Source organism: Streptomyces sp. NPDC058326, assembly GCF_042879855.1.
Classification (GTDB): Bacteria; Actinomycetota; Actinomycetes; order Streptomycetales; family Streptomycetaceae; genus Streptomyces.
This window is the reverse complement of sequence record NZ_JBHVZO010000022.1, coordinates 1-56,269: the sequence shown is the minus strand read 5'-3', so window position 1 is coordinate 56,269 and position 56,269 is coordinate 1. Positions and strand designations below refer to the sequence as shown.

Here is a 56,269-nt window from a genome sequence, read left to right as displayed (position 1 = left end):
GCTTGGTACGGACTCGGATGTCCTCCGAACCTCGGGCACCGGGGATCACTCGGAATGGGGGTTTGGTCGGGATCTCGGAAGGCAGTCGGTTTCGGCACCCGCCGCCTATGCCACGTTGTCCGCATGAACGATTCTCCTGCAGAAGGCCTCGAACCCGACGGCGCGTCAGGCCGACAGTGCGAGCGCTTTCAGGGCGACGCTCCTGAAAGCGAACGCTGCCCCGCCCCCGCGCAGTTCACGATCGGGCGGCACGTCTATTTCCCGATTCTGGTATGCACGGCGCACCTCGGCCTGGCGCTGTTACAGGCTCCGAACGTTCTGTGGCCGCCGGAGATCACACGACTGAAATGACCTCTGCCCCCATGGCGTACCGCGTCCTCACCTTTCAGCGAGGGGCGGTTCAGCCTTGCAGGAAGGCGGGGCGCCCCATCCACCAGTTGCCGGTGGCCCGAGGGTCCGAACTGGACCAGAACTCGATGACCGCGTTGGTGAACTCATCGGGTGACAGCATGCCGTTGCCGTCGGTGTCGAGGTGACCGAACGCCTCAGCCGCCTCCTCCTCCGTGAACTGCGGGAAATGCCCGCGCTGGAACGCGAGGAACTCGTCGGGGCTGATCTGGCCGTCCTGGTCGATGTCGGCGATCGAGAGATACGTCTCGGCAAGCCTGCCGAGGGTCGCCCGGGCAGCCTCGGGGTTCTCGGCCAGCGTACGGGTCGAGGCGACGAACCGGTCCTTGGGAATACCGGGGCTCCCGGCCGGGACGAACGGCAGATGCACCTCCCGCCAGATGGTCGTGTAGGCGAGCACGATCCGTTCCGCCTCCGGGGAGTCCTCGGCGTGCCCGAGGGAGGACGCCACCCGGCGGCCCATCTCCACGTGGTCGTCCTGGGTGAGCGTGCCGTTCCCGTTCACGTCGAGCCGGTCGAAGCCCTGCTCGATCTTCGCCGTCAGAAAGTCCTGGCTGGCCATCGCCACTCCTCATACATCTGCGCACACAAGGGCAGGATGCCGATACGCACCCTGCCGCACGCCCAACGAACAGATGATCAGAAGGAAACGCCCCCGGAGCGGGCGGGGCGGTGGCGGTGCCGGTCGTTCCCTCGGCACCGCCCCGGTCCGGCGATCGCTCCTCTGTTCGCGAAAACGTGCGCCCGGGCCGCCGATCGGCCACCACCCCCTGAGGAGATGCCACGCCCGCGAGACGGCCTCGTCTGCGGCCGGCCGGGGACGGCCCTCACTCTGCCGTGGCCGGCAGCAGCTCGCGGTCGCGGCCCGCGCTCCACGAACACTGACAGTGCGCCGGGGCAACGGCTGGCGCCCCCCACGCCACACACGGGCCGGTGGGGCTCGGATGACGCAGGAAGCCTGGCTGACAGCCGGAACGCGCCATATTTCGTCGTTCGCAGTCGCGCCCCACTTCGCCGTTTGACGAAGCCCGGCGGCCCCGGAGCGGCCGCGAGACCGCCGATGTCCGGTTCGCGAGACAACATCCGGACGTCTGAAAATCTTTGCATGTTCTTGCAGCAAGTTCTTGCAGGATCGCACGATGTGGACATGAACGTTTCCTTCTTCACCCGCCCTGCCGCCCTCACCGTCGCGAGTGCGGCGGCCCTCCTCATGGGCCTGACCGCCGCCCCGTCCGCCACAGCAGCCGAAGGCTCGGCTCCCGCGTGCGTGGAGTACTACTCCGGGTGGCGATACACCACCGTGGTCAACTCCTGCGACACCGCTGTCTCCGTCACGGTCGAGTACACCAACAGCCAGCCCGCCCCGTGCCGCGTCCTCGAGCCCGGCGCAACGGCGACCTTCGCCGGCTATGGGACGGACTCCAACTATGTGACCGGTCTGCGGACGTGCGAACCTACGGTCCTCACAGGGTGATGTACCCGCCGCCCCCACCCTCGTGGCTCCAATAGGTTCCTCCGCAGCTCTGGGGGCGTTCGACCAGGCCGAGCCCGTATCGGCTGCCGGGCCACAGCTGTTGGACCTCCGCGCTCACGGGGACGGTCTGTTTCATCTCGGCCGGCTGCCGCGCCGCGAGGAGGCGGCCGGCTCGGACATCGTTCGATCAAGGTCACGGTGGACCAATACGGCCACCTCACGCCGGACGGCCAGGAGCGCTGCCGTCAGGTCGTCGAGACGGCCGTGGGCCCGCACATGCTCACACCAGGCCGAGCGACCGCAGCGCGCGGTGCTGGGCCGGTGTCGGCCTGTCCGGCCAGAAGACGTAGCAGACCCCGCCCGTCCCGCCTCTGACCTTGCCGTTCGCGTCGTAGCGCTTCGTACGCAGCCAGATGTTCTCCCACTCGCGCCGTCGGTAGATCCGGCGCACGGCCTCGTTGTCCGGTGAGGCGGGGTCGTTGGCGATGACGTCGCCGTCCGCCGTGAAGCCGATGACGGTCATGAGGTGGCCGGCGGTGCCGTAGCCCGCTCCCGTCAGTTCCTCCTTGCGGAAGGACTGGGACGTTATGGCCGGGATACCGGCCCGGACCAGGCTCTCCAGTTCGGTGAGCGAGCGCAGCCGGGTGACCACCGCGTTCATGTCGGGGTACGTGGCCGCGTAGGCGGTGTTGAAGGGCCAGTTGCCGCAGCCCTCGTACTGGTGGTCATAGGTGTATCGGGCGGCGTGGCAGACCTGGGGGTCCTCGAAGGCCGGGTTCACCCAGGCCAGCTCCTCCGCCGACGGTCGGCGCCCCCAGTACTCGACGATCATCTGGGAGGAGGTCGGGCTGCACCAGGCCTCGCCGCCGTTGTCGTACTCGGGGTACTGCCCGATGTGGGTGTTCTGGGAATAGCGCGGCACGGTCAGCTCGGAGGCGGGACCCGGCTCGGAGGCCGGGACCGTGAAGCGGTCCGGGATGTCCGATGCCATCGCGCCCAGCCGCCAGACCGTGGGCGTGACGGTGCTCCCCGGGGTGCGGTACAGCGTCAGGCGCAGTCGGTACGAGACGAGCCGCAGCCCGCTCGCCGCGTCGTCGATCGCGAGGGTGTCGGTCCAGACGGTGCTCCTGCCGTCGGTCTGGTCGTCGACGGAGGTGCGCCGGATGTCGCCGTCGCCGGAGGCCCAGCGGCCCAGGACGTACCAGGGTGTGGCGGTGGCGTCGGTGTAGGTGCCGGACAGTTCGACCTGGAGCCAGGTGCCGGGTGGGGTGCGGGCGTTCCAGGAGGCGATGACCTCGGTGGCGGGAACGGTCGGGGTGTGGACGGGCGAGGTCCAGCTCGCGTACTCCCAGGCGGAGGTCCGCCCTGTGTGCGGGTCGGTGTAGTCGGTGCGTCCGGCGGGCGTGGCGAGGACCAGGCCCGGACGGTGTCCGGCGACCGCCCGGGTGCCGGCGGCGCTGCCGCACCTCCAGTCGGTGTACGAGGACCAGAAGCGGTTGTCGACGAGTCCGGGCGCGGGGGTGTGGTCCCGGGCCGCGGAGGCGGGTGTGGCGGAGGCGGTGGCCGGTGCGGCGCCGGCGGCGGTGGCGGCCGTTCCGGCGGCCGCGAGGGCCGCGGCGAGGACGGTTCTGCGCGGGGTGGAGCTGGTCATGGGCGGTGACCCCCAGTCGAGAACGGTGGGCGTACGGACCTGTGGACGAGCGGGTGGCGGGAACGGCGGGCGACCGGACCTCCGGCCCCCGGTCTCCGAGGGCCCTGGCCGCGGAGTACGAGGCCGGGACCGCACGAGGCCGGACCGTACGAGCCCATGGCCGTACGAGCCCGGAACCGCACGAGCCCGTAGGGGTTACGGGCCGGGCCGCCCGGCCCACTATCGCGGCTCGCGGCAGGCCTCCGCCAGCACTTCGCCCCGCGTCGCCGCACCAATATTGGTCTCGACCGGTGGCGGCGGTACCTTGCTGACCTGCGACGGTGCCCCGCTCCCCTACCCTGGGCCCATGAACGACCTCGACCGCGCGGCACACGCGCTGCTCCGGCTGCCGCCCTCCTGCGGACCGGTCCGGCTGGTCGCGGTCGACGGCCACGCCGGCTCCGGCAAGTCCACCCTCGCGGCCCGCCTCTCCGCCGCCCTCGGCGACGCCCCCGTCCTCCACCTCGACGATCTCGCCACGCACGAGGAGCTCTTCGGGTGGACCGGCCGGCTGCGCGAGCAGGTCCTCGACCCCCTCGCGCGCGGAGAGACGGCGTCCTACCGCCCGTACGACTGGACGCTGCGGCGCTTCGGGGAGGCGCGGACGCTGCCCCCGGCGCCCGTCGTGATCGTCGAGGGCGTCGGCGCGGGACGGCAGGCGGTGCGGCCGTTCCTGGCGTGGCTGCTGTGGATGGAGCGCGGCCCTGAGGAGTCCTGGGCGCGGGGCCGCGACCGGGACGGTCCCGAACAGGCCGCCTTCTGGGACGGCTGGACCGTGGCGGAGACTCGCCATTTCACCGAGGACCCCTCCCGGCCTCACGCGGACACCCTGGTACGGGAGTGCCGCACGGGTTACGACTGGCTTCCCGGTCCGGGTGTGACAGCGGGCGCGGACCAGATCATCACGTACCGTGACGGCTTCATGTCCGTGAACTGAGAGGCCGAAAGTCCGCTTTCGCAAGTGCCTCAACTCCGCTTGACCCCGGAGCCGCACAGGTCTTACGTTCTGAATGTGCGGCTTTTCGGAGCCGCCGCAGACGCGAAGCCCCCGGTTGTTCCCCCGTGATCGGGGGCTTCGTTCTGCCCCTGGCGGCCCCCCGACGGCCCTCTCCCGGGCCCTTCGCGACCCCTGGCGCTCACCCAGGGTCACCGCTTCCGGATCATGCGCTTCTCCTTAAGCGCGCACCCCCTGCGCAGGTACGATGCCCCCAGGTGCGGTCAAATCCCGTCCATGCGAAGACGGTTGTGGGGGACCCGATGGACATCGGCACGCAGGGCGCGCAGGCCCCCGCCGAGCTCGCCTGGCTGCGCGGAGTCGACGCCTACACGATGGGCGCCTATCCGCAGGCGGAGGACGAGTTCCGGACGGCGGTACGGATGGACCCCGGGATGGCGGACGCCTGGCTCGGGCTGCACGCGCTCCGGGTCGACACCACGACCGCGCTGCTGCGGATGTACCGCAACCGCGACCGCTTCGGCGAGCAGCGGGCCCGCTACCGGCGCACCCTCAACTCCTGGTACTGGCTGGGCTGGTGGGTGCAGCCGGTCCTCGAGAGCCCGCGCGACCTGCTGCTCGCGCACGCCTCCCACTGGCTCGACGGGCGCCACGTACCGGAGCTCGACCGGGCGCTCGCGGGGCTCCCTCCGGTCGACACCGACCCCCAGGTGCGCTTCCTGCACGCCTGCCGGTCCTATCTGGTCAAGGACTGGGACCAGCTCGTACGGCACACCGAGACCCTCGTCGACGACCCGCTGCTCGGCATCGAGGCCGGGCTCTTCGGCGGCATGGCCCGGGTCCGCCTTGAGATGTACGGCCAGGCCGAACCCCTGCTCTCGGCCTCGCTGATGCGGTGCCGCAGCGAGCAGCCCCAGCGCAAGGAGCTGCGCTACTGGCTGGCCCGCGCGCACGAGGGCACCGGGCGCAGCGCCGCCGCCCTGCCGCTCTACCGGGCCGTGCACCGGATCGACCCGACGTTCATGGACACCGCCGCGCGGCTCGCCGCGATCGCCGAGTATGACGGTTTCGAGGGGTACGACGGCGTGGACGACCCGGCCGGCCTCGCGACGGTGGCCCTGGGCACCGTCGGCGGGGGGCTCGGCCAGGACGCCGGGGACACCGCGCCCGGCGCCGATCCCGACCCCGGGCCGCTGGGCGACGGGCTGCGGCTCGCACCCGAGCCCGTACCGCCGGTGGCGCCGCTCACCCCGCCGGAGACCGTACGGCAGAAGGCCCCCCTGCCCTCCCAGCCGGTGCCGCCCCGCTTCCCCGAGGGGCCCACCGACCCGGCGCTGCTCGCGGAGGCGCTCGCCGAGCTTGAGGGCATGGTCGGCATGGAGCCGGTGAAGCGCCAGGTCAAAGCGTTGTCGGCGCAGCTGGAGATGGCACGGCTGCGGGCGGACCAGGGCCTTCCCGTCCAGCCTCCCAAGCGTCACTTCGTCTTCTCCGGGCCCTCGGGCACCGGAAAGACCACGGTCGCCCGCATCCTCGGCCGGGTCTTCTACGCCCTCGGGCTGCTCGGCGGCGACCATCTCGTCGAGGCCCAACGGGCCGACCTGGTGGGTGAGTTCCTCGGTCAGACCGCGGTCAAGGCCAACGAGCTGATCGACTCGGCGGTCGGCGGGGTGCTCTTCGTGGACGAGGCGTACGCGCTCTCCAACACCGGCTACAGCAAGGGCGACGCCTACGGGGACGAGGCCCTCCAGGTCCTCCTCAAACGGGCCGAGGACAACCGCGACCACCTCGTGGTCATCCTGGCCGGCTACCCCGAGGGCATGGACCGGCTGCTCAACACCAACCCCGGTCTGTCCTCCCGGTTCACCACCCGGGTCGACTTCCCCTCGTACCGGCCGCTGGAGCTCACCGCCATCGGCGAGGTGCTCGCCGCGGCCAACGGCGACGGCTGGGACGAGGAGGCCCTTGAGGAACTGCGCTCGATCAGCGGACACGTCGTCGAGCAGGGCTGGATCGACGAACTGGGCAACGGGCGCTTCCTGCGAACCCTGTACGAGAAGTCCTGCGCCTACCGGGACCTGCGGCTCTCCGGCTACGCGAGCACCCCGACCCGGGAGGACCTCGCCACCCTCCGGCTCGCCGACCTCATGCAGGCGTACGGCGAGGTCCTGTCGGGCCGCGGTCCGGTCGACCGCGGCCCGCAGCAGGACACCCCCTAGGGGGCCCTAGGGGGTGTCCTGCTGATCCGGCCTGATCGACAAGACATCCCCTAGCCGGCCCCGAGCGGCTGGGCTGAAGACGCCGAGCGGTGCCGGTGCGCGGGGTCGCGGACCTCGCCCACCAGCATCTCCAGGACGTCCTCGAGGGCGACCAGGCCGAGCACCCGGCCCGAGCCGTCCTCGACCTGCGCCAGATGGGTGGCGGCGCGGCGCATCACGGTGAGGGCGTCGTCGAGGGGCAGTTCGGCGGGGACCGTCGCCATCGGCCGCCACAGCCGCGGCGGCACCGGCCGCTCCCTCTCATCCAGATCGAGGACGTCCTTCACGTGCACGAAGCCCTGAAAGGCGGTGCCCTCCTCGGCGCGGACCGGGAAGCGCGAGTACCCGGTGCGGACGGTCAGCTCCTCGATCTCGCGCGGGGTGACCGTCGGGGGGACCGTGATCAGGGAGGCGGGGGCGATGAGGACGTCCGTCACCGGGCGGGTGCCCAGTTCGAGCGCGTCCTCCAGGCGTTCCTGCTCGGCCGGGTCGAGCAGTCCGGCCTGCCCGGCGTCCTCGACGAGCCGGCCCAGCTGGGCGCGGGTGAAGACCGCCTCCACCTCGTCCTTCGGTTCGACCTTGAACGCCCGCAGGACGAGCCGGGCGCAGGCGCCGAGCGCGGCCGTGACCGGACGGCAGAGCCGGGCGAAGCCGACGAGGCCCGGGGCGAGCCAGAGCGCGGTCCGTTCGGGCGCGGCCATCGCCAGGTTCTTCGGGACCATCTCGCCGATGACGAGGTGGAGGAAGACGACCGCGGCGAGGGCGATGACGTAACCGAGGGGATGGATCAGTCCCTCGGGGACGCCGACCGTGTGGAAGACGGGTTCGAGGAGACGGGCGACGGTCGGCTCGGCGACGGCACCGAGCGTCAGGGAGCAGACGGTGATGCCGAACTGGGCGGCCGCCATCATCTGCGGCAGGTTCTCCAGACCGTGCAGGACCTGCTGGGCACGGGCGCCGCCGAGCGGTTCGATCTGGCTGCGGCGGACGGAGACGAGGGCGAACTCGGCTCCGACGAAGAAGCCGTTGGCGAGGACGAGGAGGACGGCGAAGAGCAGGGGGAGGGTGCTCATCGGACGCCCTCCGCGACCAGCGGGGCGGAGGAGGGCGCAGAAACCGGGCCCTGACCCGCGACCGGCGACGCAGCCGGGCTCCCGCCCCGGCCCGCGACCGGCTCCGCGACCCGGCTCCGGTCCTGGCCGGCGTCCAGCTCCGCGACCGGGCTCCGGTCCCGGCCGGCAGCCGGCTCCACGACCCGGCCCGCGGCCGGTGCCGCGACCCGCTCCCGGCCCCGGTCCGCGACCGGCTCAAGGGCCGTCCGTACGATCCGGACACGCTCGGCGCGGTAGCGGTCGACCTGGCGCACCGAGAGCCGCCAGCCGGGGAGTTCGGCCCGGTCGCCCGGGGCGGGGATGCGCCCGAGGAGGTCGGCGACGAGCCCGGCGACGGTCTCGTACGGCCCTTCAGGCACGTCGAGGCCTATCCGGCGCAGCGTGTGGACCCGGCAGGAACCGTCGGCGTCCCAGGCCGGCCGGCCGTCCTCGGCGGGGGCGGTGGCCAGTTCGGGCCGGCCGTCGCTCACGGTGTCGTGCTCGTCGCGGACCTCGCCGACGAGTTCCTCGACGATGTCCTCCAGGGTGACGACACCGGCGGTGCCGCCGTACTCGTCGACGACCACCGCGATCGGCTGCTCGCGGCGCAGCCGCTCCAGGAGGGTCTGGGCGGGCAGCGTCTCGGGCACGAGGAGCGGGGGGACCGCGATCCGGCCCACGGGGGTACGGAGCCGGGCGTGCGGGGCGACGGCGAGCGCGTCCTTGAGGTGGACCATGCCGACGATCTCGTCGATGCGGTCGCGGTAGACGGGGAAGCGCGAGAGGCCGGTGGCACGCGTGAGGTTGACGACGTCGGCCGCGGTGGCGTCCCACTGGAGCGCGCTGACCTTCACGCGCGGGGTCATGACCTGCTCGGCGGTCAGGCCGCCGAGGGACAGGGTCCGTACGAAGAGGTCCGCGGTGTCCTGTTCGAGGGCGCCGGCCAGGGCCGAGTGCCGGGCGAGGGAGACCAGTTCGCCGGGGGTGCGGACGGAGTCCAGCTCCTCGGTGGGCTCGACGCCCAGGAGCCGGACCAGCCGGTTGGCGACCCGGTTGAGCAGGGAGATCACCGGCCGGAAGAGCGCGGAGAAGCGGCGCTGCGGGGTGGCCACGAAGCGGGCCACCTGGAGCGGCCGGGAGACCGCCCAGTTCTTCGGTACGAGCTCGCCGATCACCATCTGGACGGCGGAGGCGAGCAGCATCCCGATCACCACCGAGATCCCGGAGACCGCCCCGGCGGGCAGTCCGGTCGCGGTGAGCGGGCCGTGCAGCAGTCCGGCGAGCGCGGGCTCGGCGAGCATGCCGACGACGAGCGAGGTGAGGGTGATGCCGAGCTGGGTCCCGGAGAGCTGGAAGGACAGCTCGCGCAGGGCCTCGACGACGGTGCCGGCGCGCCGGTCACCGGCGGCCGCGGCCCGCTCGGCCTCGGCGCGCTCGACGGTCACGAGTCCGAACTCTGCGGCCACGAAGAAACCGTTGGCGAGGATGAGGACGAAGGCCGCGACGAGCAGCAGAAGGGAGATGATCATGCCGCCGCCTCCTGGGAGGGGGCGGCGCGGGTACTACCGGACGATCCGTCCATTGCTGGAGGGAGTCACTCCTCGGGTCGAAGGGTGGCCTCGCGGGCCGCGGCGGCGGCCCTGCACACGCGAGGCGGTGGTGCGCTCGGCACCACCGCGTCCAGAGTAGTCACGCGAAGGGCCCGAGGGGCAGGGGGCCCGCCCCGGATGGGGGACGGTCCGGGGTTCCGCCGGAGGGGGAGCCCCTGGCGTGACCCCGCGGTCCCGGCCGGGTTCAGGCCGTCCGCTCCGCGCCCGTCCCGTGGGTCTCGGCCAGGACCCGCAGGGCGCGGGCGTCCCGGATGGCCGCTTCCCTGGCGATGCCGGGCTGGATGCCGAGGGCGGGCAGGCTGGTGCCGTCGCTCAGGTCGAGGAAGACCCAGGCGTCGCCCGGGCGAAGGTTCACCTTGAGGATCTCCGCCCAGGCGAGCCGCCGGGTCCGGGTGATGTTGACGACCGTGACACCCTCGTCGTCGGCGACGACCTTGGGGCGGCTCAGCAGGACGAGGACCCCGAGGAAGAGCGCGGCGGTGAAGACGAAGCTGACGCGCTCCCCCGGCCCGAGCCGCTCCAGCATCAGCGCGACGGCGGTGATCACGACGAACATCGTGATTCCCACGGTCAGCAGGACGGCCCGGGTGCGTCCGGGGCGGAAGGTGACCGGGAGGGCGGGGGCGGCGGGCTGGGACATCGGGTGTTCCTCGGAGCCTCGGGGCGTACGGTCCGTGCCGTCAGAGGCGGCAGGCGTGGATGGCGGTGGTGAGGATGGCGCGGGCGCCGATCTCGTACAGGTCGTCCATGATCCGCTGCGCCTCCTTGGCGGGGACCATCGCGCGGACGGCGACCCAGCCCTCGTTGTGCAGCGGGGAGATGGTCGGCGACTCCAGGCCCGGGGTGAGGGCGACGGCCTGCTCCAGGTGCTCGGCGCGGCAGTCGTAGTCCATCATCACGTACGACCGGGCGACGAGGACGCCCTGGAGGCGGCGGAGGAACTGCTGGACCTGCGGGTGGTCGTCCTCGGCGCCGTGGCGGCGGACGACGACGGCCTCGGAGGTCAGGATCGGCTCGCCGATGACTTCGAGGCCCGCGTTGCGCAGGCTGGTGCCGGTCTCCACGACGTCGGCGATGACCTGGGCGACGCCCAGCTGGATCGCGGTCTCGACGGCGCCGTCCAGGTGGACGACGGAGGCGTCGATCCCCTGGTCGGCGAGGTGCTTGGCGACGATGCCCTCGTAGGAGGTGGCGATCGTCATGCCGCCGAAGTCCTCGGGGCCGTTCGCGGTGCCCGGGCGCGTGGCGTACCGGAAGGTGGAGCGGCCGAAGTTCAGCGCGAGGATCTCCTCGGCGCTGGCGCCGGAGTCCAGGAGCAGGTCGCGGCCGGTGATGCCGATGTCCAGCTTCCCGGACGCGACGTAGATCGCGATGTCCTTCGGGCGCAGGTAGAAGAACTCGACCTCGTTGTCGGGGTCGATGACCACGAGCTCCTTGGACTCCTTGCGCTGGCGGTAGCCGGCCTCATGGAGCATTGCCGACGCAGGTCCGGAGAGGGAACCCTTGTTGGGAACGGCGATGCGCAGCATGGGGTGAGCTTCCTTTGCGTGGGAGTGGTGGGGAGACCGGTGAGTCGTGCTCAGAGGTGGGCGTAGACGTCGTCGAGCGAGATCCCGCGGGCGACCATCATCACCTGGACGTGGTACAGCAGCTGCGAGATCTCCTCGGCGGCGGCTTCCTTGCCCTCGTACTCGGCGGCCATCCAGACCTCGGCGGCCTCTTCGACGACCTTCTTGCCGATGGCATGGACGCCCTTGCCCACCAGCTCCGCGGTGCGGGAGGTGGCCGGGTCGCCGGTCTCTGCCTTGAGCTTGAGCTCGTCGAAGAGCTCTTCGAAGCTCTTCCGGGTTTCGTTCGCCATGATGGTCCTAAGAGTACGGGGTGAGGGTCGCGTCACTAGCGCCAGGGTTCGCTGACCGTGCGCAGCGTCGTCGCGGTCGCGACGGCGGCGGTGACGGCCTCGTGGCCCTTGTCCTCGCTGGAGCCTTCGAGGCCGGCCCGGTCGAGGGCCTGTTCCTCGGTGTCGACGGTGAGGACGCCGAATCCGACGGGTACGCCGGTGTCGATCGAGACCTGGGTGAGGCCGTGGGTGACGCCCTGGCACACGTACTCGAAGTGCGGCGTTCCGCCGCGGATGACGACGCCGAGCGCCACGATGGCATCGTAGCCGCGCCCCGCGAGGACCTTCGCCACGACCGGGAGCTCGAAGCTGCCGGGGACGCGCAGCAGCGTCGGCTCCTCGATGCCGAGCTCGCTCAGGGCGCGCAGGGCGCCGTCGACGAGACCGTCCATGATCTTCTCGTGCCACTGCGCCGCGACGACCGCGACCCGCAGGTCACCGCAGTTCTTCACGCTGAGGACGGGTGCGCCCTTGCCGCTCATGTCTCTCCTTGAACCGTACGAAGTGAAGGTTTTACTGGTTGCCGCAGGTGGAGGCAGGGGAGCCGTCCAGCCAGGGCAGGTCGTGGCCCATCCGGTCCCGCTTGGTGGTCAGGTACCGGAGGTTGTGCTCGCCCGCCGTGACCGGCATCGGCTCGCGGCCCTCGACGTTCAGGCCGTACCGAGTGAGGGCGTCGATCTTGTCGGGGTTGTTGGTCATCAGACGCAGGCTGCGGACGCCGAGGTCGCCGAGGATCTGCGCGCCGGCCGCGTAGTCGCGGGCGTCGGCGGGCAGGCCGAGTTCCAGGTTGGCGTCGAGGGTGTCGCGGCCGCGCTCCTGGAGCTCGTACGCGCGCAGCTTGGACAGCAGGCCGATGCCGCGCCCCTCGTGGCCCCTGAGGTAGACGACGACGCCGCGGCCCTCCTCCTGGATCCGGTCCATGGAGGCCTGGAGCTGGGGGCCGCAGTCGCAGCGCAGGGAGTGGAAGATGTCGCCGGTCAGGCACTCGGAGTGGACGCGGACCAGGACGTCCTCGCCGTCGCCGATCTCGCCGTGGACGAGCGCGACGTGCTCGACGCCGTCGACGGTGGAGCGGTAGCCGAACGCGGTGAAGTCGCCGTGCACGGTGGGCAGCCGCACCTCGGCCTCGCGGCGGACGGTCGGCTCGGCGGAGCGCCGGTAGGCGATCAGGTCCTCGATGGAGATGATCGTCAGGCCGTGCTTGCGGGCGAAGGGGACCAGCTCGGGCAGGCGCAGCATGACGCCGTCCTCGCCCGCGATCTCGACGATCGCGCCGGCGGGGCGGAGTCCGGCGAGGCGGGCGAGGTCGACGGCGGCCTCGGTGTGGCCGTTGCGGACGAGGACACCGCCGGCCTTGGCGCGCAGCGGGAAGATGTGGCCGGGGCGGACGAAGTCGGAGGGCTCGTGGGCGCCGCTCGCCAGCATCCGCAGGGTCGTGGCGCGGTCGGCGGCGGAGATGCCGGTGGTGACGCCGTGTGCGGGGCCCGCGTCGACGGAGACGGTGAAGGCCGTCCGCATCGACTCGGTGTTGTGCTCGACCATCTGCGGGAGCTGGAGGCGCTCCAGTTCGTCGTCCTCCATGGGGGCGCAGATCAGGCCGCGGCACTCGCTCATCATGAAGGCGACGATCTCGGGCGTGGCCTTCTCGGCGGCGATGACGAGGTCGCCCTCGTTCTCACGGTCCTCGTCGTCGACGACGACGACGGGCCGGCCCGCGGCGATGTCACGGATGGCCTGCTCGACGGGGTCGAGGGCGAGGTCGCCGGCGTCCCAGGGGTGAAGCGCGCTCATGCGTGGGCTCCTTCCAGAGCTGCGGAGGGCGTGCGGGTCCGGAGCCACCAGTCGCGCATGCCCCACAGGACGAGCGCGCCGTAGATGACGTAGACGAAGCCGGAGAAGGCGTAGCCGTTGGCGAAGTTCAGCGGGACGCCGACCAGGTCGACGAGCAGCCAGGCGAACCAGAACTCGACCATGCCCCGGGCCTGGGCGTACATGGCGACGATGGTGCCGACGAAGATGTACGCGTCGGGCCAGGGGTCCCAGGACAGGCTGGGGTACGCCTCGAAGAGCAGGGCCACCGCGACGGTGCCCGCGGCGGCCGCGCCGACCATGGCGGCGCGCTCGCGCCAGGAGGCGAAGCGCACGGCGATGTGGCCGTCGGCGCCGCCCTTGCGGCGCTGCCACTGCCACCAGCCGTAGAGCGCGACGAGCATGACGACGACCTGCTTGCCGGCGCTGCCGGTGAGGTGGCCGAAGAAGGCGCCGAAGAGGATGAGGCCGGCGAGGAACTGCACGGGCCAGGTCCAGACGGAGCGCCGCCAGCCGAGGGCCAGGGCTATGAGTCCGGCCGTGTTGCCGACCATGTCGGACCAGATGATGCGCTGGTCGAGGACGGTGAACGCCTCGGAGTTGAGCCAGTTCACTTGACGTTCTCCCGGGCGCTGGGGCCGAGCAGCCGCTCGACGTACTTGGCGATGACGTCCACTTCGAGGTTGACCGGGTCGCCGCTCTTCTTGATGCCGAGCGTGGTCAGGTCGAGGGTGGTGGGGATGAGGCTGATGGTGAACCAGTCGTCGGTGACCTCGACGACGGTGAGGCTGACGCCGTCGACCGTGATCGAGCCCTTCTCGACGACGTACCGGGAGAGGTGGGCGGGCAGGCCGACCTTGACGAGCTCCCAGTGCTCGGAGGGGGTCCGCTCCAGGATCGTGCCGGTGCCGTCCACGTGCCCCTGGACGATGTGACCGCCGAGGCGGCCGCCGACGGCCATGGGCCGTTCCAGGTTGACGCGGGAGCCGACGTCGAGGGCGCCGAGGCTGGACCGCTTGAGGGTCTCCGCCATGACGTCGGCGGTGAACTCGCCGTCGCCGAACTCGACGACCGTGAGACAGACACCGTTGACGGCGATGGAGTCGCCGTGCTGGGCGCCTTCCGTGACCAGGGGGCCGCGCAGTCGGAAGCGGGAGGCGTCCTCCAGCTGCTCGACGGCGACGACCTCGCCCAGTTCTTCGACGATTCCGGTGAACACGGTCAGGCTCCCTTGAGGGTGGCGGTGATGCGGAGGTCGGATCCGATGTGCGCGGTCTCGGTGATGTCGAGCCGCAACGCGTCGGTGATGGTGGTGATTCCTGCGTCGGCGACGGCGGTGGGGCCCGCGCCGAGGAGGACCGGGGCGAGGTAGCCGACGACCTGGTCGACGGCGCCCGCGGCGAGGAAGGCGCCCGCGAGGGTGGGACCGCCTTCGAGGAGGACGGAGCGGACACCGCGCGCGTGGAGGGCGTCCAGGAGGGCGTGTACGTCGATGCCGCCGCCGGCCGCTCTGGGGAGCCGTACGGCCTCGGCGAGGTCCGTCGCGGCGTCCTCGGCGACGGCGATCAGGGTGGGGGCCGCGTCGTCCAGGACCCGGGCGCCGGGCTTCACCGCGGTCGCCTCGGTGTCGACGACGACCCGCAGCGGCTGGACGGCCCCTTCGACGCCGCGGACGGCGAGGTGGGGGTCGTCGGCGCGGGCGGTGCCGGAGCCCACGACGACGGCGTCGGACTCGGCGCGCAGCCGGTGGACGTCGGCGCGGGACTCGGCGCAGGTGATCCAGCGGGAGGTGCCGTCGGCGGCGGCGATCCGGCCGTCGAGGGTGGCGGCGTACTTCCACCGGACGAAGGGGCGGCCGTGGCGTACGGCGGTGAGCCACGCGATGTTGCCGGCCTCGGCCTCGTCGGCGAGAAGGCCGTCGGCGACCTCCACACCGGCGGCGCGCAGGGTGTCCGCGCCGCCTGTGGCCTGCGGGTTCGGGTCACCGACGGCGTACACGACCCGGCTGATCCCGGCCTCGATCAGGGCCTGGGCGCAGGGGCCGGTACGGCCGGTGTGGTTGCAGGGTTCGAGGGTGACGTAGGCGGTGCCGCCGCGGGCGAGGACGCCGGCCTCGCGCAGGGCGTGGACCTCGGCGTGGGGGCCTCCGGCGTGCTGGTGCCAGCCCTCGCCGACCCGGTGTCCCGAGGCGTCGGTGATGACGCAGCCGACGACGGGGTTGGGGCTCGTGGCGCCGAGACCGCGGGCGGCGAGCTCGACGGCGCGTCGCATGGCGGTGGTGTCGGCCTGCTGGGCCACCGGGTCCTCCTGCCTCTTCGGGCACGGACTCCGGGGCCTGTCGATGACGACAGAGAGCGGAAACGACGCCTCGCGCAGGGTGCGCCGAGGCCGGCGTCGCGTGGTACGCCGAGGACGGCGACCAGCGGACGTACGGCCGGCACACCCCTGACAGGGGTCGCCCGCCGCGCACTGCCTCCCATCCGGACTTTCACCGTCGGTCCAGGAATCTCACCTGGTCAACCGGCCGCTGGCTGCGGACGGGTCGCGGACTATACCGCCGGTTCGGAATTACACCGACCCCGGAGTGCGCTGCTGCTGATACAGGGCCAGTCTGCCATGTCCCGCGCGGGTCGATATGGCCGAGATCCTGTGGGCTGGCTCACAGGACCCCTCGACGGCCTCTTTGGTCCAGACCTATTGACGCACTGGTCTAGTCCTCTTAATCTCCGTGTCACCTCCGAGGAACGGCCCGGCGGCGTGCGCACTCCACGGGCCCGGCACGTACCACCCCCTTGTTCGTTGCGTGTTCTTCAACCTCCCCAGGAGGACCGATCGTGCTGTCCCCCACGACCAAGAGAGCCTCGCTGCTCGCTTCTGGCGCGGCCGTCGCCGGACTGCTGCTCAGCTCGCTCTCCGGCGGCGTCTCGTACGCGGCCGACAACGAGACCTGTCGCCCCGACGGGCTCCACAAGACCCCCGGCGTCGATGTCCCGTACTGCTCGGTCTACGACACCGAGGGCCGCGAGAAGATGGGCGCGGACCACCAGCGCCGGGTCATCGGCTACTTCACCGGCTGGCGCACCGGCAAGAACGGCCAGCCCGCCTACCTGGCCAAGGACATCCCGTGGGAGAAGATCACCCACATCAACTACGCCTTCGGCCACATCAACGGGGACAACAAGCTCTCCGTCGGCGCGGACGGTCCGGACAACGCGGCCACCGGGATGACCTGGCCCGGTGTCGCCGGAGCCGAGATGGACCCCGCGTACGCCTACAAGGGCCACTTCAACCTGCTCAACAAGTTCAAGAAGCAGCACCCGGACGTGAAGACGCTGATCTCGGTCGGCGGCTGGGCGGAGACCGGCGGCTACTTCGCGGACAACGGTGACCGGGTGAACTCCGGCGGCTTCTACTCGATGGCCACCAACGCCGACGGTTCGGTCAACCAGGCCGGGATCGACACCTTCGCCACCTCGGCCGTCGACTTCATCCGGAAGTACGGGTTCAACGGAGTCGACATCGACTACGAGTACCCGACCACCATGAAGGACGCCGGAAACCCGCTCGACTGGCAGTTCGCCAACGCGCGCCGCGCCGGGCTCGTCGAGGGCTACGCCGCGCTGATGAAGTCCCTGCGCGAGAAGCTGGACACGGCCGGCGCCGCCGACGGCAAGCACTACCTGCTGACCGTCGCCGCCCCCTCCTCCGGCTACCTGCTGCGCGGCATGGAGACCTTCCAGGTGCAGAAGTACCTGGACTACGTCAACATCATGTCCTACGACCTGCACGGCGCCTGGAACGAGTACGTCGGGCCCAACGCCTCCCTCTTCGACGACGGCAAGGACGGCGAGCTCGCCGCGGCCAACGTCTACGGCTCGGCGCAGTACGGCGGCATCGGGTACCTCAACACCGACTGGGCGTACCACTACTTCCGCGGCTCGATGCCGGCCGGCCGCATCAACATCGGCCTGCCCTACTACACCCGCGGCCACAAGAACGTGCAGGGCGGCACCGACGGCCTCTGGGGCAAGGCCTCCGCGGCCACCTGCCCGGCCGGAGCCGGTCTGACCAAGTGCGGTGACGGCGCCGTCGGCATCGACAACCTGTGGCACGACAAGGACACCAACGGTGCCGAGTCGCCCGCCGGGTCCAACCCGATGTGGCACGCCAAGAACCTCGAGAAGGGGATCGTCGGCGACTACGTCACCCAGTACGGCTTCCCGGCGAACACCACGCTGACCGGCACCTACGCCCGCAAGTACGACTCGACCCTGGTCGCGCCGTGGCTGTGGAACGCGCAGAAGAAGGTCTTCCTCTCCACCGAGGACGAGCAGTCGGTGGCCGCCAAGGCCGACTACGTGGTGAACAAGGGCATCGGCGGCACGATGGTCTGGGAGATGGCCGGCGACTACGCCTGGAACGCCGCCAAGGGCCAGTACGAGATGGGCTCCACGCTCACCTCGCTGATGTACGACAAGTTCAAGGCGGCCACCCCGTACGGCGCGAAGAAGTCGAACAAGGCGCTGCCGACCCAGGCCGTCAAGATCGACGCCCGGTTCACCGAGTTCAAGCTGGGCGACTCGAACTACCCGATCACTCCGAAGATCAAGATCACCAACAACACGGCGACGACGCTGCCGGGCGGCACTGAGTTCCAGTTCGACTACGGGACCTCCGCGCCGGCCAACGCCTCCGACCAGTCGGGCTTCGGCACGAAGGTCATCAGCAGCGACCACACGGGCTCCAACGTGGGCGGCCTGAAGGGCGACTTCCACCGCGTCTCCCTGAAGCTCCCGGCCTGGCAGTCGCTCGCCCCGGGCGCCACGGTCGACCTGGCGTTCAACTACTACCTGCCGGTGTCCACCCCGTCCAACTGGACGGTGAACATCAACGGCACGACGTACGCCCTCGCCGGTGACCTGGCGCGCGGTACGACGGTGGTGGAGCCGGGCTCCACGACGCCGCCGACGACCCCGCCGACCACACCCCCCACCACCCCGCCGACGACTCCCCCGACCACGCCTCCGACGACGCCGCCCACCGGCTGCGGCTCGCTCCCGGCGTACGTGGCCGGCACGATCTACAACGCGGGCAACGAGGTCTCCCACATCGGCCGCAAGTGGCGGGCCCAGTGGTGGACCCAGAACGAGGAGCCGGGCAAGACCGGCGAGTGGGGCGTCTGGAAGGACCTCGGCACCTGCTGACCCACCCCTCTCGAACCCCCGGCGGCGGAATCACGGCCCTTGCCGCCGCCGGGCCCCCGCCGCGCCGCGCCCCCCTGTCCGGGGCGCGGCGCGGAGGCGTTCCCCGGCGGCCGGTCCCGTCCCGTCCGGTCTACGGGAACAGCTCGTCCTGGGCCGCGTCGCGGGCGCGCAGCAGGGCGCCGCGGAGGACGGCCGTGTCGCCGAGGCTGCTGGGCCTGACCTCCGTACGGAGGGGCGAGAGGGCCACGAGTTCGGACTCCACACGCGCGGCGAGTCCCGCGCCGCCCTGGTGACCGGTCTCCCCGCCGAGGACCACACAGCCGGGGTCCAGCACGGAGACGACCGCGGCCGCTCCGACGGCGAGGCGGCGGGCGAGGGCGTCGAGGAAGGGGCCGTGGCCCGAGGCGAGCGCGTCGACAGGGTCGAGCCCGTGGGCGGCGGCGAGGGCCTCGACGGCGGCCGCGCAGGCCAGTTCGTGGAAGCCGCCGTCGCAGCCGGTGGCCGAGGGCAGCCCCGAGGTGCCGGGGACGGGAAGGAAGCCGATCTCACCGGCCCCGCCGGACGCCCCGCGGCGCAGCCGCCCGTCGAGGACGACGGCGGCGCCGACGCCCTGGCCGAGCCAGAGCAGGACGAAGTCCTCCCGGTCGCGGGCCGCGCCCTCGCGGAGTTCGGCGACGGCGGCGAGGTTGGTCTCGTTCTCGACGAGGACACGGGCAGGCAGCCGCTCCTGAAGGACGGCGACGAGCCTCCGGTGCCAGGCGGGCAGCCCCGTGGAGTCGCGCAGCTCCCCGGTGGCCGGGTCGATGAGCCCGGGGGCTCCGACGGCCACGCTGTGCAGCCGGTCGGCACCCGCCTCCTTCACGGTCCGCTCCAGGAGCGTGACCGCCTTCTCGACGGCCGGCCCCGTGCCGGTGTCGTCGCCGACGGGCGCGGACGCCTCGGCGAGGGTGGTGCCGAGCAGGTCGGAGACGGTGACGGAGACGGAGCGGGTGCGGACGTCGAGGGCGGCGAGGTGCGCGCGGTCGGCGACGATCCCGTACAGCTTGGCGTTGGGGCCGCGGCGCTCGGCTCCCGACTCCCCGACGACATGGACGAGCCCGGAGCCCTGGAGCCGTTCGACGAGGTCGGCGACGGTGGGCCGGGAGAGTCCGGTGAGAGCCTTGAGCTGAGTGGCCGTCAGCGGGCCCTCGTCCTGGAGCAGTCGCAGGGCGAGCCGGTCGTTGATGGCTCGTGCGGTGCTCGGGGATGCGGCCATGCGGCGATCCTCTCAGACTCGTGGGGAGCGGCTCTCCCCACCGCGGCCTATTTATCAGGCAGGGTTCCTGATAGTTTACGCGACACACCACGACCACCGGGAGGGGCCCATGGCGGCGGAGACCGTCACCAGCACCGATCGCCTGCGGCGGGCGCGCTTCGCCGTCGCCGCCGTGTTCTGCGTCCATGGCGCCGTCACCGGCAGCTTCGCGACCCGCATCCCCTGGATCCAGGAACACGCGGGCGTCAGCGCCGGACAGCTCGGGCTCGCGCTCGCCTTCCCCGCGCTCGGCGCCTCGCTCGCGATGCCGCTCGCCGGAGCCATCGGCCACCGCTTCGGCGCCCGCACGGCGCTGCGCGGCCTGCTCGCCCTGTGGACGCTCTCGCTGACGCTGCCCTCGATCGCGCCGAACATCTGGGGGCTGTGCGGGGCGCTCTTCGTGTACGGCGCCACGGCGGGCATGTCCGACGTCGCGATGAACGCGCTCGGCGTCGAGACCGAGAACCGACTGGGCAAGTCGATCATGTCGAGCCTGCACGGCATGTGGAGCGTCGGCGCCCTCATCGGCTCCGCCGCCGGCACGGTCGTCGCCCACCTCGGCGGCGACGCCCGGCTCCACCACCTCGTCGCGGCCCTGCTCCTCACCGCGCTCGGCCTGCTCTTCTGCCAGGGCGTCCTCGACGTGCGGAGCACCCCGGACGAGGAGGCCCCGCCCCGGTTCGCGCTGCCGCCCAGGTCCGCCCTGGTCATCGGCGCCATCGGTTTCTGCGCCGTCTTCGCGGAGGGCGCCAGCCTCGACTGGTCGGCCGTCTACCTCCGGGACGCGCTGGGCAGCTCGGCCGGGCTCGCGGCCGCCTCCACCACCGCCTTCGCGCTGACGATGGCCGTGGCGCGGCTCGCCGGCGACCGGGTCGTGGACCGCTTCGGGGCGGTCCGTACCGTACGCGTCGGGGGCGTCGCCGCGACCGTCGGCGGGCTCATGGTGGTGTTCGCCCCGCACGCCGCCGTGGCGATGGCCGGATTCGGCCTCATCGGGCTCGGGATCGCCGTCGTGGTCCCTCTCGCCTTCGCGGCCGCCGGTCGCAGCGGCCCGAACCCCAGCCAGGCCATCGCGGGCGTCGCCACCATCACGTACACCTCGGGTCTGATCGCCCCCTCGGCGATCGGCGGCATCGCCGACGCGACCTCCCTCGTCGTCTCCTTCGGCCTGGTCACCCTGCTCACGCTGGGTCTGGTGGCCGGCGCGGGGGTACTGAGGACGGCCGGCCGGCAGACGGCGTCGACACCGGCGGCGGACGGCGCCCGGGCGAAGGCATCCGGTCCGGTCGGCGGCTGACGTCCCCGGCCGATCGGGGCACGATCCGCCGAGCACGTCCTGACGCCCTCCCCTCGGTCGGGCCACGGGCTCCGGCACGGAGCCCCGCTCGGCGGCCGGCGGTCGGTCGGGCCCCGGCCTCCGGTGCGCGGCTCCGCCCTGCGGTGGCGCATACCATATGGCTGATCTTTTGCGGTCACGACGCGGCCGCCGGAACCGGAGAACGGGAGCGACCTCATGAACCTCGGCGTGCGCTGGAGTCTGCACGGCGACGGGCGGACACCCGCTCCCGGAGCGGTCGTCCGCCCGGACGAACGGCTCTCCTGGCCCCGCACGGTGGGCCTCGGCGCCCAGCACGTGGTGGCCATGTTCGGGGCGTCGTTCGTGGCCCCGGTGCTCATGGGCCTCGACCCGAACCTGGCGATCATGATGTCCGGTGTCGCGACCGCGATCTTCCTCCTCGCGACCCGCGGCACCGTCCCCTCCTACCTGGGCTGCTCGCTCTCCTTCGTCGGTGTCGCCGCCGCCATCCGGGCCTCCGGTGGCAGCAGCGCCACCGTGACGGGCGCGGTCCTGGTCGTGGGAGCGGTGCTCTTCCTCGCGGGTCTCGCGGTCCGGAAGTTCGGGGCGCGGATCATCCACGCGGCGATGCCCCCGGTCGTGACCGGCGCCGTCGTCATGCTGATCGGCTTCAACCTAGCGCCGGTCACCGCGGCGACGTACTGGCCGCAGGACCAGTGGACGGCGCTCCTCGTGATGCTGTTCACCGGTCTCGCCGTGGTCTGTCTGCGGGGCTTCTGGTCCCGGATCGCGATCTTCCTCGGCCTGATCTTCGGCTACGGCATCTCCTGGGTCTTCGACCTGGTCTTCGGCAGGATCCACTCGATGTCCCCGAGCGGCCAGGTCACCGACCACTGGCGGCTCGACCTCTCCGGGGTCTCCACGGCCGACTGGATCGGCCTGCCCTCGTTCCACGGCCCGAGCTTCGAGTGGTCCGCCATCCTGGTCGCGCTGCCCGTCGTCATCGCCCTGATCGCCGAGAACGCCGGACACGTCAAGGCCGTCGGCGAGATGACCGGCAAGCCGCTCGACGACCAGCTCGGCACCGCGATCGCCGCGGACGGCGCCGCCTCGATGCTGTCGACGGCCGTCGGCGGCCCGCCGAACACCACGTACTCCGAGAACATCGGCGTCATGGCCGCCACCCGCGTCTACTCGACCGCCGCCTACTGGGCCGCCGCGGGCTTCGCCCTGCTCTTCGGCCTCTGCCCGAAGTTCGGCGCGGTCGTCGCCGCGATCCCCGGCGGTGTCCTCGGCGGCATCACCGTGATCCTGTACGGCATGATCGGCCTGCTCGGCGCCCAGATCTGGATCAACGCCAAGGTGGATCTGCGCAACCCGCTCAACCTGGTCCCGGCCGCCGCCGGCATCATCATCGGCGTCGGCGGAGTGAAGCTGACCTTCACCGACACCTTCGAGCTCGGCGGCATCGCGCTCGGCACGATCGTCGTGATCACCGGCTACCACGTGCTGCGCGCGTTCGCCCCGGCCCACCTCAAGGAGCAGGAGCCCCTGCTCGACTCCGGGACCAGCTCGTACGAGAGCACGTCCGGCGAGGAACCGCTGTCGAAGAACTGAGTGATTCGCCCGTTCTGGGTAAGCCGGGCCCGGGGTGTTCCCTCCCGGGCCCGGCTCCTGGGACGCTGCCCTCATGGCGCAGACCACGCAGATCGGGCAGTTCACCGCCGTCGACCCGGTGGTCGAGCGGATGCGCACCATCCGTTCGGCCTGGCATCCGACCGACGGTGTCGCCGTCTTCAACCGGGTCTATCTGACGGTCACGGAGGAGATCGGGCACGCCATCGAGTCCGGCACCTTCACCGACCGCCGGGCGGCCGCGACCCTCGACGTGCGCTTCGCCGAGCGCTACCTCTCGGTCGTCGAGTCCGTCGCCACCGGCAGCCCCGCTCCGGCCTGCTGGCGGCCCCTCTTCCACTACCGGCGCCATCCCGGCGTACGCCCGCTGCAGTTCGCGCTGGCCGGGATCAACGCGCACATCGGGCACGACCTCGCGCTCGCCGTCGTCGACACCTGCCGGACGCTCGAGTGCGCGCCGGCGGATCTGGAGGACGAGTTCGACCGCGTCGGTGACATCCTCGTGCTCCTGGAGGAGCGGATCCGCGAGGAGGTGATGCCGGGCCCGGACCTGCTGGAGGTCACGGACCCGCTGACGCATCTGCTGGGCTGCTGGAGCCTGGACCGGGCCCGTGACGGGGCCTGGCTGGCCGCCCGCTCGCTCTGGCAGCTGCGCGAACTGCCCGACCTGGCCGAGGAGTTCAGGGAACGTCTCGACCGGTCGGTGGGCCTGGTGGGGCGGATGCTGCTCACCCCGCTCACCAGGCCCTGAGACCTCTGGAGGTCAGTCCTCCGGCAGCTCGACCGGGGCGATCTCGTCGTACACGTCGCCCGGACCCGGGTTGGTGCCGTCGGTGGCGCCACCGAAGTGGTGCATCACGCCCCAGACGGCGTTGAGCGCCGTCTGCACCGCGCCCTCGGCCCAGCCGGCCGTCCAGGAGATGTCGTCGCCGGCGAGGAAGATGCCCCGCTTGTCCTCGGGCAGCCGGTCCTGCATGAAGTGGGTGAACAGGCGCCGCTGGTAGCGGTAGTGACCGGGCAGGTTCGCCTTGAACGCGCCCATGAAGTAGGGCTCGTTCTCCCAGGAGACCGTCACGGGGTTGCCGATGATGTGCTTCCGGATGTCGACCTTCGGGTAGATCTCCCCGAGCGACTTCAGCATGACCTCCATCCGCTCGTTCGCGGAGAGCGGCAGCCACTTCAGGCTGTCGTCGCACCAGGTGTACGAGAGGCAGATGGTGGCCGGCTTGTCCGGGCCGTCGTCCAGGAGGTACGTGCCGCGGGTCATCCGGTCGGTGAGCGTCATCGACATGACGTCCCGGCCGGTCTCCTCGTCCTTGTCCAGCCAGAACGGCCGGTCGACCGGGACGAAGAGCTTCGACGACTCCATGTAGTGGGTGCGCTCGATCGCCGTCCAGTGGTCGATCGGGAAGAGCGAGTCGTCACAGGCGATCTTGGAGAGCAGCATCCAGGACTGCGCGGTGAAGATCGCCGCCTGGTACGTGCGGATGTCGCCGGAGGCGTCGGTGACGGTGATCCGGTTGCCGGCGGTCCGGTTCAGCCGGGTCACGGCCGGCTTCGGGGCGCCCTCGTGCAGCGAGCTGAGCGAGGTGCCCTGCGCCCAGTGGACGATCTTCTCCGGCTCGCGCTCCCAGAGGCGCAGCGGCAGCTGCTGCGAGCCGCCCACGATGCCGCGGTGGTGGTCGTCGGCCTCGGTGTAGACGACGCGGAGGATCTCCAGGATGGAGTTCGGGAAGTCGGTGTCCCAGCCGCCGGTGCCGAAGCCGACCTGGCCGAAGATCTCCCGGTGCCGGAAGGACTTGAAGGACTCCGACTCGCAGAGGAAGCCGTAGAAGGTCTGGTTGTCGAGCTTCTCGACGAGCTTCGACCAGATCTCACGGATGCGCGGGACGTCCCGCTCGCGCATGGCCTGGTTCATGTCGGAGAAGTCGGCGCCCTCGTCCAGGCAGGCGTTCCACGCGTTCATCACGTCGCGGTAGACCTGCGGGAGGTCGTCGACGGTGGTGGCGTAGTGGGACTCGCCCTTGAGGTCGACGACGGTCGACGGGGTCGACTCGGCCAGCGGGTTCGGGAAGGGCGTGGTCTCCAGGCCGACCAGGTCGATGTAGTGCTGGAGCGCGGTCGACGAGGGCGGGAAGCGCATGGCGCCCATCTCGGCGGTGAGGCCCTCGGTGGCGGTGCCCTCGAAGCCCACGGTCCGCAGCCGGCCGCCGATCTGGTCCGCCTCGTAGACGACGGGCTTGAGGCCCATCTTCATCAGCTCGTACGCGGCGATGATGCCGGAGAGCCCGCCACCGATGACGGCGACCTCGGTGCCGTGCTCGGTCGCCGGTATCTGGCCGAGCCCGGCCGGGTGGGCCAGGAAGTCGTCGTAGGCGTACGGGAAGTCCGGACCGAACATGGTGATCGGCGGCTGGCCGTCGCTGTGCGGAACGGCGGTCGTGGGCACCGTGGACGTCATGGGGTACGGACTCCTTGCACGGAAAAGGTGAGGCAGGTCGGGAAGGCGGGAGGGGGCGGCTCAGACGAGGGAGCCGTAGAGCCCGGGGCGGCGGTCGGCGAGGTACGGGTTGCTCGTCCGCGAGGCCGCCAGGAAGGCGGGGTCGACGTCGCCGACGACGAGGTCCTCGCCGCGGCCGGCGCGGGCCCGGGCGGTGCCGTCGGGGCCCGCGAGCGTGGAGAGGCCGACGAACTCGAAATCGCCCTCGGGGCCGGTCCGGTTGGCGTACGCGATGTAGAGCTGGTTCTCGAAGGCGCGTACGGGCACGACGGACTCGGCGACGATCTCGGCGGGGTGCATGAGCGCGGTCGGTACGAGGAGGAGGTCCGTACCGGCCAGCGCCTGCGCCCGGACGTTCTCGGGGAACTCGACGTCGTAGCAGATCATCAGACCGACGGTGAGGCCGTCGATCTCCGCCTGCGCGACGCTGTCGTCGCCGGGCGTGAACCACTGGGTCTCGAAGCCGCCGTAGAGGTGGGTCTTGCGGTAGTGCGCGAGCACCTCGCCGTCGGCGCCGATGAGCTGGGCGGAGTTGTGCAGGACCCCGTGCCGCTCGGTGTTCCGCTCCGGGTAGCCGTAGCCGACGGCCAGGCCGTGGCGCACGGCGACGGCCGCGACGGCGCGGGCGGAGGGGCCGTCGGCCGGCTCGGCCAGGCGTGCCATGTCGGCGCCGATGGCGTAGCCGGTGAGGAAGAGCTCGGGGGCGAGCAGCAGGCCCGCGCCGGCGGCGGCGGCGCGGCCGGCGGCCTCGTCGAGGATCTTGAGATTGGCGGCCACGTCACCGAGCTCACCGGAGCTCTGGAGCAGGGCGATGCGCAGCGCGGACATGAGTGATCCTCGGGGGGGTCGGAATACAAGGGGAAGACGTCAAAAACGGTACGGTTTCGCGCTCCGTCGGGACAAGACGGCAGCGTTGCGGACCGACCGTCGAACCGTTGCGCGATCGTCCGGAGGGGCAGCGATTCATTGCGTGCGGCTCCTCCCCGGGTACCAGGGCTCCCCCGCCACGCGGCGGAGACGGAACCGTCCTGCGGCGCGACGCCGGGCGGCGGGCACCGCGAAAGAGTGGTGGTCGTCCGGTCGAGCGGCCGGACCAGCCGAAAGGACCGGGGAACCATGAACCGTCGTACGAAGACCGTCGCCGTCACCGCCGCGATTCTGCTCACCTTGGGGGCCGGGGGTGTCGCCATCGCCTCTTCGGACCACGCTCCCGCCCCCGCCGCGGCCCCGGCCGCCCTCTCGGAGGCCGCCGCGCTGACCGGCACGGCCAAGCTGCACCGGCCCGCCGGCGACGACATCACCTTCTCCTTCGACGCGCATCTGGCCGAACAGAACCGGCAGGATCCGAAGAAGGCCACCGGCACCTTCCGCTTCAGCCACTACAAGGGCGACTGGGGCGGGTACGCCGAGGTGAAGGTCGACTGTCTCGCCACGGGCGGGAAGGTGGCCGTCGTCTCCGGTGTCGTCGTGGAGACCGATGTGAAGGAGTTCCGGAAGGCGCGCGTCGGCGTCACGGTCCACGACGACGCCGGCGGCGACCGGCTCGGCTACACCTGGATGACCGCCGACCCGCAGAAGGACAAGGTCCCGCCGTGCCTCAGCGGCGCGCCGTTCGAGAAGGTCGAGAAGGGCACGGGCGACTTCAAGGTCACGCCCTGGGAGTTCGTGTACCCGACCGAATAGACCGCCCCACGGGGGTGGGCGGGCGAAGGGCGGCGCGGGAACCACGGCCCGCGCCGCCCCGACGGCCCGAGCCCCGCAGGGCTGGGGCCTGATCCAAGGAACAGGCCCTACGCGGGCGAGCCCGAGGAGAAGCGCCGCAGCAGCGGGGAGAGCACCAGGACGGACTTGGTCCGCTCCACGAACGGCTCGCCCGCGATCCGCTCGAGGACCCGCTCGAAGTGCCGCATGTCCGAGGCGAAGACCTGGACGACGGCGTCCGCGTCACCGGTGACGGTCGACGCGGACACCACCTCGGGGTACCGCTCCAGGCCTCGCCTGATGTCGTCCGGCGAGGTGTTGTGGCGGCAGTAGATCTCGACGAAGCCCTCGGTCTCCCAGCCGAGCGCCGCCGGGTCCACCCGTACGGTGAAACCGGTGATGGCACCCTCGGCCCGGAGCCGGTCCACGCGCCGCTTCACGGCGGGGGCGGAGAGTCCGACGAGCATGCCGATGTCGGCGTAGCTGCGGCGGGCGTCTTCCGCGAGGGCGTGGACGATGCGTTCGTCGAGGTCGTTGAGTCGCACTACGGGTGGATCACTTCTGTTCGGAAGCCAGTCGGGAGCGGCGCATGCCGTACACGAAGTAGAACACGAGACCGGCGGCCATCCAGCAACCGAAGTACACCCAGGTGATCATGTCGAGCTTGTACATGCTGTACGCGCAGAAGACGAAGCCGAGGATCGGGAAGACCGGGCCGAGCGCCACCTTGAACGAGCGGTCCATGTCCGGGCGGCGGTAGCGGAGCACCACCACGGCGACGTTGACCAGGGCGAACGCGAAGAGCGTGCCGATGCTCGTGGCGTTGACCAGCTCACCGAGCGGGACGGCGGCGGCGAGGAACCCGCAGAAGAGCGAGACGATCACCGTGTTGGCGCGCGGCGTGCCGGTCTTGGCGTGGACCTTGCCGAAGACCTTGGGGACGAGGCCGTCGCGGGACATGGCGAAGAGGATGCGGGTCTGACCGTAGAGGACGGTCAGGACGACGCTGGCGATGGAGATGACGGCGCCGGCGGCGAGCAGGGTGCCCCAGAAGCTCTGGCCGGTGACGTCGTTCATGATCGCGGCGAGTGTCGCGTCGGTGTCCGCGAACTTCTTCCAGTCCCAGGCGCCGACGGCGACGAAGGCGACGAGCACGTACAGCGCGGTGACGATCAGCAGGGAGAGCATGATCGCCCGGGGCAGGTCGCGCTTGGGGTTCTTGGCCTCCTCGCCGGCCGTGGAGGCCGCGTCGAAGCCGATGTACGAGAAGAACAGGATGGCTCCCGCGGCGCCGATGCTGCTCGCCCCGAGGGGCATGAAGTCCGAGAAGTTGCCGGACTTGAAGCCTATGAAGCCGACCGCGCAGAACAGCGCGAGCGAGGCGAACTTGACGAACACCATGATCGTGTTGGCTCGGGCGGACTCGCGGGCGCCGCCGAGCAGGAACAGCATCGCGAGAACCACGACGATCAGGGCCGGCAGGTTGAACACGCCGCCGTCGCCGGGGGGCGCGGTGAGCGCCGTGGGGAGCGTGACGCCGATCGTTCCGTCGAGGAGCTCGTTGAGGTAGTCGCCCCAGCCGACGGCCACGGCCGCGATGGAGACGCCGTACTCCAGGAGCAGACACCAGCCGCAGATCCAGGCGACGACTTCGCCCATCGTTGCGTACGCATACGAGTAGGAGGATCCCGCGACGGGGATGGTGCCGGCCAGCTCGGCGTACGAGAGGGCGGAGAACAGCGCCGTGAGGCCGGCGAAGACGAAGGCGACGGTGACCGCAGGTCCCGCCAGCGGAACCGCCTCGCCGAGCACCACGAAGATGCCCGTGCCGAGCGTGGCGCCGATGCTGATCATGGTCAGCTGCCACATCGAGAGTGAGCGGCGGAGACTGCCGCCCTCACCCTGACCACCCTCTGCGACCAGCTGTTCCACCGGCTTGCGGCGGGTCAGAGCACGAAGAGCGGAGGTCTTGGGGGTGGCCGTGTCGTCGACCGGCGGGGCTACGCCTTGATCCAGCACTGCGGAGGCTCCTTATGACTGCCTGTGGGTACGGAGACGACCGCAGCGGTACGTGGGCATGACGAGTCAGACCCACGGGGGAAGGGGAACCGCCGAGCAGGCGGTCGCCGCCACTCCTGGTACGAGGCACGAGCCTAAACGCCCGAGGTTCGCACTCGTAATGCAGGGTTGTTGCGCAGTGGCGGATGATCATTGCGCGCTTCGGGCGCAGACGGGTAAACATTGCGCTCCCCCGCATGAATCGACACATCGGGGTGTGAACCGGCGCTCCCACGCGCATGGACTCCTCATGGCCGATGACCCACACTTCGCGCTCCCGACCACCTCACCGACGGAGGCCCCGGTGGGCTGGTGCGACCCGGCACCCTTCCTGCGCGGCACGGCCTGGATCGACCACGGCCGGCCGGTGCGGGCCGACCCGGCGGACCTGGAGCGGCTGCCGTGGGACATCGCCGAGCGGGCCGCGCTGCCCATCGGCGTACGGCTCGAGTTCACGGCCGCGCCCGGTACGCGCGCGGTGCGGCTCCGCTACCGGGCGGCCGTACCGGAGCCGGACGACCCCCTCGGCGGCCTGCGCCACTGCTTCGCCGTCTGGAGCGGGACGCGGCTCGTCGGCGAGACCTGCGCCGCCCCGGCCGCCGAGGCCACCGTCACGCTCCCGCTGCCCCCGGGCGGCGGTGTCTTCACCGTCCACCTCCCGGAGGGCCAGGCACCCCTGCCGCTCGCCCTGCGGGCCGTCGGCGGCGCCCTCTCCCCCGCTCCCGTCCGGCCCCGCTGGCTGGTCCACGGCGACTCCATCACCGAGGGCTGGTGGTCGACCCGCCCGGCCCTCTCCTGGCCCGCGACGGCGGGACGGCTGCTGGGGCTCGACCCGGTGAACCTCGGGTACGCGGGCGGGGCGCGGGGCGAGTTGCCCCTGGCCGAGCACCTGGCGCGGCTCCCGGGCGAGTTGATCACGCTCGCGTTCGGCACCAACTGCTGGTCACGGGTGCCCGCGACCACCGACTGGCTGTACGCCACCGTCCGGGCCTTCGTCGCCCTGGTGCGCCGGGGGCATCCGGAAACCCCGCTGCTGATCGTCTCGCCCGTGCTGCGCCCGGAGGCGGAGCACACCCGCAACGCCCTCGGAGCGACCCTCACGGAGCTGCGCGGGGCGATGGAGCGGGCGGGCCGGGATCTGGCGGCGGAGGGCGACAGGCGCCTCCTGGTCCTCCCGGGACGGCCGCTGCTCGGCCCGGAGCACCTGGCGGACGGACTGCACCCGGACGACCGGGGACACGCCCGGATCGCGGCGGCGGTGGCGGAGGCCCTCCGGCCGTACGTCCCGGCCGGCCTGCCCACGGCACCGGGGCCTTTCCCGGCCGGCCCTCCCACGGCACCGGGCCGCTGACGAGGAGGGCATCCGCACGGCGACCTACGGAAACGCCGTGGGCCCCCGGGGAACGAACTCCCGGGGGCCCACGGCTCTCTCAGCGTGCGCGGACTGAGGGCGTGCCTAGCTCCAGCTGGCGTGCAGCGGCTTGCCCTCGGCGTAGCCGGCGGCGGACTGGATGCCGACCACGGACTTCTCCTCGAACTCGGCGAGCGAGCCGGCACCGGCGTAGGTGCAGGAGGAGCGGACGCCCGCGATGATCGAGTCGATCAGGTCCTCGACGCCCGGACGGGCCGGGTCGAGGAACATGCGCGAGGTGGAGATGCCCTCCTCGAACAGCGCCTTGCGGGCGCGGTCGTAGGCGGACTCGTCGGAGGTGCGGTTCCTGACCGCGCGGGCCGAGGCCATGCCGAAGGACTCCTTGTACGCACGCCCCTTGGCGTCGTGCTGGAGGTCGCCCGGGGACTCGTACGTACCGGCGAACCACGAGCCGATCATCACGTTGGAGGCACCGGCGGCGAGCGCCATGGCGACATCGCGCGGGTGCCGGACGCCACCGTCGGCCCAGACGTGCTTGCCGTACTTCTTCGCCTCGGCGGCGCACTCCAGGACGGCCGAGAACTGCGGGCGGCCGACGCCGGTCATCATGCGGGTGGTGCACATGGCGCCGGGGCCGACGCCGACCTTGATGATGTCGGCGCCCGCCTCGATGAGGTCCTTGACGCCCTCGGCGGCGACGATGTTGCCCGCGACGATCGGGACCTGCGGGTCGAGCGCCCGCACGGTCCGGATGGCGGAGATCATCGACTCCTGGTGGCCGTGGGCGGTGTCGATGACGAGCGTGTCGACGCCCGCGTCGAGCAGTTGCTTGGCCTTGCCCGCCACGTCGCCGTTGATGCCGACGGCGGCGGCGATGCGCAGCTGACCGTTCTTGTCGACGGCGGGGCTGTACAGCGTCGCGCGCAGCGCGCCCTTGCGGGTGAGGATGCCGACCAGCTTGCCGTCGGCGTCCACGGCCGGGGCATAGCGGCGGTTGGCGGCGTCGAGGGTGTTGAACGCCTCGCGCGGGTCGATGTCGGCGTCCAGGAGCAGCAGGTCCTTGGACATGACCTCGGAGAGCTGGGTGAAGCGGTCCACTCCGGAGAGGTCGGCGTCGGTGACGACGCCCACCGGGCGGCGGTTCTCGTCGACGACGACACCGGCGTCGTGGGCGCGCTTCGGCAGCAGCGAGAGCGCGTCGGCGACGGTCTGGTGCGGCTCGAGGACGATCGGGGTGTCGAGCACGTGGTGACGGCTCTTGACCCAGGCGATGACGTCGGTGACGACCTCGATCGGGATGTCCTGCGGGATGACGACCAGGCCGCCACGGCGGGCGACGGTCTCGGCCATCCGGCGGCCGGCGATCGCGGTCATGTTGGCCACGACGAGCGGGATGGTCGTCCCGGATCCGTCCGGCGAGGAGAGGTCCACCGCCTGGCGGGAACCGACGGCCGAGCGGCTCGGCACCATGAACACATCGTCGTACGTCAGGTCGTAGGGCGGCTTGACGTCATTGAGGAAACGCACGTGCTGACATCCCAGTCGTTCGGATCGGCCCCTAGGCATTTCAGCCAGGGGAAAAAGCACGTAGTTCATTGTCCCACGCCGGTGTGAATTCCTGCCCCGGGCTAATCGTCCGAGCCTTGCGTGGGCTTGCCTGTGGGATCCTCCAAATGACCGAGCGAGAGGAGGACCGTGAGACCTTCGGCGCTGGCGCGGGACGCCGCGGAGAACACCTCCTCGGCGATCGCCCAGTCGTCGGGACTGGCCTCGGCATAAGCCTGCCAGCCGGTCACCACGATCGCCATGGGGCGGCGCATATCGGCGAGGCAGTCGGCGAGGGCGTCCCAGTTCCGCCCGAACCAGACGGGCAGCGGGAGTGCGCGCACGCAGCGGTTCATGAAGGCGTTCTTGTCGGTGACTCCGTGCAGGTCGAGCAGGACGGGACGGGAAAGGTCGGGGGCCCCGTGGCCCGTGCCGTGGGTCGCGTTCATGAGCCGACCACCTCCCGGAAGCTCTGGTAGTGGTCGTCGGTGTAGTACGTCTCCCCGGTCCGGCCCGTGACGATGCGCCGCGCACCGCGATCGTGTTCGCCGGGCGTCCGGACCGTGTACTCGCGGTAGTGCCCGCGCGGCTTCCTCGGCAGGATCCGCTCGAAGTTGCCGAAGACGGCGCCGTCCTTGGCGTACGGATAGGGCCCGCCCCGCTCGATGAGGGCGAGCGTCTCGCGCGCTTCGGGAGGAAGATCCGCGGCCTGGACCACCGGCAGCGTGGACGCCCTGCTCGCCGACGCGGAGGCGACGGCGGTCCCGCCGCGCGGGGTCGGGTCGGTCTCGCCGCCCGAGCAGCCGGTGAGGAGGAGCGAGACGCCGGCGAGCAGCGCGAGCGCGGCCCGCGCGCACCTGAGGATCATGCCCCGATGCTGCCACCGCGCCACCCGTGGCCCGCTACGGGCGCGCCGCCCCGGCGGCGGACGGTGGCCCGCATCCTGGTGCCGTGGGCCGACGCCGTGGCGCCGGGAGTCGGCACGGTGGGGCCGGAAGTCGACGCCGTGGCGCCGGGAGTCGGCACGGTGAGGCCGGAAGTCGACGCCCTGGTGTCGGGGCCGTGCCGTCTCAGCTGTAGTCGGGGTCCGTGCGGTCGAGGGCCGGGTGGGTGCCCGGGCTCGACTCCGTGAGGAGGAAGTCCGCCGCGGCCCGGTCGGTCACCAAGCTGGTGACGAGCCCGGAGCGGAGCACCGCGCCGATCGCCGCCGCCTTGCGCTGGCCGCCGGCGATCGCCACGACCTCGGGGATCCGGCGCAGCCGGTCCGCCTCGACGGTGATGCAGCGCTCGCCCAGATCGCGCCCGACCCGGCGGCCCTCGGCGTCGAAGAGGTGCGCGGACATCTCGGCGGCGACGCCGAGCGAGGCGTAGTGGGCGCGCTCCTCGTCGGAGAGCATGTCGTGGACGGTCGAGATGCCCGGCTCCCAGGAGCCGATGGAGACACAGGCGACGGTCACCTTGTCGAAGTACTCGAAGGCCCGGGCGATGCCGGTCTGGCTGCGCAGTGCGGCCGCCGTCGCCGGGTCGGGGAGCAGCATCGGCGCGTAGATCGGGTGGGCCTCGCCGCCGGAGACCTGGGCGGCGCGGCGTACCGCCTCGACGGAGCCGCGCTCGGCGGTCCCCGCGTCGTACACGCCGGTGAGCTGGACGACCGTGCACGGCGGCAGCCGGTCGAGGGCGGCCGCCATGTGGATGGTGGAGCGGCCCCAGGCCAGACCGAGGACGTCGCCCTCGGTGACGAGCTCGCCGAGCAGGTCGGCCGCGACCTCGCCGAGGTTCTCCGGGTCGGGCGACTCCTCCTCGCCCTCGGCCGGGGATTCGACGACGACGGCGTGACGGAGCCCGTAGCGGGCGCGGAGCGCGTCGGAGCGCTCGGCGTCCAGCTCGGCCGGTACGCGGATCTCGATGCGCACGAGGTCGCGCTCCAGTGCGGTCTCCAGGACCCGGGCCACCTTGAAGCGGCTCACGCCGAACTCCTCGGCGATCTGGATCTTGGACTTGCCCTCGAGGTAGAAGCGGCGGGCCATGGCCGCCGCCTGCACCAGCTCCGCGGGGCCCATCCGCAGGGCTGACCGTCCCGCCGACATACCCGCCACCGCGATCTCCTCACTGCCGTTCATGTACCGCTGTTCACGTACCGATGTCGTTCACACTCTGGACTCGCCGTTCATCCTGTCAGATCCGGCGGGCCTTGATCAGTCCTGTCGGCGGCCCGACGGACCGCGTTCATCCGGCGGAGGCTCAGTGGCCACACGCCCACGGCGCGGTGGCCGTCACGGCGTCCGCGCGGGCTCTCAGGGAGGCGACGGCGGCGGCGGGGTCCGCCGCGCCGTAGACCGCGGAGCCCGCGACGAAGACGTCGGCGCCGGCCTCGGCGCACCGCTCGATCGTGGACTCGGCGACCCCGCCGTCGACCTGGAGCCACAGCTCGAGACCGTGCTTGGAGATCAGCTCACGGGTGCGGCGGATCTTCGGCAGCATGATGTCGAGGAAGGCCTGGCCGCCGAAACCGGGCTCGACCGTCATGATCAGCAGCATGTCGAGCTCGGGGAGCAGGTCCTCGTACGGCTCGATGGGCGTGGCCGGCTTGAGCGCCATCGAGGCCCGGGCGCCCTTGGCCCGGATCTCCCGCGCGAGCCGGACGGGCGCCGCCGCCGCCTCGACGTGGAAGGTGACCGAGCCCGCGCCCGCCTCGACGTACTGGGGCGCCCAGCGGTCGGGGTCCTCGATCATCAAGTGGCAGTCGAGGGGGGTGTCGGTCGCGCGGGCGAGCGACTCCACGATCGGCACACCCAGGGTCAGGTTGGGCACGAAGTGGTTGTCCATCACGTCGACGTGCAGCCAGTCGGCGCCGTCGACGGCCTTCGCCTCATCGGCGAGCCGGGCGAAGTCCGCGGACAGGATGCTGGGGTTGATCTGCGCCATGTGCCAAGCCTCCCACGTTCTTGGGTACTTCTTTGCCGCCGAGCTGTTTCGGTTGCGGTCCAGACCACTTTCGGTACGAAGCGACGAGCCCGGGACCCGTACAGACCGGGAGATAGCGGTCGGAGGGGCCGGGCTCGGTGACCGAACGGGCGGACGGTCGGCGGCAGAACCGCCGGGCGGTCAGGCGGTCCGGCGGATCAGTGCCAGATACATGGCGTCCGTACCGTGCAGATGCGGCCACAGCTGGACGTCCGGTCCGTCGCCGAGCGCCGGCACGCCGGGCAGCAGCGGGCGGGCGTCGATCAGCTCACCGCCTCCGGTCTTCTTCAGGACGTCGTCGACGACCACCCGGGTCTCGGCCAGGTGCGGCGAGCAGGTCGCGTACCCCACGACACCGCCGACGCGCACAGCGCTCAGCGCCTCGGTGAGCAGGGCCCGCTGGAGCGGCGCGAAGCTGTCGAGGTCCTCGGGGCGGCGGCGCCAGCGGGCCTCCGGGCGGCGGCGCAGGGCACCGAGGCCCGAGCAGGGCACGTCCATGAGGACCCGGTCGAAGACGCCGGGACGCCACGGCGGGCGCGTGCCGTCGGCGGCGATCACCTGGTACGGGCCGGGGTTGCCGGCGAGGGCCCGCTCGACGAGACGGGCGCGGTGCGGCTGCTTCTCGGAGGCGAGCAGGGCGGCGCCGCGCTCGGACGCGAGGGCGGCGAGCAGCGCGGCCTTGCCGCCGGGTCCCGCGCAGCCGTCGAGCCAGCGGGCGTCGGAACCTTCGAGCGGGGCGTTCGCGAGGGCGATCGCGACAAGCTGGCTGCCCTCGTCCTGGACGCCGGCGCGACCGTCCTTCACCGCTTCGATGGCGCCGGGCTCGCCGCCCTCGGCCATCCGCAGGGCGTACGGGGACCAGCGGCCCGGCAGGGTCTCGGTCGCCGCGGCGAGCTCGTCCGTGGTCGAGCGGCCGGGGCGGGCGACGAGGGTGACCTCGGGGCGCTCGTTGTCGGCCTCCAGGAGGTCCTCGATCCCGGCACGGCCGCCGCCGAGGGAGTCCCAGAGCGCGGAGACGACCCAGCGGGGATGCGAGTGGACGACGGCGAGGTTGGCCTCGGGGTCCTTGTCGTACGGCGGGGCGACCTCCGCCACCCAGGCGTCGAGGTCCTGCCGCGAGATCTTCCGCAGGACGGCGTTGACGAACTTGGCCCGCCCGTCGCCGAGCACCACGCGGGCCAGCTCGACGCTGGCGGAGACGGCGGCGTGGGTGGGGATCCGGGTCCCGAGCAGCTGGTGCGCGCCGAGCGCGAGCACGTCGAGCACGGGCGGGTCGACCTCGCGCAGCGGCCGGTCGACACAGGCGGAGATGATCGCGTCGTACGTGCCCTGGCGGCGCAGCGTCCCGTACACCAGCTCGGTCGCGAGCGCCGCGTCCCGCCCGTCGAAGTCCCCCTTCTCCCGGGCCTTCCTCAGGAGCGGCGGCAGCACCAGGTTCGCGTAGGCGTCCCGCTCGTCCACCGCCCTCAGCGCCTCGAAGGCGAGCATCCGGACGGGGTCCTTCTGGGGCCGCCGGTAGGGCTTGGGGGGACGGCGACGTGCCTGCTCGCTCAAAGGTGCTCCGCGTGACGAAATGAGGGGGTCCGACCCCCTCAGCGTACGTCCGGTGATGTCCGCCGGGGAAAACGCCCCTGGCGGACCGCCCGGCGCTCGGCCGCGATCGGACACGCGGCCGGCTCGCTGTCACCGCCGTCCGCCTCGAGGACAGCGAGCACGGCGGCTCGACGCCGACGGGTCGGACGGACGGCAGCGGCAAGCTCAGGCGCCGAGGCGGGCAGCGGCAAGCTCAGGCGCCCAGCCGCTCGCCGGGGGCGATGCGGACGCCGCGGGCCCAGTCGGCGGCCTTCATCGGCTTCTTGCCCTGGGGCTGGACCCAGAGGAGCTCGACGGCGTACGAGCCGGTGCCCGCGTACACGTTGTTCTTGCCCACCGCGAGCTCGCCGGGGGCGAGGTCCGTACGGTCCGGCAGCGGGGTGACCTGGATCAGCTTGAGGCGCTCACCGCGGAAGATCGTCCAGGCGCCGGGGGCCGGGGTGCAGCCGCGGACCACCCGGTCCACCCGCAGCGCGGGGGCGGCGAAGTCGACGTGGGCGTCCTCGACCTGGATCTTCGGGGCGAGGGTGATGCCCTCGGCGGGCTGCGGGACGGCCTTCAAGGTGTCGTCCTCGATGCCGTCCATGGTCGCGGCGAGGAGTCCGGCGCCCGCGAACGCGAGCCGGGTGAGCAGGTCACCGCTGGTGTCGGTCGGCCGGACGTCCTCGGTGACCACGCCGTAGACCGGACCCGAGTCGAGCCCCTCCTCGATGAGGAAGGTGGACGCGCCCGTCACCTGGTCGCCCGCCATCAGGGAGTGCTGCACGGGCGCCGCGCCCCGCCAGGCCGGCAGCAGCGAGAAGTGCAGATTGACCCAGCCGCGGGCCGGGATGTCGAGGGCGGCCTTCGGCAGCAGCGCACCGTACGCGACGACCGGGCAGCAGTCCGGCGCGATCTCCCTGAGCCGGGCGAGGAAGTCCTCGTCGCGGGGCCTGGCCGGCTTGAGCACCTCGATCCCGGCTTCCTCCGCCCGCTGGGCCACCGGGCTGGCGACGAGCCGCCGGCCGCGTCCCGCAGGCGCGTCCGGCCGGGTGACCACGGCGGCCACCTCGTGCCGACCGGAGGCGAGCAGGGCGTCCAGGGCGGGTACGGCGACCTCGGGGGTGCCTGCGAAGACGAGCTTCATGGATGGCGACTGCCTGTCTGTCCGGGGGCGTTGCGGGCAGCGCACCAGTCTAGGGGGTGTCTGTGGATCGGGCCTGATCAGGGAGCGGCGTCCGGTGCCACGCGCTCGCGGGGCGGAGGAGGCGGCCCGCCGCGTGTGCTCAGGAGGGCCGAGGAGGGAGTCCCGCGGAGCCTCCGCGCCCGTACGGAGGGGGCGTACGAGGGGACGAGCGCCCCGCGCATATGCGTGTACGCCCCCGCAGCGTGACCCAAGCCCCGGTGGCGCGTTGGTCAAGAGAGATTGACCGAACAGGGTCGCCGTCCCCCCATGCGCGGCCCTTCCCCCCTTACATGCCGGTTCGAGAGGCTTTCACATGGCCGACCACGCAACCCACGACGCCCAGGCTCGGGCGAGTCTGCACCTGCTGGTGCGGGACATCGAGCGGGTCCGGCGGCAGGTGGACGCACTGCGCACGCTCACGGCCCAGCTGGGCAATGTCTACCGCCCTCGCCGCTCCGGCCCGTCCACGGGCTTCGTCGTCTACGGGCGGGCCCCCGCCCCGACCGTCCGTCTCGCGCAGGAGCTGCGGGACAGTGTCGAGACCCTGGTGACGGCCGCGGTCGACTTCGACCGTTCCCTCGGCTTCTCCTGGGACGCGGTGGGCTCCGCGCTCGGCGTCACCAAGCAGGCCGTCCACCGCCGCTACGGTGCCCGGCGCGCGCCCCAGCCGGGCGTCGCCGTCGACCAGGACCCGATCGTGGAGCCGGGCATGACCAGGACGCTGCCCTCGGTCCCGGCGGCCCGGTCGATGCCCCCGCAGCCCACCTCGGGCAGCGCCGCCCTCCGCGAGGACCCGCGCCCGCCCGCCTTCCCGGCCCCGCGCAACGGCTGACCCGGGCGGACCCGAACGGCCGCCCGCCCCACCAGGGGCAGGCGGCCGTCCCGCGCTCCACGCCCGGAGCCCGAACCCCCACCACCCGGCACCCGGCCCGCAACCCCCGGAGCCTGACCCCCCGCGGCCGACACCCGGCCCGCAACCCCCGGAGCCCGAGCCCCCACCACCCGGCACCGGCCGCCACCCCCGGCGCCCGACCCGTCCCGGCACCCCGCGTGCCACGTCCGGCTCCCCGGTCTCCCCCACCGCCGTCGGCGACGCCCGGGCAGGCCGCCGTCAGCCGATGTCCGGCGGGTCCACCCGGATCCGTACCGGGTCCCCGCCGCCACGGGCGAGCCGGGCCGCCCGCGCCTGTTTGAGCGCCGTCGCCAGCGCCGCGCCACTGCCCGGCGGGACCCGGACCAGGGCGCGCTCCCACTGCTCGCCCGGCGGCGGGTCCCCGGGCCGGCGCGGCCCGCCGGGCCGGACCACCGGCAGCGGCACAGGACCGAGCACCTCGGCGTCCGGGGGCAGCCCGGCCGCCGCCAGGAAGCCTTCGACGGCCTCCGGGGGGCCCGTCACCGCCGCCATCCGGGAGACCGGCGGGAACCCCAGCTCGGCGCGCTCGGCCAGCTCCCGCTGGGCGTGCCCGACCGGGTCCCAGCGGACCAGCGCCTGCACCGGACGGAGCGTCGGCTCGGCGACCACGACGACCGTGCCGCCCTCCGGCTGGCCCCGGACGAGCGAGGCCGCGTCGATCCAGCGGCGCAGCGCCTCCTCGCCCGCGCGCAGATCGGGCCGGCCGAGCATCGCCCAGCCGTCGAGAAGCAGCGCGGCCGCGTAGCCGCCCTCGGCGACGGGTTCGGCGCCCGGGGTGGACACGACCAGCGCGGGGCGGCCCGGCACGCTGTCCAGGACGTGGTCACGTCCCGAGGTGCGGACGGGCACCGCCGGGAACGCCCGGCCGAGTTCCTCCGCCGTCCTCCGCGCGCCGACGACCTGGGCGCGCAGCCGGGTCGAGCCGCACTCCACGCACGTCCAGTCGGCGGCGCCGCGCCCGCACCAGCCGCAGTGCAGTTCCCGCTGCTCGGGGGCTTCGAGGGGCCCCGCGCAGTGGCGGCAGCGGGCGGGGGTCCGGCACCGCTCGCAGGCCAGCCTCGGTACGTATCCACGGCGGGGCACCTGGACGAGCACCGGGCCGGTCTTCAGGCCCTCGCGGACGGCCTGCCAGGCCAGCGAGGGCAGCCGGGCGGCGCGCGCGGCCTCGTCGCGGGCGAGTTCGCCGTCGCCGACGGTCCGGATCAGCGGGGCGGCCCTGCGGACCTGTTCACGTCCGGCGTTCAGCGCCTTGGCCCAGCCGGACTCGACGAGCTGGGCGGCCTCGACGGTGCAGCTGGTGCTGCCGAGGAGGAAGGCGCACCGGTCGTGGGCGGCGCGGAGCAGCAGCACGTCGCGGGCGTGGGGCTGCGGGGCGTGGAGCTCGCTGTGGCTGCCGTCTCCGTCGTCCCAGATGACGACGAGTCCGAGGTCGCGGACAGGGGCGAACATCGCCGCCCGGGTGCCGACGACGGCCCGCACGGCGCCGCGCCGCACGGCGAGCCACTGCGCGTACCGCTTCTCGGGGCCCGCCTCGGCAGTGAGCAGCGCGTGCCGTCCCTCCCCGAGGACCGCGGTGAGCGCCGCGTCGGCCCGTCCCGCCGCCCGTCCGTCGGGTACGACGACGAGTGCGCCCCGGCCGGAGGCCAGGGTCGCGGCCACCGCGCGGGCGATCTCCTCGGCCCAGTACGGTCCGGGCAGCGCGTTCCACACGGCCCGGGGTGCCCCGCCGCGCGCGAGGGAGTCGAGGAAGGCGGGCCCCCGCTCGTACCGCGTCCAGCTCCCCGGTTCGGGGGCGGGCGGCGGCGGCAGCGGATCCGGCGAAGGGCGGCTCTCCGCGCGGGCGCTGCGCGGCGGTACGGCGAGCTGGAGCACGTCCGCGAGGCTCCCCGCGTACCGGTCGGCGACGGCGCGCGCGAGCCCCAGCAGCTCGGGGCCGAGGACGGGTTCGGGCGAGACGACGTCGGCGAGCGCGGCGAGCGGCCCGGAGTAGTCGGAGGTGGCGCGCCGCTCCACGAGGAAGCCGTCGATGAGCCGCCCGCCCTCCCGCCGGCCGTTCTTGACCTGGTGCGCCCCCGCGCCGAACCGCACCCGCACCCGCACCCCGGGCCTGGCGGTCTCGTCGAGCTCCTCGGGCACCGCGTAGTCGAAGAACTGGTCGAGGTGGAGCGATCCCTTGTTCACGACGACCCGCGCCACGGGCAGCTCCTTGGCGAGCGCGGCTCCCCGCCAGGTCCGCGGCTTGGCCCGCGGCACCTTCGCCTTCCGGACGGTCTCGCGGATGAGCGCGAGCTGCTCGGGCTCGGCGGACTCCTCGGACCTCTCGTTCTCGCTGCTCACAGCCCCATACCTACCAGACGCCACCGACAGCCGGGCAGAGCGGAGCCCGGCCGCCCCCAGGGGGCGGCCGGGCTCCGGTCGTGTGCGGCGGGGCCTACAGGCCCGCGGCCTGCTTCAGGGCGTCCACGCGGTCGGTGCGCTCCCAGGTGAAGTCCGGCAGCTCACGGCCGAAGTGGCCGTAGGCGGCGGTCTGGGAGTAGATCGGGCGGAGCAGGTCAAGGTCGCGGATGATCGCGGCCGGGCGGAGGTCGAAGACCTCGGCGATGGCGTTCTCGATCTTCTCGTTCTCGACGGTGTTGGTGCCGAAGGTCTCGACGAAGAGTCCGACGGGCTCGGCCTTGCCGATCGCGTACGCGACCTGGACCTCGCAGCGCGCGGCGAGGCCGGCGGCGACGACGTTCTTGGCGACCCAGCGCATGGCGTAGGCGGCCGAGCGGTCGACCTTGGACGGGTCCTTGCCGGAGAAGGCACCGCCACCGTGGCGGGCCATGCCGCCGTAGGTGTCGATGATGATCTTGCGGCCGGTGAGGCCGGCGTCGCCCATCGGGCCGCCGATCTCGAAGCGGCCGGTCGGGTTCACCAGGAGGCGGTAGCCCTCGGTGTCGAGCTTGATGCCGTCCTCGACCAGCTGCGCCAGCACGTGCTCGACGACGAACTCGCGGATGTCGGGCGCGAGCAGCGACTCGAGGTCGATGTCGGAGGCGTGCTGCGAGGAGACGACGACCGTGTCGAGGCGGACGGCCTTGTCGCCGTCGTACTCGATGGTGACCTGGGTCTTGCCGTCGGGGCGCAGGTACGGGATGGTGCCGTTCTTGCGGACCTCGGTCAGCCGGCGGGACAGCCGGTGCGCGATGTGGATCGGCAGCGGCATCAGCTCGGGGGTCTCGTCCGAGGCGTAGCCGAACATCAGGCCCTGGTCGCCGGCGCCCTGCTTGTCCAGCTCGTCCTCATCGCCCTCGACCCGCTTCTCGTACGCGGTGTCGACACCCTGGGCGATGTCCGGGGACTGCGACCCGATGGACACCGACACGCCGCAGGAGGCGCCGTCGAAGCCCTTCTTCGAGGAGTCGTAACCGATCTCGAGGATCTTGTTCCGGACGAGGGTCGGGATGTCCGCCCACGCCTTGGTGGTCACCTCACCGGCGACGTGCACGAGGCCGGTGGTGATCAGCGTCTCGACGGCGACGCGCGAGGTGGGGTCCTCGCGCAGCAGCGCGTCGAGAATGGTGTCGCTGATCTGGTCAGCGATCTTGTCGGGGTGCCCCTCGGTGACGGACTCCGAGGTGAACAGACGACGGGACACAACGCTCCCTGGGGTTGCAGCGGCTGCTGGCTGTTCGTTGAGCGGACCGGCAGGGGGCTGCGCCCCAAGACGTTCCGCGGACAGTCTATCGGTCGTGGTCGGGCGATGGACCAGGTGTCTCGCCTGGTGAATGCCCCAAGAGACCGGATCCCACCCGTTGACGGCGGGATCCGGCGCCTGGTGGGGCGCACATCACACACGTCCCGAAGGGTTCGCGGACCGCCGGGTCCCGGCGTGTCCGGGCCTCTTCCCCGGGTCTCCCCTGTCAGCTCGCGGAGGGCAGCCGCGGCAGGACGAGGTCCCAGACCGTCTCGGCGAGCGCTTCCTTCGGACCGTACGGTACGGGGGTCTCGGCGCCGTCCGAGGCGAGGATCACGGCCTCGTTCTCCTCGGAGCCGAAGGTCTTGCGCTCCCCCACCTCGTTGACGACGAGGAGGTCGCAGCCCTTGCGGCGGAGCTTCGCGCGTCCGTTGGCGAGGACGTCGTCGGTCTCGGCGGCGAAGCCGACGACCACCTGACCCGGCAGGGCGCGCCCGGCGGCGAGCTCGGCGAGGATGTCCGGATTGCGGACCAGCTCGACGGTGGGGGCGCCACCGTCGTCCTTCTTCTTGATCTTCCCCGAGGCGTAGACGGCCGGCCGGAAGTCGGCGACGGCGGCGGCCATGACCACCGCGTCGGCGTCGGCGACGGCCTTGAGCACGGCCTCACGGAGCTGGAGCGCGGTGCCGACCCGGACGACGTCGACACCCGCCGGGTCGGGGAGGCCGGTGTTGGCCTCGACGAGGGTGACCCGGGCGCCGCGGGCGGCGGCGGCCTTCGCGAGGGCGTAGCCCTGCTTGCCGGAGGAGCGGTTGCCCAGGTAGCGGACGGGGTCGAGGGGCTCACGGGTGCCGCCTGCGCTGACCACGACATGGCGTCCCGCGAGGTCGGGAGTCGCGGCCGCGCCGCGCGCCAGGATCCTTCGGCAGACCTCGAAGATCTCCCCCGGGTCGGGCAGCCGGCCCTTGCCGGTGTCGACGCCGGTGAGGCGGCCCACCGCGGGTTCGATGACGACGGCGCCGCGGCGGCGCAGGGTCGCCACGTTCTCCTGGGTCGCCGGGTGCTCCCACATCTCGGTGTGCATGGCGGGGGCGAAGACGACCGGACAGCGCGCGGTGAGCAGCGTGTTGGTGAGCAGGTCGTCCGCGAGACCGTGAGCGGCCTTGGCGAGCATGTCGGCGGTGGCGGGGGCGACGACGACGAGGTCGGCGCCCTGGCCGATCCGTACGTGCGGCACCTCGTGGACGGTCTCCCAGACCTCCGTCGAGACGGGGTTCCCGGAGAGCGCGGACCAGGTGGCCTCGCCGACGAAGTGGAGGGCGGAGTCGGTGGGGACGACCCGGACGTCATGGCCCGACTCGGTGAGCCGGCGCAGCAGCTCGCACGCCTTGTAGGCGGCGATGCCGCCGCTCACACCCAGGACGACCTTCGGCTTGGCCACCACGCTCACTGTTGCTCCCCGCACTCGGATGCGTACGACTCCATGAGACACCACAGGCCCGGCGGATGTTCCGCCGGGCCTGTGGTGACATGCGTTACGTGCTTACTGGGCCGGGCCCTCGATGGCCTCGGACGTCAGCAGACCCGCGTTGATCTCGCGCAGGGCGATCGAGAGCGGCTTCTCGTGGACGTGGGTGTCGACCAGCGGACCCACGTACTCCAGCAGGCCCTCGCCGAGCTGGGAGTAGTACGCGTTGATCTGACGCGCGCGCTTGGCCGCGTAGATCACGAGGCTGTACTTCGAGTCCGTGGCCTCGAGCAGCTCGTCGATCGGCGGGTTGATGATGCCCTCGGGCGCGGTGATGGAAGAGGACACGCTCTACCTTCCGAAGATGGAAACCGGGGATCATTCCCCAGAAGTCAACAGCATCAACGTTAGCAGCTCGCGCGCTACGTCCTCGACGGAGGTGTTGACAAGGGTGCTGTCGAACTCCGACTCGGCGGCCAGCTCGACCTTCGCGGCGGCCAGTCGGCGCTCGATGACCTCGGGCGACTCGGTGCCGCGGCCGGTGAGGCGGCGGACCAGCTCCTCCCAGCTCGGCGGGGCCAGGAAGACCAGCTGCGACTCGGGCATCGAGTCCTTGACCTGACGGGCGCCCTGGAGGTCGATCTCCAGGAGCACGGGCTCGCCGGCGTCGAGGCGCTCGAGGACGGCACCGCGGGGGGTGCCGTAGCGGTTGCCCGCGAACTCGGCCCATTCGAGGAGCTCACCGTTGGCGATCAGCTTGTCGAACTCGTCGTCCGTCACGAAGAAGTAATGGACGCCGTGCTTCTCGCCGGGGCGGGGCTTCCGTGTCGTCGCCGACACCGAGAGCCAGACCTCGGGATGAACCTTGCGCATATGAGCGACGACCGTGCTCTTGCCGACCCCTGAGGGGCCGGAGAGCACGGTCAGCCGCGGACGTGCCTCTGCTGCCATGCAGCGATTATTCCAGTGGTTCACCCCCGCTTGCGCAGGGAGGACGCCGCATGCCGGAAATGTCCCGGAAAGTCAGGCGCCGGTGCTGCCGAACTCACGCTCGAGGGAGGCGATCTGGTTGGAGCCGAGACCGCGGACCCGGCGGCTCTCGGAGATGCCGAGCCGCTCCATGATCTGCTTGGCGCGGACCTTGCCCACGCCGGGGAGCGACTCGAGCAGCGCGGAGACCTTCATCTTGCCGATGACGTCGTTCTCCTGGCCGGTCTTGATCACGTCATGCAGGGAGGCGCCGGAGTGCTTGAGTCGATTCTTGACCTCGGCCCGCTCCCGGCGAGCCGCGGCGGCCTTCTCGAGCGCGGCTGCGCGCTGTTCAGGGGTAAGGGGCGGAAGAGCCACGCCTACGTCACCTCGGATGTCGATCTGTCGGATACGGACCGGTGAGGAACCTAGTCGCCCCACACCAGTGGAGCAACGATCAACGGTGTGGTCGTTGAACGCCTGCTCTGCCCCGGAGACTAGCGGCCGAGGCCGCTCCAGTCAGCGAGAACAGCGGAAAAGTCCTGGTCAGCATCGACCGACCGGGACGTTTCCGGCAAAACGACCCGGTTTTGAGCCAAGTTTTCGTCAAGGAGTGAGACGGCCCGGTGAGACGGTGCGTCTCACCGGGCCGAAACGGCTCCGAAACGGGGTCGCTCCGCTCCGACCTGCGGATTGGCCCCCGCGCCCGTTACGCCCCGACCGCCGCGCGGATCTCGTCCGCGTACCGGAGAGCGGAGTCCCGCAGGGCGGCCGCGTCCGGGCCGTTCCGGAGGACCCCGCGGCTGACGTTCGGGACGACGTTGCCGACCGCCGCGCCGAAGACGGCGGGGAGGTCGGCCGGGGTCGCGCCCTGGGCGCCGATGCCGGGGGCGAGGAGCGGGCCGTTGATGTCCAGGTCGAACGAGGACAGGTCGCCGAGGGTGGCGCCCACGACCGCGCCGAAGGAGCCCATCGGGCTCTCCCCCGCGTTCTCCTCCGCGAGGTGGGCCAGCATGACGGCGCCGATCGTGCGGCCGGCCGGGTCGTCGGTGCGCACCGCCCGCTGGACCTCCGCCCCCTCCGGGTTGGAGGTGAGGGCGAGGACGAAGAGGCCGGCGCCGGACTCGCGGGCCAGGTCGACGGCCGGCTTCAGGGAGCCGTAGCCGAGGTACGGGGAGACCGTGAGCGCGTCGGAGAAGAGCGGGGAGTCCTTGTGCAGGAAGGTCTCCGCGTACGCGGCCATGGTGGAGCCGATGTCGCCGCGCTTGGCGTCCATGACGACCAGGCCGCCCGCCGCCCGCAGATCGGCGACGGCGCGCTCCAGGACGGCGATGCCGCGCGAGCCGAAGCGCTCGAAGAAGGCGGACTGCGGCTTGAAGACGGCCACGGTGTCCGCGAGCGCCTCGACGACGGTGAAGGTGAAGCGCTCGAGACCGGCGATGTCGTCGGTCAGGCCCCAGGAGTCGAGCAGGGCGGCGTGCGGGTCGATGCCGACGCAGAGCGGGCCGCGCTCGTCCATGGCGGAGCGCAGGCGGGTGCCGAAGGAGAGCGTCACGGGGTGGCCTTTCGGTTGTCGGCGCCGACGGCCTCGGCGAGGGTGGCGTACGGGGAGGCGGCGAGGCGCGCGGCGAGGCCCTTGTGGATCGCGCGGGCGTAGAACGGGCCCTCGTAGATGAAGGCGCTGTAGCCCTGGATCAGGGTCGCGCCGGCGAGGATGCGCTGCCAGGCGTCCTCGGCGTTCTCGATGCCACCGACGCCCACGAGGACCAGGCGGTCGCCCACGCGCGCGTGGAGGCGCCTGAGGACCGCGAGGGAGCGCTCCTTGACGGGAGCGCCGGAGAGGCCGCCGGTCTCCTTGACCAGGGCAGGGTCGGACTTCAGGCCGAGTCCCTCGCGCGCGATGGTGGTGTTGGTGGCGATGATGCCGTCCAGGCCGAGCTCAAGGGCGAGGTCGGCGACCGCGTCGACGTCCTCGTCGGCCAGGTCGGGGGCGATCTTGACCAGGAGCGGGACGCGGCGGTCGGTGACCGTGCGGTCGGCCGCCTCCCGTACGGCCGTGAGGAGCGGGCGCAGGGACTCGGTGGCCTGGAGGTTGCGCAGGCCGGGGGTGTTCGGCGAGGAGACGTTCACGACCAGGTAGTCGGCGTGCGCGGCGAGGCGCTCGGTGGACTTCACGTAGTCGGCGGCGGCCTCGGCCTCGGGCACGACCTTGGTCTTGCCGATGTTGACGCCCACGACGGTCCTGAAGACCGGCACGCGCGCGTGGAGGCGCGCGGCGACGGCGGCCGAGCCCTCGTTGTTGAAGCCCATGCGGTTGATCAGCGCACGGTCCGGGATCAGCCGGAAGAGGCGCTTCTTGGGGTTGCCGGGCTGGGCCTCGCCGGTGACGGTGCCGATCTCGACGTGGTCGAAGCCGAGCATCGACATGCCGTCGATCGCCACGGCGTTCTTGTCGAAGCCGGCGGCGAGCCCGAAGGGGCCGTGCATCCGCAGGCCGAGGGCCTCGGTGCGGAGCTCCTTGTACCGGGGCGCCAGGACGGCGGCGACGAAGGTCCGGAGCACGGGGACGCGCGCGGCGAGGCGGATCCAGCGGAAGGCCAGGTAGTGGGCCTTCTCGGGGTCCATCCGCTTGAAGACGAGGTCGAAGAAGAACTTGTACATGTTTCCGGTCCAGGTCTGCTCATGGCGAGGGGGACACCGCAGATCCTGCCGGTGTCCCCCTCGTCGTACGGGCTGCAAGGGGCGTGTCCGGCGGATCATGGCCGGGGTCACGACCCTGATCCGCCGGGCGCGCCCTAGTCGCGGGCCGCGGTCAGGTGCTCCGCGTGCTCCTGGAGCGAGCGGACGCCGACGTCGCCGCGGTTGAGCGCGTCGATGCCCTGGACGGCCGCGGCGAGCGCCTGGACCGTGGTGAGGCAGGGGACGCTGCGCGCCACGGCGGCCGTACGGATCTCGTAGCCGTCGAGGCGGCCGCCGGTGCCGTACGGGGTGTTGACGATCAGGTCGACCTGGCCGTCGTGGATGAGCTGGACGATCGTCTTCTCGCCGTCGGGGCCCTCGCCCTCGCTCAGCTTGCGCACGATCGTGGCGTTGATGCCGTTGCGCTTGAGGACCTCGGCGGTGCCGGAGGTGGCGAGCAGCTCGAAGCCGTGGGCGACGAGCTCGCGGGCCGGGAAGATCATCGAGCGCTTGTCGCGGTTGGCGACCGAGATGAACGCGCGGCCCTTGGTGGGCAGCGGGCCGTAGGCGCCGGCCTGCGACTTGGCGTACGCCGTGCCGAAGACCGCGTCGATGCCCATGACCTCGCCGGTGGAGCGCATCTCCGGGCCGAGGACGGTGTCGACGCCACGGCCGTGCACGTCGCGGAAGCGCGACCACGGCATCACGGCCTCCTTGACGGAGATCGGCGCGTCGAGCGGCAGGGTGCCGCCGTCGCCGGTCTTCGGCAGCAGACCCTCGGCGCGCAGCTCGGCGACGGTGGCGCCGAGCGAGATGCGGGCGGCGGCCTTCGCGAGCGGGACGGCGGTCGCCTTCGAGGTGAAGGGGACGGTCCGGGAGGCGCGCGGGTTGGCCTCCAGGACGTAGAGGATGTCGCCGGCCATGGCGAACTGGATGTTGATCAGACCGCGCACGCCGACGCCCTTGGCGATGGCCTCGGTGGAGGCGCGCAGGCGCTTGATGTCGTAGCCGCCGAGGGTGATCGGGGGCAGGGCGCAGGCCGAGTCGCCGGAGTGGATGCCGGCTTCCTCGATGTGCTCCATGACGCCGCCGAGGTAGAGCTCCTCGCCGTCGTAGAGGGCGTCGACGTCGATCTCGATGGCGTCGTCGAGGAAGCGGTCGACCAGGACCGGCCGGGTGGGGCTGATCTCGGTGGACTCGGCGATGTACGACTCGAGGCGGGCCTCGTCGTACACGATCTCCATGCCGCGGCCGCCGAGCACGTACGAGGGGCGTACGAGGACGGGGTAGCCGATCTCGTCGGCGATGGCCTTGGCGCCGGCGAAGGTGGTCGCGGTGCCGTGCTTGGGGGCGGGGAGCCCGGCCTCGGCGAGGACCTGGCCGAAGGCGCCGCGGTCCTCGGCGGCGTGGATGGCCTCCGGAGACGTGCCGACGACCGGCACGCCGTTGTCCTTGAGCGCCTGGGCCAGGCCCAGCGGGGTCTGGCCGCCGAGCTGGACGACGACACCGGCGACGGGGCCGGCGAGGGTCTCGGCGTGGACGATCTCCAGGACGTCCTCGAGCGTCAGCGGCTCGAAGTACAGGCGGTCGGAGGTGTCGTAGTCCGTCGAGACGGTCTCCGGGTTGCAGTTGACCATCACGGTCTCGTAGCCGGCGTCGCTCAGGGCGAAGGAGGCGTGGACGCAGGAGTAGTCGAACTCGATGCCCTGGCCGATGCGGTTCGGGCCGGAGCCCAGGATGATCACGGCGGGCTTCTCGCGCGGGGCGACCTCGCTCTCCTCGTCGTACGAGGAGTAGAAGTACGGGGTCTTGGCGGCGAACTCGGCGGCGCAGGTGTCGACCGTCTTGTAGACCGGGCGGACACCGAGGGCGTGCCGGACCTCGCGGACGACGTCCTCGCGCAGGCCCCGGATCTCGGCGATCTGGGCGTCGGAGAAGCCGTGGCGCTTGGCCTCGGCGAGGATCTCCGGGTGGAGCTTCTCGGCGGCGGTCAGCTCGTCCGCGATCTCCTTGATCAGGAAGAGCTGGTCGACGAACCACGGGTCGATCTTCGTCGCGTCGAAGACCTCCTCCGGGGTGGCGCCCGCGCGGATGGCCTGCATGACCGTGTTGATACGGCCGTCGGTCGGGCGGACGGCCTGCTCCAGGAGGAGGGCCTTGTCGCCGGGCTCGCCGACGAAGGTGAACTGCGAGCCCTTCTTCTCCAGGGAGCGCAGGGCCTTCTGGAGCGCCTCGGTGAAGTTGCGGCCGATCGCCATGGCCTCGCCGACCGACTTCATGGTCGTGGTCAGCGTGGAGTCGGCGGAGGGGAACTTCTCGAAGGCGAAGCGGGGGGCCTTGACGACGACGTAGTCGAGCGAGGGCTCGAAGGAGGCCGGGGTCTTCTCCGTGATGTCGTTCGGGATCTCGTCCAGCGTGTAGCCGACGGCGAGACGGGCCGCGATCTTGGCGATCGGGAAGCCGGTCGCCTTGGAGGCGAGCGCCGAGGAGCGGGAGACGCGCGGGTTCATCTCGATGACGATGATCCGGCCGTCGGCCGGGTCGATCGCGAACTGGATGTTGCAGCCGCCGGTGTCGACGCCGACCTCGCGGATGATCGCGATGCCGATGTCACGCAGCCGCTGGTACTCGCGGTCGGTGAGGGTCATCGCCGGGGCGACGGTGATCGAGTCACCGGTGTGGACACCCATCGGGTCGAAGTTCTCGATGGAGCAGACGACCACGACGTTGTCGTTCTTGTCGCGCATCAGCTCCAGCTCGTACTCCTTCCAGCCGAGGATGGACTCCTCCAGGAGCACCTCGGTGGTCGGGGAGAGCGTCAGGCCCTGGCCGGCGATGCGGCGCAGCTCCTCCTCGTCGTGGGCGAAGCCGGAGCCGGCGCCGCCCATGGTGAAGGAGGGGCGGACGACGACGGGGTAGCCGCCGAGCGTCTCGACGCCCTTGAGGACGTCGTCCATGGAGTGGCAGATGACCGAGCGGGCGGACTCGCCGTAACCGATCTTGGCCTTGACGGCCTCGACGACGCCCTTGAAGAGGTCGCGGTCCTCGCCCTTGTTGATGGCCTCGACGTTGGCGCCGATGAGCTCGACGCCGTACTTCTCCAGGACGCCCTGCTCGTGCATGGAGATCGCGGTGTTGAGCGCGGTCTGGCCGCCGAGGGTGGGCAGGAGTGCGTCGGGGCGCTCCTTGGCGATGATCTTCTCGACGAACTCGGGGGTGATCGGCTCGACGTAGGTGGCGTCGGCGATCTCCGGGTCGGTCATGATCGTGGCCGGGTTGGAGTTGACCAGGATCACCCGCAGGCCCTCGGCCTTGAGGATGCGGCAGGCCTGGGTGCCGGAGTAGTCGAACTCGGCGGCCTGTCCGATGACGATCGGGCCGGAGCCGATGACCAGGACGGACTGGATATCGGTGCGCTTAGGCACGCTCGGCCTCCATGAGGGATACGAAACGGTCGAAGAGGTACGCGGCGTCGTGCGGGCCCGCGGCCGCCTCGGGGTGGTACTGGACGGAGAAGGCGGGCTGGTCGAGCAGCTGGAGGCCTTCGACGACCTGGTCGTTCAGGCACACGTGGGAGACCTCGGCCCGCCCGTAGGGCGTCTCGGAGACCTTGTCGAGGGGCGCGTCGACGGCGAAGCCGTGGTTGTGCGCGGTGACCTCGACCTTGCCCGTGGTGCGGTCCTGGACCGGCTGGTTGATGCCGCGGTGGCCGTACTTCAGCTTGTAGGTGCCGAAGCCGAGGGCGCGGCCGAGGATCTGGTTGCCGAAGCAGATGCCGAAGAGCGGGGTCCTGCGCTCCAGGACGCCCCGCATGACGGCGACGGGGCCGTCGGCGGTGGCCGGGTCGCCCGGGCCGTTGGAGAAGAACACGCCGTCGGGCTGGACCGCGTACACGTCCTCGACGGTGGCGGTGGCGGGCAGCACGTGGACCTCGATGCCGCGCTCGGCCATCCGGTGCGGGGTCATGCCCTTGATGCCGAGGTCGACGGCGGCGACGGTGAACTTCTTCTCGCCGATCGCGGGGACGACGTACGCCTCCTTGGTGGCGACCTCGGTGGAGAGGTTCGCGCCCTTCATCTGGGGCTGCTCCTGCACCTTGGCGAGCAGGGCCTCGTCGCGGACGCCGCTCCAGGCGTCGCCGGAGAAGATGCCGACGCGCATGGCGCCGCGCTCGCGCAGGTGGCGGGTGAGGGCGCGGGTGTCGATGCCGGAGATGCCGACGACGCCCTGGCGCTCCAGCTCCTCGTCCAGGGAGCGGCGGGCGCGCCAGTTGGAGGAGACGCGGGCGGGGTCACGGACGACGTAGCCGGCCACCCAGATCTTCGAGGACTCGGGGTCCTCGTCGTTGACGCCGGTGTTGCCGACGTGCGGGGCGGTCATGACCACGACCTGGCGGTGGTACGACGGGTCGGTGAGGGTCTCCTGGTAGCCGGTCATGCCGGTGGAGAACACGGCCTCGCCGAAGGTCTCCCCCACGGCCCCGTAGGCGCGGCCGCGGAAGATCCGGCCGTCCTCCAGGACGAGTACGGCGGGAACCTTCACGGCTCCCCTGGTGGAGGTCGTCATCGTGCGATGCCTTCCGTCGTGTTGATCATGGAGTTGATGGTCTCGACCCAGGCGGTGTGCTCGGCCGCCCGGTCGGAGCGGAAGCCGGAGTCGAGCAGCTGCTCGCCGTGGGCCCAGGTGACGATCAGCAGGCCGCCCTCGGCGAGGACCTTGCCCGCGATGCCCTTGTCGAGGCGGGCCTCGCGCAGGGCCTCGGCCGGGACGAAGAAGTCGTTCGCCCCGGGGCGTACGACCGAGAGCCCGGCGTCGGTGAGCGTGAGCTCGACGCGGCTGCGGGTGCCGAGGCCGTGGGCGACGATCCGGTCGAGCCACTGCCCGGCGGTCGTGGACCCGTGGTAGCGCCCGCTGAGAGTCAGTTTCGCCGCACCGGGCGCCGGGGGCGCGGTGGGCAGCTCGGGCAGGTCCGACTGGAGGCTGCCGCGCCACTTCCAGCCCTGGCGCATCAGCCAGTACACGAAGGCGATGAAGAGCAGCAGTCCGGCGACCCAGCCGAGCCGTCCGGCCCAGTCGGTCACCTCCGCCGACTTCTGCTCGGCAGCCTCTGCGGCGATTGCGATGAGTGGTGTCACGCCAGCTTCCCGTCCACGACCGTTGCCCGGCCCCGCAGGAAGGTGTGGGTGACGCGTCCCGGCAGCTCACGGCCCTCGTAGGGGGTGTTTCGGCTGCGGGAGGCGAAGTCCGCGGGGTCCACGACTCCACGGTAAGCCGGATCGACCAGCGTCAGGTTCGCGGGCTCACCTGCCGAGACGGGCCGTCCGTGGCCCTTGGCCCGTCCGATGCGGGCCGGGGCGAAGGACATGCGGTCGGCGACGCCGGCCCAGTCGAGGAGGCCGGTCTCGACCATCGTCTGTTGGACGACGGAGAGGGCGGTCTCCAGGCCGACCATGCCCATGGCGGCCGCGGCCCACTCGCAGTCCTTGTCCTCGTGCGGGTGCGGGGCGTGGTCGGTGGCGACGATGTCGATCGTGCCGTCGGCCAGCGCCTCACGGAGGGCGAGGACGTCCTTCTCGGTGCGCAGCGGCGGGTTGACCTTGTAGACGGGGTTGTAGCTCCGGACCATCTCGTCGGTGAGGAGGAGGTGGTGCGGGGTGACCTCGGCGGTGACGTCGATGCCGCGGGACTTGGCCCAGCGGACGATCTCGACGGAGCCGGCGGTGGAGAGGTGGCAGATGTGGACGCGGGAGCCGACGTGCTCGGCGAGGAGGACGTCGCGGGCGATGATCGACTCCTCGGCGACGGCCGGCCAGCCGCCCAGGCCGAGCTCGGCGGAGACGATGCCCTCGTTCATCTGGGCGCCCTCGGTGAGCCGGGGCTCCTGGGCGTGCTGGGCGACGACGCCGCCGAAGGCCTTCACGTACTCCAGGGCGCGGCGCATGATCACGGCGTCGTCGACGCACTTGCCGTCGTCGGAGAAGACGGTGACGCCGGCGGCGGAGTCGTGCATGGCGCCGAGCTCGGCGAGCTTCTTGCCCTCGAGGCCGACGGTGACGGCGCCGATGGGCTGCACGTCGCAGTAGCCGGATTCCTTGCCGAGGCGGTAGACCTGCTCGACGACGCCGGCGGTGTCGGCGACCGGGTGGGTGTTGGCCATGGCGAAGACGGCGGTGTAGCCGCCGGAGGCGGCGGCGCGGGTGCCGGTGAGGACGGTCTCGGAGTCCTCGCGGCCGGGCTCGCGGAGATGGGTGTGGAGGTCGACGAGGCCGGGCAGCAGGATCTGGCCGTCGGCCTCGATGACGGTGGCGCCCTCGGCGGAGAGGCCGGTGCCCACCTCGGCGATGGTCTCGCCGTCGATCAGGACGTCCTGGACCTCGCCACCCAGCACCTGCGCACCGCGGATCAGAGTCTTGCTCATGGTTACTTGTTCTCCTCGGTACGGGTGTGGGTGACGGCGGACTCGTTGCCGCCCAGAAGCAGGTAGAGGACCGCCATCCGGATGGAGACGCCGTTGGCGACCTGCTCGACGACCGTGCAGCGGTCGGAGTCGGCGACCTCGGCGGTGATCTCCATGCCGCGGACCATGGGGCCGGGGTGCATGACGATGGCGTGTTCGGGCATCTTCGCCATCCGCTCGCCGTCGAGGCCGTACCGGCGCGAGTACTCGCGCTCGGTGGGGAAGAAGGCGGCGTTCATCCGCTCGCGCTGCACACGCAGCATCATGACCGCGTCGGACTTCGGCAGCACGCGGTCGAGGTCGTACGAGACCTCGCAGGGCCAGGTCTCGACGCCGACGGGGACCAGGGTGGGCGGGGCCACCAGGGTGACCTCGGCGCCGAGGGTGTGCAGCAGGTCGACGTTGGAGCGGGCGACCCGGCTGTGCAGGACGTCGCCGACGAGCGTGATCCGCTTGCCCGCGAGGTCCTGGCCGAGGCCGGTGTCCCGGCCGACCAGGCGACGGCGCATGGTGAAGGCGTCCAGGAGGGCCTGGGTGGGGTGCTGGTGGGTGCCGTCGCCCGCGTTGATGACGGGGGCGTCGATCCAGCCGGAGGTGGCGAGGCGGTACGGGGCGCCGGAGGCGCTGTGCCGGATGACGACCGCGTCGACGCCCATGGCCTCCAGTGTCTGGGCGGTGTCCTTGAGGGATTCGCCCTTGGAGACGCTGGAGCCCTTGGCCGCGAAGTTGATCACGTCGGCGGAGAGGCGCTTCTCGGCGGCCTCGAAGGAGATCCGGGTCCGGGTGGAGTCCTCGAAGAAGAGGTTGCAGATGGTCCGGCCGCGCAGCGTCGGCAGCTTCTTGATGGGCCGGTCGGCCACCCGGGCCATCTCCTCGGCCGTGTCGAGGATCAGGACGGCGTCGTCGCGGGTGAGGTCGGCGGCCGAGATGAGGTGACGCATCATCGGGGTGTCTCTCCGTGGTGGGGAGGTGTGAGGGCGTGCGGGGGCGCAGGGGTGTGCCCCGGCCCCGCGGGGGAAGCCGGTCCGGCTAGGCGGAGGGCCTGGAGCCGAGCAGGACGGTGTCGCGACCGTCCTCCTCGGCGAGCTGGACCTTGACCGTCTCCCGCAGCGACGTGGGGAGGTTCTTGCCGACGTAGTCGGCGCGGATCGGGAGCTCGCGGTGGCCGCGGTCGACGAGGACGGCGAGCTGGACCGCGCGCGGGCGGCCGATGTCGCCGAGGGCGTCGAGGGCGGCGCGGATGGTGCGGCCGGAGAAGAGCACGTCGTCGACGAGGACGACCAGGCGGCCGTCGACGCCGTCACCGGGGATCTCGGTGCGGCCGATGGCGCGGGCGGGCTTCATCCGCAGGTCGTCCCGGTACATGGTGATGTCGAGGGAACCGACCGGGATCTTGGTGCCGGTGATCGATTCGAGCTTCTCGGCGAGCCGGCGGGCGAGGAAGACACCACGGGTGGGGATGCCGAGGAGAACCACGTCGTCCGCGCCCTTGGCGCGCTCGACGATCTCATGTGCGATGCGGGTCAGGACCCGCGCGATGTCCGGGGCCTCGAGAACGGGCCGGGCGTCATCGCCGTACTGCTGCTGGGTGTCCATGAAGAAACGGACCTCCTTCTCCGCCTCACGGGACGGCTCTTAAAGGACGTCGGATTTGCGCCGTCAACGATACCAGGAGCGGACGGGCGTCCCGCGCGCACCCCTGTCGCCACTCCGGTCACCGTCCCCCGCGAGGGGGCAGTACGGACCTTTCAGCTTGACGGGAAAGTGTAACGCTGCGTAACCTCACAGTGAGTTACCAGCCGCGCGGCGCAGCCGCATGTCGTCACAGCGTCCGGGAGCGTTATGTCCAGCGAATACGCAAAGCAGCTCGGGGCCAAACTCCGTGCCATCCGCACCCAGCAGGGTCTCTCGCTCCACGGGGTGGAGGAGAAGTCCCAGGGGCGCTGGAAGGCCGTCGTGGTCGGCTCGTACGAGCGCGGCGACCGCGCGGTGACCGTGCAGCGTCTTGCCGAGCTGGCCGACTTCTACGGGGTGCCGGTGCAGGAGCTCCTGCCGGGCACGACCCCGGGCGGGGCCGCCGAGCCGCCGCCGAAGCTCGTCCTCGACCTGGAGCGCCTCGCCCACGTCCCGCAGGAGAAGGCCGGCCCGCTCCAGCGCTACGCGGCGACGATCCAGTCGCAGCGCGGCGACTACAACGGCAAGGTGCTGTCGATCCGTCAGGACGACCTGCGCACCCTCGCCGTCATCTACGACCAGTCGCCCTCGGTCCTCACCGAGCAGCTGATCAGCTGGGGCGTGCTCGACGCGGACGCGCGCCGCGCGGTCGCCCACGAGGAGAACTGACCCCCTGCCGGGGTCACAGCAGAAACGTACCGCCGGGCCCGTGGACGTCATCCGACGACCACGGGCCCGGCGTTTTTCACACCACCCGTCCCCGCTGCGCCACGGGGACGCCGAAGGGGGCCCCCACAACCGTGCGTGGGGGCCCGTCGGGCCGCCGGGTAGGCGGCGGCACCAGAAGGGCCAGGCGGGGGGGTGCCCGGCGCTACCCCGCGTAAAAGGCAGTGTGCGGGCCCCGCGACCC

50 protein-coding genes and 1 riboswitch are annotated in these 56,269 nt (G+C 71.9%); of the genes, 12 read left to right on the top strand and 38 right to left on the bottom strand.

What is annotated here, in order from left to right; genetic code table 11:
• Positions 1-123 precede the first annotated feature (123 nt).
• Positions 124-351: a hypothetical protein gene (locus ACFVYX_RS30855; RefSeq protein ID WP_389684767.1), complete on the top strand. Its 228-nt coding sequence runs from the start codon at positions 124-126 to the stop codon at positions 349-351.
• Positions 352-400: 49 nt separating this feature from the next.
• On the opposite strand, the gene ACFVYX_RS30850 is transcribed toward ACFVYX_RS30855, so the two are convergent.
• Positions 401-970, bottom strand: a complete 570-nt coding sequence (locus tag ACFVYX_RS30850; protein ID WP_389684766.1) for an EF-hand domain-containing protein — start codon at positions 968-970, stop codon at positions 401-403.
• A 585-nt stretch (positions 971-1,555) separates the two neighbouring features.
• Between ACFVYX_RS30850 and ACFVYX_RS30845 the strand changes: the two genes are divergently transcribed.
• On the top strand, positions 1,556-1,882 hold the full coding sequence (locus tag ACFVYX_RS30845) for an alpha-amylase (protein WP_389684765.1): 327 nt from the start codon (positions 1,556-1,558) through the stop codon (positions 1,880-1,882).
• Between the two features lie 280 nt (positions 1,883-2,162).
• Here the strand turns inward: ACFVYX_RS30845 and ACFVYX_RS30840 are convergent, their stop codons facing one another.
• Entirely contained in the window at positions 2,163-3,533 is a 1,371-nt protein-coding gene (locus tag ACFVYX_RS30840) for a peptidase C39 family protein (RefSeq protein WP_389684764.1), read from the bottom strand.
• Between the two features lie 346 nt (positions 3,534-3,879).
• Between ACFVYX_RS30840 and ACFVYX_RS30835 the strand changes: the two genes are divergently transcribed.
• Positions 3,880-4,509 (top strand): uridine kinase, encoded by a 630-nt coding sequence (locus ACFVYX_RS30835; RefSeq protein ID WP_389684763.1) that lies wholly within the window; start codon positions 3,880-3,882, stop codon positions 4,507-4,509.
• Between the two features lie 320 nt (positions 4,510-4,829).
• Positions 4,830-6,743: an AAA family ATPase gene (locus tag ACFVYX_RS30830; protein WP_389684762.1), complete on the top strand. Its 1,914-nt coding sequence runs from the start codon at positions 4,830-4,832 to the stop codon at positions 6,741-6,743.
• Positions 6,744-6,793: 50 nt separating this feature from the next.
• On the opposite strand, the gene ACFVYX_RS30825 is transcribed toward ACFVYX_RS30830, so the two are convergent.
• The 10 genes from ACFVYX_RS30825 to ribD form a co-directional block, all read right to left on the bottom strand.
• Positions 6,794-7,855, bottom strand: a complete 1,062-nt coding sequence (locus tag ACFVYX_RS30825; RefSeq protein WP_389684761.1) for a hemolysin family protein — start codon at positions 7,853-7,855, stop codon at positions 6,794-6,796.
• Positions 7,852-9,402, bottom strand: a complete 1,551-nt coding sequence (locus ACFVYX_RS30820; protein WP_389684760.1) for a hemolysin family protein — start codon at positions 9,400-9,402, stop codon at positions 7,852-7,854. Before ACFVYX_RS30820 ends, ACFVYX_RS30825 begins: the two co-directional genes overlap by 4 nt.
• Positions 9,403-9,667: 265 nt before the next feature.
• Positions 9,668-10,123 carry a PH domain-containing protein gene (locus ACFVYX_RS30815; RefSeq protein ID WP_389684759.1) on the bottom strand — a complete coding sequence of 152 codons (456 nt, stop codon included), beginning with the start codon at positions 10,121-10,123 and terminating at the stop codon, positions 9,668-9,670.
• Between the two features lie 40 nt (positions 10,124-10,163).
• On the bottom strand, positions 10,164-11,012 hold the full coding sequence (gene hisG / locus ACFVYX_RS30810; protein ID WP_389684758.1) for an ATP phosphoribosyltransferase: 849 nt from the start codon (positions 11,010-11,012) through the stop codon (positions 10,164-10,166).
• Positions 11,013-11,062: 50 nt separating this feature from the next.
• Positions 11,063-11,344 carry a phosphoribosyl-ATP diphosphatase gene (locus tag ACFVYX_RS30805; protein ID WP_030493648.1) on the bottom strand — a complete coding sequence of 94 codons (282 nt, stop codon included), beginning with the start codon at positions 11,342-11,344 and terminating at the stop codon, positions 11,063-11,065.
• A gap of 35 nt (positions 11,345-11,379) precedes the next feature.
• On the bottom strand, positions 11,380-11,865 hold the full coding sequence (gene ribH / locus ACFVYX_RS30800; protein ID WP_384116252.1) for a 6,7-dimethyl-8-ribityllumazine synthase: 486 nt from the start codon (positions 11,863-11,865) through the stop codon (positions 11,380-11,382).
• Positions 11,866-11,896: 31 nt separating this feature from the next.
• The gene (locus ACFVYX_RS30795) at positions 11,897-13,174 is read right to left on the bottom strand and encodes a bifunctional 3,4-dihydroxy-2-butanone-4-phosphate synthase/GTP cyclohydrolase II (protein ID WP_389684757.1); all 1,278 of its coding nucleotides are present in this window, start codon (positions 13,172-13,174) and stop codon (positions 11,897-11,899) included.
• Positions 13,171-13,806, bottom strand: coding sequence for a nicotinamide riboside transporter PnuC (locus ACFVYX_RS30790; RefSeq protein WP_389684756.1), 636 nt, complete (start codon positions 13,804-13,806; stop codon positions 13,171-13,173). Before ACFVYX_RS30790 ends, ACFVYX_RS30795 begins: the two co-directional genes overlap by 4 nt.
• Entirely contained in the window at positions 13,803-14,411 is a 609-nt protein-coding gene (locus ACFVYX_RS30785) for a riboflavin synthase (protein WP_389684755.1), read from the bottom strand. The genes ACFVYX_RS30790 and ACFVYX_RS30785 overlap by 4 nt, the downstream gene beginning before the upstream one ends.
• Positions 14,412-14,413: 2 nt before the next feature.
• On the bottom strand, positions 14,414-15,490 hold the full coding sequence (gene ribD / locus ACFVYX_RS30780; RefSeq protein ID WP_389684754.1) for a bifunctional diaminohydroxyphosphoribosylaminopyrimidine deaminase/5-amino-6-(5-phosphoribosylamino)uracil reductase RibD: 1,077 nt from the start codon (positions 15,488-15,490) through the stop codon (positions 14,414-14,416).
• Positions 15,491-15,654: 164 nt separating this feature from the next.
• A riboswitch (FMN riboswitch) is annotated at positions 15,655-15,784 on the bottom strand.
• 242 nt (positions 15,785-16,026) lie between these two features.
• Here ribD and ACFVYX_RS30775 point away from each other — a divergent pair.
• Positions 16,027-18,396: a chitinase C-terminal domain-containing protein gene (locus tag ACFVYX_RS30775; protein WP_389684753.1), complete on the top strand. Its 2,370-nt coding sequence runs from the start codon at positions 16,027-16,029 to the stop codon at positions 18,394-18,396.
• 130 nt (positions 18,397-18,526) lie between these two features.
• Here the strand turns inward: ACFVYX_RS30775 and ACFVYX_RS30770 are convergent, their stop codons facing one another.
• Complete coding sequence (locus ACFVYX_RS30770) at positions 18,527-19,651, bottom strand: ROK family transcriptional regulator (RefSeq protein WP_389684752.1); 1,125 nt, start codon at positions 19,649-19,651, stop codon at positions 18,527-18,529.
• A gap of 109 nt (positions 19,652-19,760) precedes the next feature.
• Here ACFVYX_RS30770 and ACFVYX_RS30765 point away from each other — a divergent pair, with 109 nt between their 5' ends.
• From ACFVYX_RS30765 to ACFVYX_RS30755, 3 genes are all read left to right on the top strand, one after another.
• On the top strand, positions 19,761-20,987 hold the full coding sequence (locus ACFVYX_RS30765) for an MFS transporter (RefSeq protein WP_389684751.1): 1,227 nt from the start codon (positions 19,761-19,763) through the stop codon (positions 20,985-20,987).
• A gap of 216 nt (positions 20,988-21,203) precedes the next feature.
• Positions 21,204-22,604, top strand: coding sequence for a uracil-xanthine permease family protein (locus ACFVYX_RS30760; protein WP_389684750.1), 1,401 nt, complete (start codon positions 21,204-21,206; stop codon positions 22,602-22,604).
• 73 nt (positions 22,605-22,677) lie between these two features.
• The gene (locus tag ACFVYX_RS30755; RefSeq protein WP_389684749.1) at positions 22,678-23,373 is read left to right on the top strand and encodes a DUF5995 family protein; all 696 of its coding nucleotides are present in this window, start codon (positions 22,678-22,680) and stop codon (positions 23,371-23,373) included.
• A 12-nt stretch (positions 23,374-23,385) separates the two neighbouring features.
• Here ACFVYX_RS30755 and ACFVYX_RS30750 read toward each other — a convergent pair whose 3' ends face one another.
• Both ACFVYX_RS30750 and ACFVYX_RS30745 read right to left on the bottom strand, forming a co-directional pair.
• Entirely contained in the window at positions 23,386-25,083 is a 1,698-nt protein-coding gene (locus tag ACFVYX_RS30750; protein ID WP_389684748.1) for a flavin monoamine oxidase family protein, read from the bottom strand.
• A 60-nt stretch (positions 25,084-25,143) separates the two neighbouring features.
• Complete coding sequence (locus ACFVYX_RS30745) at positions 25,144-25,950, bottom strand: carbon-nitrogen hydrolase family protein (protein ID WP_389684747.1); 807 nt, start codon at positions 25,948-25,950, stop codon at positions 25,144-25,146.
• A 288-nt stretch (positions 25,951-26,238) separates the two neighbouring features.
• Between ACFVYX_RS30745 and ACFVYX_RS30740 the strand changes: the two genes are divergently transcribed.
• Complete coding sequence (locus tag ACFVYX_RS30740; protein WP_389684746.1) at positions 26,239-26,805, top strand: Repetin; 567 nt, start codon at positions 26,239-26,241, stop codon at positions 26,803-26,805.
• A gap of 107 nt (positions 26,806-26,912) precedes the next feature.
• Here the strand turns inward: ACFVYX_RS30740 and ACFVYX_RS30735 are convergent, their stop codons facing one another.
• Together ACFVYX_RS30735 and ACFVYX_RS30730 are read right to left on the bottom strand one after the other, a co-directional pair.
• Positions 26,913-27,368, bottom strand: a complete 456-nt coding sequence (locus ACFVYX_RS30735) for an Lrp/AsnC family transcriptional regulator (protein ID WP_389684745.1) — start codon at positions 27,366-27,368, stop codon at positions 26,913-26,915.
• Positions 27,369-27,378: 10 nt separating this feature from the next.
• Positions 27,379-28,842 (bottom strand): amino acid permease, encoded by a 1,464-nt coding sequence (locus tag ACFVYX_RS30730; protein WP_389684744.1) that lies wholly within the window; start codon positions 28,840-28,842, stop codon positions 27,379-27,381.
• 289 nt (positions 28,843-29,131) lie between these two features.
• Here ACFVYX_RS30730 and ACFVYX_RS30725 point away from each other — a divergent pair, with 289 nt between their 5' ends.
• Positions 29,132-30,232: a GDSL-type esterase/lipase family protein gene (locus ACFVYX_RS30725; RefSeq protein ID WP_389684743.1), complete on the top strand. Its 1,101-nt coding sequence runs from the start codon at positions 29,132-29,134 to the stop codon at positions 30,230-30,232.
• Between the two features lie 105 nt (positions 30,233-30,337).
• Here the strand turns inward: ACFVYX_RS30725 and ACFVYX_RS30720 are convergent, their stop codons facing one another.
• The 7 genes from ACFVYX_RS30720 to fmt form a co-directional block, all read right to left on the bottom strand.
• Positions 30,338-31,780 (bottom strand): GuaB1 family IMP dehydrogenase-related protein, encoded by a 1,443-nt coding sequence (locus tag ACFVYX_RS30720; RefSeq protein WP_389684742.1) that lies wholly within the window; start codon positions 31,778-31,780, stop codon positions 30,338-30,340.
• Positions 31,781-31,881: 101 nt separating this feature from the next.
• Positions 31,882-32,247: a barstar family protein gene (locus tag ACFVYX_RS30715; protein ID WP_389684741.1), complete on the bottom strand. Its 366-nt coding sequence runs from the start codon at positions 32,245-32,247 to the stop codon at positions 31,882-31,884.
• On the bottom strand, positions 32,244-32,666 hold the full coding sequence (locus ACFVYX_RS30710; RefSeq protein ID WP_389684740.1) for a ribonuclease domain-containing protein: 423 nt from the start codon (positions 32,664-32,666) through the stop codon (positions 32,244-32,246). Before ACFVYX_RS30710 ends, ACFVYX_RS30715 begins: the two co-directional genes overlap by 4 nt.
• Positions 32,667-32,868: 202 nt before the next feature.
• The gene (locus tag ACFVYX_RS30705) at positions 32,869-33,918 is read right to left on the bottom strand and encodes a sugar-binding transcriptional regulator (protein ID WP_389684739.1); all 1,050 of its coding nucleotides are present in this window, start codon (positions 33,916-33,918) and stop codon (positions 32,869-32,871) included.
• 121 nt (positions 33,919-34,039) lie between these two features.
• Entirely contained in the window at positions 34,040-34,723 is a 684-nt protein-coding gene (gene rpe, locus ACFVYX_RS30700; RefSeq protein ID WP_266889584.1) for a ribulose-phosphate 3-epimerase, read from the bottom strand.
• Positions 34,724-34,903: 180 nt separating this feature from the next.
• Positions 34,904-36,316, bottom strand: a complete 1,413-nt coding sequence (locus tag ACFVYX_RS30695; RefSeq protein ID WP_389684738.1) for an RsmB/NOP family class I SAM-dependent RNA methyltransferase — start codon at positions 36,314-36,316, stop codon at positions 34,904-34,906.
• A gap of 232 nt (positions 36,317-36,548) precedes the next feature.
• Positions 36,549-37,481 carry a methionyl-tRNA formyltransferase gene (gene fmt / locus ACFVYX_RS30690; protein WP_389684737.1) on the bottom strand — a complete coding sequence of 311 codons (933 nt, stop codon included), beginning with the start codon at positions 37,479-37,481 and terminating at the stop codon, positions 36,549-36,551.
• A gap of 352 nt (positions 37,482-37,833) precedes the next feature.
• On the opposite strand from fmt, the gene ACFVYX_RS30685 reads away from it, so the two are divergent.
• A complete protein-coding gene (locus ACFVYX_RS30685) occupies positions 37,834-38,352 on the top strand; it encodes a hypothetical protein (protein WP_389684736.1) in 519 nt (172 codons plus the stop codon).
• 279 nt (positions 38,353-38,631) lie between these two features.
• On the opposite strand, the gene ACFVYX_RS30680 is transcribed toward ACFVYX_RS30685, so the two are convergent.
• The 14 genes from ACFVYX_RS30680 to pyrR form a co-directional block, all read right to left on the bottom strand.
• Positions 38,632-40,770 carry a primosomal protein N' gene (locus ACFVYX_RS30680; RefSeq protein WP_389684735.1) on the bottom strand — a complete coding sequence of 713 codons (2,139 nt, stop codon included), beginning with the start codon at positions 40,768-40,770 and terminating at the stop codon, positions 38,632-38,634.
• A 94-nt stretch (positions 40,771-40,864) separates the two neighbouring features.
• Positions 40,865-42,073 (bottom strand): methionine adenosyltransferase, encoded by a 1,209-nt coding sequence (metK, locus tag ACFVYX_RS30675; protein WP_351216155.1) that lies wholly within the window; start codon positions 42,071-42,073, stop codon positions 40,865-40,867.
• A 265-nt stretch (positions 42,074-42,338) separates the two neighbouring features.
• Positions 42,339-43,553 (bottom strand): bifunctional phosphopantothenoylcysteine decarboxylase/phosphopantothenate--cysteine ligase CoaBC, encoded by a 1,215-nt coding sequence (gene coaBC / locus ACFVYX_RS30670; protein WP_389684734.1) that lies wholly within the window; start codon positions 43,551-43,553, stop codon positions 42,339-42,341.
• 102 nt (positions 43,554-43,655) lie between these two features.
• Complete coding sequence (gene rpoZ / locus ACFVYX_RS30665; RefSeq protein WP_005319902.1) at positions 43,656-43,928, bottom strand: DNA-directed RNA polymerase subunit omega; 273 nt, start codon at positions 43,926-43,928, stop codon at positions 43,656-43,658.
• A gap of 30 nt (positions 43,929-43,958) precedes the next feature.
• Complete coding sequence (gene gmk / locus ACFVYX_RS30660; RefSeq protein WP_389684733.1) at positions 43,959-44,531, bottom strand: guanylate kinase; 573 nt, start codon at positions 44,529-44,531, stop codon at positions 43,959-43,961.
• Positions 44,532-44,603: 72 nt separating this feature from the next.
• The gene (locus tag ACFVYX_RS30655; RefSeq protein WP_121828861.1) at positions 44,604-44,927 is read right to left on the bottom strand and encodes an integration host factor; all 324 of its coding nucleotides are present in this window, start codon (positions 44,925-44,927) and stop codon (positions 44,604-44,606) included.
• Between the two features lie 331 nt (positions 44,928-45,258).
• Positions 45,259-46,104: an orotidine-5'-phosphate decarboxylase gene (gene pyrF / locus ACFVYX_RS30650; RefSeq protein WP_389684732.1), complete on the bottom strand. Its 846-nt coding sequence runs from the start codon at positions 46,102-46,104 to the stop codon at positions 45,259-45,261.
• Positions 46,101-47,210, bottom strand: a complete 1,110-nt coding sequence (locus tag ACFVYX_RS30645; protein ID WP_389684731.1) for a quinone-dependent dihydroorotate dehydrogenase — start codon at positions 47,208-47,210, stop codon at positions 46,101-46,103. Before ACFVYX_RS30645 ends, pyrF begins: the two co-directional genes overlap by 4 nt.
• 134 nt (positions 47,211-47,344) lie before the next feature.
• The gene (gene carB, locus ACFVYX_RS30640) at positions 47,345-50,653 is read right to left on the bottom strand and encodes a carbamoyl-phosphate synthase large subunit (RefSeq protein WP_389684730.1); all 3,309 of its coding nucleotides are present in this window, start codon (positions 50,651-50,653) and stop codon (positions 47,345-47,347) included.
• Positions 50,646-51,794 carry a glutamine-hydrolyzing carbamoyl-phosphate synthase small subunit gene (carA, locus tag ACFVYX_RS30635; RefSeq protein ID WP_389684729.1) on the bottom strand — a complete coding sequence of 383 codons (1,149 nt, stop codon included), beginning with the start codon at positions 51,792-51,794 and terminating at the stop codon, positions 50,646-50,648. Before carA ends, carB begins: the two co-directional genes overlap by 8 nt.
• Positions 51,791-52,363: a hypothetical protein gene (locus ACFVYX_RS30630; RefSeq protein WP_389684728.1), complete on the bottom strand. Its 573-nt coding sequence runs from the start codon at positions 52,361-52,363 to the stop codon at positions 51,791-51,793. The genes carA and ACFVYX_RS30630 overlap by 4 nt, the downstream gene beginning before the upstream one ends.
• On the bottom strand, positions 52,360-53,646 hold the full coding sequence (locus tag ACFVYX_RS30625) for a dihydroorotase (RefSeq protein ID WP_389684727.1): 1,287 nt from the start codon (positions 53,644-53,646) through the stop codon (positions 52,360-52,362). The genes ACFVYX_RS30630 and ACFVYX_RS30625 overlap by 4 nt, the downstream gene beginning before the upstream one ends.
• 2 nt (positions 53,647-53,648) lie before the next feature.
• The gene (locus tag ACFVYX_RS30620; protein ID WP_389684726.1) at positions 53,649-54,629 is read right to left on the bottom strand and encodes an aspartate carbamoyltransferase catalytic subunit; all 981 of its coding nucleotides are present in this window, start codon (positions 54,627-54,629) and stop codon (positions 53,649-53,651) included.
• 85 nt (positions 54,630-54,714) lie between these two features.
• On the bottom strand, positions 54,715-55,281 hold the full coding sequence (gene pyrR / locus ACFVYX_RS30615) for a bifunctional pyr operon transcriptional regulator/uracil phosphoribosyltransferase PyrR (protein ID WP_389684725.1): 567 nt from the start codon (positions 55,279-55,281) through the stop codon (positions 54,715-54,717).
• A 246-nt stretch (positions 55,282-55,527) separates the two neighbouring features.
• On the opposite strand from pyrR, the gene bldD reads away from it, so the two are divergent.
• The gene (bldD, locus tag ACFVYX_RS30610) at positions 55,528-56,028 is read left to right on the top strand and encodes a transcriptional regulator BldD (RefSeq protein ID WP_015032294.1); all 501 of its coding nucleotides are present in this window, start codon (positions 55,528-55,530) and stop codon (positions 56,026-56,028) included.
• Positions 56,029-56,269: the final 241 nt, after the last annotated feature.

What these genes read in the sequence shown, in the direction of transcription:
- ACFVYX_RS30855 (WP_389684767.1), top strand. Translation starts at nt 124, where the DNA reads ATGAACGATTCTCCTGCAGAAGGCCTCGAACCCGACGGCGCGTCAGGC.
- ACFVYX_RS30850 (WP_389684766.1), bottom strand. Translation starts at nt 970, where the DNA reads ATGGCCAGCCAGGACTTTCTGACGGCGAAGATCGAGCAGGGCTTCGAC.
- ACFVYX_RS30845 (WP_389684765.1), top strand. Translation starts at nt 1,556, where the DNA reads ATGAACGTTTCCTTCTTCACCCGCCCTGCCGCCCTCACCGTCGCGAGT.
- ACFVYX_RS30840 (WP_389684764.1), bottom strand. Translation starts at nt 3,533, where the DNA reads ATGACCAGCTCCACCCCGCGCAGAACCGTCCTCGCCGCGGCCCTCGCG.
- ACFVYX_RS30835 (WP_389684763.1), top strand. Translation starts at nt 3,880, where the DNA reads ATGAACGACCTCGACCGCGCGGCACACGCGCTGCTCCGGCTGCCGCCC.
- ACFVYX_RS30830 (WP_389684762.1), top strand. Translation starts at nt 4,830, where the DNA reads ATGGACATCGGCACGCAGGGCGCGCAGGCCCCCGCCGAGCTCGCCTGG.
- ACFVYX_RS30825 (WP_389684761.1), bottom strand. Translation starts at nt 7,855, where the DNA reads ATGAGCACCCTCCCCCTGCTCTTCGCCGTCCTCCTCGTCCTCGCCAAC.
- ACFVYX_RS30820 (WP_389684760.1), bottom strand. Translation starts at nt 9,402, where the DNA reads ATGATCATCTCCCTTCTGCTGCTCGTCGCGGCCTTCGTCCTCATCCTC.
- ACFVYX_RS30815 (WP_389684759.1), bottom strand. Translation starts at nt 10,123, where the DNA reads ATGTCCCAGCCCGCCGCCCCCGCCCTCCCGGTCACCTTCCGCCCCGGA.
- hisG (WP_389684758.1), bottom strand. Translation starts at nt 11,012, where the DNA reads ATGCTGCGCATCGCCGTTCCCAACAAGGGTTCCCTCTCCGGACCTGCG.
- ACFVYX_RS30805 (WP_030493648.1), bottom strand. Translation starts at nt 11,344, where the DNA reads ATGGCGAACGAAACCCGGAAGAGCTTCGAAGAGCTCTTCGACGAGCTC.
- ribH (WP_384116252.1), bottom strand. Translation starts at nt 11,865, where the DNA reads ATGAGCGGCAAGGGCGCACCCGTCCTCAGCGTGAAGAACTGCGGTGAC.
- ACFVYX_RS30795 (WP_389684757.1), bottom strand. Translation starts at nt 13,174, where the DNA reads ATGAGCGCGCTTCACCCCTGGGACGCCGGCGACCTCGCCCTCGACCCC.
- ACFVYX_RS30770 (WP_389684752.1), bottom strand. Translation starts at nt 19,651, where the DNA reads ATGGCCGCATCCCCGAGCACCGCACGAGCCATCAACGACCGGCTCGCC.
- ACFVYX_RS30765 (WP_389684751.1), top strand. Translation starts at nt 19,761, where the DNA reads ATGGCGGCGGAGACCGTCACCAGCACCGATCGCCTGCGGCGGGCGCGC.
- ACFVYX_RS30760 (WP_389684750.1), top strand. Translation starts at nt 21,204, where the DNA reads ATGAACCTCGGCGTGCGCTGGAGTCTGCACGGCGACGGGCGGACACCC.
- ACFVYX_RS30755 (WP_389684749.1), top strand. Translation starts at nt 22,678, where the DNA reads ATGGCGCAGACCACGCAGATCGGGCAGTTCACCGCCGTCGACCCGGTG.
- ACFVYX_RS30750 (WP_389684748.1), bottom strand. Translation starts at nt 25,083, where the DNA reads ATGACGTCCACGGTGCCCACGACCGCCGTTCCGCACAGCGACGGCCAG.
- ACFVYX_RS30745 (WP_389684747.1), bottom strand. Translation starts at nt 25,950, where the DNA reads ATGTCCGCGCTGCGCATCGCCCTGCTCCAGAGCTCCGGTGAGCTCGGT.
- ACFVYX_RS30740 (WP_389684746.1), top strand. Translation starts at nt 26,239, where the DNA reads ATGAACCGTCGTACGAAGACCGTCGCCGTCACCGCCGCGATTCTGCTC.
- ACFVYX_RS30725 (WP_389684743.1), top strand. Translation starts at nt 29,132, where the DNA reads ATGGCCGATGACCCACACTTCGCGCTCCCGACCACCTCACCGACGGAG.
- ACFVYX_RS30715 (WP_389684741.1), bottom strand. Translation starts at nt 32,247, where the DNA reads ATGAACGCGACCCACGGCACGGGCCACGGGGCCCCCGACCTTTCCCGT.
- ACFVYX_RS30710 (WP_389684740.1), bottom strand. Translation starts at nt 32,666, where the DNA reads ATGATCCTCAGGTGCGCGCGGGCCGCGCTCGCGCTGCTCGCCGGCGTC.
- ACFVYX_RS30705 (WP_389684739.1), bottom strand. Translation starts at nt 33,918, where the DNA reads ATGAACGGCAGTGAGGAGATCGCGGTGGCGGGTATGTCGGCGGGACGG.
- rpe (WP_266889584.1), bottom strand. Translation starts at nt 34,723, where the DNA reads ATGGCGCAGATCAACCCCAGCATCCTGTCCGCGGACTTCGCCCGGCTC.
- fmt (WP_389684737.1), bottom strand. Translation starts at nt 37,481, where the DNA reads ATGAAGCTCGTCTTCGCAGGCACCCCCGAGGTCGCCGTACCCGCCCTG.
- ACFVYX_RS30685 (WP_389684736.1), top strand. Translation starts at nt 37,834, where the DNA reads ATGGCCGACCACGCAACCCACGACGCCCAGGCTCGGGCGAGTCTGCAC.
- gmk (WP_389684733.1), bottom strand. Translation starts at nt 44,531, where the DNA reads ATGGCAGCAGAGGCACGTCCGCGGCTGACCGTGCTCTCCGGCCCCTCA.
- ACFVYX_RS30645 (WP_389684731.1), bottom strand. Translation starts at nt 47,210, where the DNA reads ATGTACAAGTTCTTCTTCGACCTCGTCTTCAAGCGGATGGACCCCGAG.
- carA (WP_389684729.1), bottom strand. Translation starts at nt 51,794, where the DNA reads ATGACGACCTCCACCAGGGGAGCCGTGAAGGTTCCCGCCGTACTCGTC.
- ACFVYX_RS30625 (WP_389684727.1), bottom strand. Translation starts at nt 53,646, where the DNA reads ATGAGCAAGACTCTGATCCGCGGTGCGCAGGTGCTGGGTGGCGAGGTC.
- ACFVYX_RS30620 (WP_389684726.1), bottom strand. Translation starts at nt 54,629, where the DNA reads ATGATGCGTCACCTCATCTCGGCCGCCGACCTCACCCGCGACGACGCC.
- pyrR (WP_389684725.1), bottom strand. Translation starts at nt 55,281, where the DNA reads ATGGACACCCAGCAGCAGTACGGCGATGACGCCCGGCCCGTTCTCGAG.
- bldD (WP_015032294.1), top strand. Translation starts at nt 55,528, where the DNA reads ATGTCCAGCGAATACGCAAAGCAGCTCGGGGCCAAACTCCGTGCCATC.